Source organism: Flavobacterium kayseriense (assembly GCF_014305095.1).
GTDB classification, from domain to species: domain Bacteria; phylum Bacteroidota; class Bacteroidia; order Flavobacteriales; family Flavobacteriaceae; genus Flavobacterium; species Flavobacterium kayseriense.
Window position 1 is genome coordinate 57,672 of the sequence record NZ_JACRUI010000005.1, and the last position, 57,671, is coordinate 115,342.

Below are 57,671 nucleotides of genomic sequence, written 5' to 3' on the forward strand. Positions count from 1 at the left end.
AAAGAAGGATTTTTTGATGTGATTTGATCAATACTATTTTTCCATTCTGAAATGGTGGTGCGAGATGGCGGATTGGCAACATCGATCTTTGAAAGAAGCAATTCTTTCTGTGCTTGAGTTAACCATTCTTGATCATCTATAAAATTTTTAAGAGTAATAAACTCTAATGGAGTTAATAAGTCATCTGACCAAACGAGGTAGAAAAGTGGTATGAAAGCTTGTATTTGAGTAGTTGGCATACTAGAATTTATTTATAATGAAAAGGAAAGATACCAAAAGTACTTCCAAACTCTTGTTAAGGTTCTTATAATTTTAACGACCTCAATCATGAATTACCATTAGTATTCTATTTTGACAACTACTTAAAAAACCAAGTTAAAAAATTTATGATTGCCTTAGCGTTAATAGTACACCATTTCTATAGTATTTAAAATAAGAATGTAGTTAAGTAAAGCGTGTAATATAGCGTAGAGCTCAGTAAATGTAGATACAAAGGACAGAAATAACTTATTTAATACATTATAGCTTAACAGTTAGTTTATGCTTTACTACTTTTGTATTTACTTGTTCAAACATCAAGTTGTAGCTCAATGAAAAAAAACTCCAGAATAACATCAATACTAAAGGCTACTAGCCTTGACTTTTCGGTTACTGGTATAGCTTCTTTTAATCTTTCTTCACTAGATGTATCGCCCAATTTAGAACTAGCTGTACCGACTAATATACGATTAGGACATGTGGTTGAAAAAATTGTTGCGGAGTTAATTAGAAGTTCTAGTAATTACAATCTACTTTATGAAAATATTCAAATCATAGATGACAAAAAAACCATTGGAGAGATTGATTTTATCATCGAGGAACATATCAGCAAGCAAGTAATTCATTTAGAGTTAGCCTATAAATTTTATCTGTTTGACCCAACTATTTCAGTAAAACCAATAAATAACTGGATTGGTCCTAATAGAAATGACTCTTTAATAGAAAAGTTAGATAAGTTAAAGACAACGCAGCTTCCGCTCCTTTACCACGAGCGAACAAAATCTACTTTGAACAAGGTAGATATTGACAAAATATCCCAAGCACTTTGTTTGTTAGTATCTTTGTACGTCCCTTTTGAATACAATGAACAAATCAATACCGATTATCAAAAAGGAATAAAAGGCTACTACCTCAACTTAGAGAGATTCATTGCTAACCACCAAGCACACATCACCTATTATTTACCTGCTAAAAAGGAATGGGGAATAGAGCCAGCCGATAATGACACTTGGCATGAATTTGATAGTATTGAAAAAAATGTTTTGCAACACATGCAGGAAAAACAAGCACCATTGTGTTGGCAAAATAACAATGGTAGAACTTCACAATTTTTTATAGTGTGGTGGTAAAACTACTATCGACAATCATTTCCATTACTTCAGATAAAAAAGAGTATAGCAAGCTCAAGATCACTACTTTTACATAAAAATACTTTATATGAAAACCATTGTACTTCCAGACGAACTTCCAATCGAAAAACTGCAGTTTGTACAGGTGTATGATTATCACACGAAGCAAGAAATAACTAAGCAGCAAATCATTTTAAATCAAAATACTTTTAGTTTCCTTACCGAAGGAACCAAGGAGGTTTTCTTTGACAGCTCGGCACTATCTATTGACAATTCCTCTTTTTTATTGATGAAAGCTGGACATTGTTTAATGACTGAAAAACTCTCAGCTATTCATAATTATAGAAGTATTCTCCTGTTTTTTTCGAACGAAATAATATTGAAAATCATGAGAAAAGCATCTATGAAAATGATAAAAGCACAGGTAAGTCAATCCGTATATGCTTTTCAATACGATGCTTTTATTCAACGATTTGTTGCTAGTTTATTAGATATATCAAAATTATCTCAAAGTGCTCAAGCGAAATTGTTAGAAGTAAAGCTCGAAGAGATCCTTTTATATTTGACCGAAATGAATGGATTCGATTTCCTTAACTCTCTATTATCGAATGGAAACAATAATAAACAAAAACTAATTTATACCGTAGAGAGTAATGTGTTTAGTAAATTAACTATTCCAGAATTAGCCTTTTTATGTAATATGAGTATTTCGACTTTTAAAAGAGAATTTGAAAAATGCTACTCTGACTCTCCAATGAAATGGTTTCAAAACAAGCGTCTTGAGCATGCGCATTATCTAATTCATCAGGAACAAAAAAATGCTTCAGAAATTTATCTTGATATAGGATACGAAAACCTTTCGAGCTTTATCCAAGCATACAAAATCAAATACGGTATTACCCCGGGACAAGATAGCAAAAATTGAACTTATAGCGATAGTTTTTGAACAGCTTCAGCAGGTTTTAGAGTACAGACTAAAGTAATTTTGTTAAACAATTTAAAAACAACAAAATGAAAAAAGTAAACTTTATTACAGCAATTGTATTGTTATGTACTACTACAATATTCGCACAAAAAACATTCACTTTATCCAGCAAAAATCTGGGAGGTCAAGCTACTAAATTAGAGGAATTTAATGGTTTTGGTTGTTCTGGAGAAAATTCCTCACCTCAATTAAGCTGGTCAAATGCACCCGAAGGCACGAAGAGCTTCGCTATCACGATGTACGATCCAGATGCACCTACAGGAAGTGGTTTCTGGCACTGGGTTGTTTTTGATATTCCAGCAAATGTGAGCGAACTAGTAAAAAATGCTGGAAACGTCTCGCTAAACTTAGCGCCCAAAGGAGCTGTTCAAAGTATAACTGACTACGGAATAAAAGGTTTTGGAGGTCCTTGCCCGCCAGAAGGACATGGATATCACGAATATATTATTACTGTTTTTGCTTTAAAAACAGATAAATTGGGATTAAACGATAGCATCAATCCAGCGATTGTAGGTTTTAATTTGTGGAATCAAACTTTAGCTAAAGCGAGCATTGTAATGTATTACAAGAGATAAATAGAATATTGTTGTATCATAAAAAAGCGGATTGAAAAAGTATTTTCAATCCGCTTTTTTATGTATTGTCACAAACTAATTATTTGTAATTAATGTAGTCTGTGAAATTTTAGCTAAACTATTTTTAAAATTCTGTTTATTGGAATACCAACACCTTTTTTAAGCACAACACTTTCATCTGTCAATGCCCAAACTGTAGTTTCTACTACTTTATGAGATAGATCGTCTTCAAAAAATATTTTTATTTTAGAATGTTCTAAATTCCCAAGCGACAAGGCACGCTCTAGTTCATTTTCTCTTTGATTAATTGCAGCTTCATCTTCCAATACTTCATGATGTGGAAATCGTAAAGTTTCAATTGCTTCTTTTTCTATGGTTTCGAAATTTATAGTCATGGTACGTAAATTTAAATTAATGTTATAGTATTCTCACTAGGAATCTTGCGTTAATAAACCAAGCTAGTCTACCAAATATACATTGATTTATCAAAAAGTAGAATCCTTTTATTATTACTTTAACAGATGCCTACTATCATTAAGAATATAAGTTTTGAAACTATTTTTTGAAGAATCAAAAAAATAATGTGCTGGTTCTAAATTAAAAAAAGAGGCAAGCTATTTATCAACTATCTAAAGCAATGTTATTTAACCCATCTCAACTATAGAATATTTGTTGTACTTTGCATCGTTCAAATCTACAGCACATATTATTATTTTACTTTATGGATAGTAAGCAGCCCAAATTAACTCTTCAAAGTATTTCTAAGTTTAATAGGATTGATAACTTTAGTTTCAATTTGTTTACTTTACAGTTTGTACTTACAATGGTATTTCTTTTTGCTTTTAAAGTGAATTATGCTGCATTTGGAACAATACCAATTATTCTACTTTTTATTTACTTTTCATTTTCGAGGAGATTTCGCTTTCGACAAAAGTCAATTTTATCAATTGCAGCAATTACTATATATTACACTTTAACTTTTATACTGTACGGAAAATCATTTAATTTCATCTTAATTAATTACTTGACTCCAATTACCCTTCTCATAATGATGCGGTACAATAGATTAATACTATATTTCACTTTAATAATCTTTGCAACAGTGTCTTTGACCATTTATTTAGACTTTTTTGGCTTTGATTATGGTAATAGAAATAATTTTGAAAAAGATATTTACAATCCACTTTTCTATTTTGTCTTCTTGATGATCTCGGCTTATTTAATTATATTGTTAATGGCCAGAACAAAAGCTGCTACTGCAATTATCAAAGATCTTAAATTTAAAAATAGTGAACTAGAGAAGTCTAAAATAGCACTAAAGAAATTACAATTTAATAAGGAATCTTTCTTTGCGATCATGAGCCACGAAATCAGAACACCGCTCAACGCAATTAAAGGAATTAGTGATATATTGAAAAGTGATAAATTAAATGAGGAACACTATAAACTATTAGAATTAATGGATTACTCTTCTAACCATTTATTAGCCTTAGTGAATAACATACTTGATTTCACCAAATTAAACGATGGAGCATTTACGTTGCAACCATCAGAATTTAACTTAAATCAATCTATAGAATCTATTTTTAAAATGAATGAAACGAAAGCTAAAGACAAAGGATTAGATTTTGTTTTAGATATTGCAGACAACATACCAATCACTCTTTATGGCGATAAAAACCGAATAGATCAAATAATATTAAATCTACTAAATAACGCTCTTGAATACACCGACAGTGGATTTGTAAAATTATGCGTAAAAGGAGAATTTAGCACCGAGCCAAGTAAGGATTTTGTAGTACAGTTTACAGTTGCCGATAGCGGGAAGGGTATTGAAAAAGCGTTGCGTAAAAAACTGTTTGTAAAATACAGTACTTCTAGCGCAACAAAAAACAGCATGGGTCTTGGCTTGACTATTTCGAAAGGATTAATTGAATTAATGAACGGAACTATCAATTACAAATCTAAAGTCAATAAAGGGACTAATTTCACTGTTACCATCCCGTTGCCCCTACAGGAAGAAAATGTAAATAGTCAAGAAAACATTGAAATTACGACTAATTTAAGGAACTTAAAGATCTTGTTAGCCGACGATAACAAAATTAACTTACTAATTTTAGAAAAACAATTAATCAGAAGTTTAAATAATAGCAGTATAGCTATTGCATATAATGGACTAGAAGCAGTAAATCTTATTAAAGCAAACGATTACGATGTAGTCTTAATGGATATTGTAATGCCAGTTATGGATGGAATTTCGGCGTCACTTATAATTAGAAATCTAGAGGATGAACTAAAGCGAAATATTCCAATAATTGCTTTAACAGCAAACGTCGGGGAAAATGAATTTAGGAGATGTTTAGATGCTGGTATGAATAAAGTACTTACAAAGCCATTCGAAATAAACTCTTTAATTAAAGTGATTACAAAAGAAATAGAGGGATATAGGTTGAAAAACACTAAAAAAAAAGAATATACACTCTAATTAATTCCTTTTAAAACTGTAAAAACTTTGTGTGCTTACCTCAACTACATTACTCATAAACAATTTAGTACCTTATTCGCAATAAATAGTATTGTTCATTTTTTTACAATAAATGTTTTAGGCATAAAAAAACCAGCCATCACGACTGGTTTTTTTAAACAAATATACCTATTATAAGTTCGTAAATAGGCTAGAGTCAAACGTACTTTTAACCACTACATTCTTTGGTCCGACATTTTCGTTTGGTCTATCATAAGATAATAAAATATTACCTTGCTTTTGATAATTATTCCATGGTTTCAAAAACTTAGGCTCTGCATCATTAAAATTTTGATAGTACGCCCACTGTTGCACTAAATGATCTTCTTGACCTACATAAACCCAATATTTATTTTCTGGAGTAACACCAACTCCCTCGAAGGTAAGTTGTAAAACATCAGCAACTTTACCACTTGGTAGGGTATCTGTTTTAACATAAGAAAGCGTAACTCCTGGATCTTGCAATTTCCAAGGCATTACTAACCAATAAGCATCATTGATCCACCAATTTTTTCCCTTTTCTAATAAGGCGTTAGCTTTATTTTCATCCGTTACTAAAACGCCATTTTCGAACACCTTTCCTTTTAAAGTATTAATGTTCACAAGTATTACTTGATTAGCTGCTGGATTCTCCACTCTAACATCACCTGTCCATTTATCCCACGCAAGTTTTCTATTAACAAAGTCCCATTGTATGAAACGAGTTGCATTGTAGTTCTCTTGACCACCCATAGCTAACAATATGTCTTTAACAATTGCATTAGCCTTTTTATCTTGTGCTTGTATAGTACCTAATGATACAGTAAAAACTACTGTTGCCGCTGCAATAACTGCTTTGATTCTATTTTTCATGTTTTGATTTTTTACTATTTTTAAATAACAAAAATAAGCACTTTAAATCTATTTATGATTTTAAACTTCATTCTATCTCTCTATATATAAATTGCCTTAGACAATTACAAAACTAAATAAAGTAGCAACCTGTATTATAATTCATAATTTAGCATTATATAGTTGTCACTAAAAAACAAAAAAATGCAAACAATATTAGGCGCAAACGGAGTCATTGGTGAAGGATTAGCTCGAGAACTTAGAAAAAGCTACACGGACAAAATTAAACTAGTCGGCCGAAATCCTCAAAAAATTAACCCTGATGATCTACTTTTTAAAGCCGACCTACTTGATCCAATCCAAGTTAATCTAGCATTAAAAGACACATCGATTGCTTACTTAACGGTTGGTCTTGCTTACGACTCGACCGTATGGCTTCGTGATTGGGTTATAGTAATGAAAAATGTAGTAGCAGCTTGCAAAAACAACAATTGTAAACTTGTTTATTTTGATAATACGTATGCTTACCCACAAGATAAGAGTATCCAAACAGAGGAAACTTCTCTTTCGTCATCGGGTAGTAAAGGAACTGGAAAACGTCTAGCTGCTGAACTACTACTGAAAGCAATCGATAGCAAGGAAATTCAAGCTATAATTTGTCGAGCTCCTGAATTTTATGGTCCCAGCAAAACCAAAGGATTTACCAATGCGATGATTTTCGAAAATCTTAAAAATAGCAAAAAACCAAAGGTGTTCTTAAGAGATGATGTGTTACGCACCTTTATTTACACACCTGATGCTAGTAAAGCAATGGCTTTACTAGGGAACAGCCCAGATACTTATGGTCAAACATGGCATTTACCTTGTGATGACAATCGATTAACGTATAAGCAATTTATAAGCGAAATAGAAAATCAACTAAATAAGAAGGTAAACTACACTGTTTTATCTCGCATTGTGCTAAAACTAGCTTCTTATTTTGATAAAAATCTAAGAGAAACTCACGAACTACTCCCTCGATATGGAATCGATAATATATTTGATTCTACTAAATTTAAAAAAAGGTTTCCGGAATTTAAAACCACCACCTACGCAAATGGTATTCAAGCGATAATTAAAGATTTTAAAATTAAATAATAATTCTAAACGCAAGTAATTACTCAAGAGTAGCTTTCAGAAATCTCGATTTACTACAACCTAAACAATAGCCTTTCATGGATTAACTAAGTCTTCACTTTTAAAACTTTGTAAAATTCACTATTTTTGCACTCTAAATAATATGTCATGCCAAATAAGAAATATAAAATTGCCGTAATTCAGTTAAATCTGAATGATATTGCTGAAAATAACCTGAAAAAATGCCTTAAATGGGTTCGAGATGCTGCAAACCAAGGCGCTGAAGTAATCTCACTTCCGGAACTATACAGTAGTCATTATTTTTGTCAGAGCGAAGATGTTGATAATTTTGAATTAGCAGAGCCCTTATATAGCACTTCTTTTATTGCATTTAGTGCGCTTGCAAAAGAATTAGGTGTGGTGATAATCGTACCATTTTTCGAAAAAAGAATGGCTGGAATTTACCATAACAGTGCATACATTATCGATACGGATGGTTCTGAAGCTGGTCTATACCGAAAAATGCACATTCCAGACGATCCTTACTTTTATGAAAAATTCTATTTTACTCCTGGAGATTTAGGTTTTAAAACTATTCCTACTCAAAAAGGAAAAGTGGGTACGTTGATTTGTTGGGACCAGTGGTATCCTGAAGCGGCTCGATTAACAGCCCTCAAAGGAGCCGAAGTTTTATTTTACCCAACGGCTATTGGCTGGCATCCAGGAGAGAAAGAACAATATGGTGCAAATCAATATGGTGCTTGGATGAATGTTATGAAAGGACACGCCGTAGCAAACGGGGTTTACGTCGCCGCTGCAAACCGTATAGGGTTAGAAAAATACTTACCAAACACTGACGGAATTGAATTTTGGGGAGCATCATTTATTGCAGGACCGCAAGGCGAAATTTTAGCACAAGCATCTCATGATAAAGAAGAGATATTAATTGCCGAGGTAGATCTTGACCTACAAGAGAATGTTCGTCAAAACTGGCCTTTCTTCAGAGACAGACGAATCGATGCCTTTGGAGACATTACTAAAAGAGCCATAGACTAAACAGTTAGTTTGTAAAATAAACAAGGGCCTAGAGTTAAAGTAACTCTAGGCCCTTATAATTTAGAGCTAGTATTTAGTTTAAATTTGGTTGGTAAATTTTTACCGTACCATCTCCCTCACTACTTACGACTAACAAGCTTCTCTTTGTTGGACTTTTTGATGCAGGAATAAATAACAAACCTTCAGGTGCATCTCCTGTTTTTAGCGTTTGTAAATAAATAGGTGAACTTGGATTAGTGACATCATAAATCATACAATTGTCTGTTCTTTCAAGTCCTACAAATAAGATGTTTTTATTCCCCATCTTTACTGTAATAACACTTTCTGGCTCCGCGCCCTTGTCATCACTTCGATTATCGTCATACGTGCCAAAAGCAAATGCCTTGCTATCTAAATCATTTTTGCTATCAAATACCATGCTTCCCGTGGTACCGTTCCAAATTGAAAAAGACCTTCCTCCAAAACTTACTAGTTCGTCAATATCACCGTCGCCATCTGTATCTCCCATTTTGTTCACGATATTGAGCCTACCCATTTTAGCATCTTTCTTAATAGTAACCGCATCAGGAAAACGAGTAGGATCTAACACCACAGAACTGCTTCCTATTCTACTAACATCAACATAATTATCATATTCTCGTGCGTCACCTTCATTTGCAGTAACAAAATAGGTAGTTCCGTTAACCTCAAAATTGCTAATAGCATCAGGCATGTACATCCCTTTAACATTCCATGGATTAAAAGCAATACTTCCATCTTTATCACTGATATCAATTCCATTTGCCACATTATTATAATCTTTCAGTCCAAGAGCAAAAACAGAGGTGATTTTTTTCGAAAGTAAATCTACCTTGGCGACACCATTATTTTCTTGCAGTGTAACCCAAGCCGTCTTGGAATCAGCAGAAATTGTTATATATTCAGGTTCAATATCCTTCGCAAAATCATTAGATGGACTTGATATTTTAAAGCCATTTGCTTTTAGCGCCGGTAATTGGTTACTAAACGAACTAAAATTTAAGGTGGTCACAGCATAATTATTAGTAACCTCTATGATAGAAATGCTCCCCTCAGGATCTACAGCATAATCACTGCTCGGCTCTCCCTCATTTGCAGTCATTATATACTTTCCGTCAGGTGAGAAAACCACCATATCCGGCAATGAGCCTACCGTAATCTCTTTAATTACGCGATAATCAGCAGTATCAAATACTACTACTTTTCCTAATGCTTGTTTATTAGGACTTGCCTCAAGAGCCACCGCTAGTTTACCGTTGTGAGTAGCAACACTATTAGAAGCCCCATTAAAACGTGTCAAATCTATTTGTCCAATGATTTTTGGATTTGTTGGGTCAGATAAATCTATTACATCGATTCTATTTGTACCACTATTATTCACTGTAAATAGTTTTTTAGATACTTCATCATAAGAACTAATTTCTGCTGCACCCGCTCCTCCAATAGTAATTGATGCTATTTCATTAAATGCCGCAGGGTTTTCATTTACTAAATCATCGATAGAATTAGTATTAGAATCGTTATTAGAGCAGCTTACTAGTAAACTACTTGCCATTAAAAATAGTAATGCGTAATTTTTCATCTTGTTTGTTTCTTTTTTTAGGTTTAGCCAAATGTAAAAGGATGCTGCAAAAGATAGATTAATAGAATATTACCGAATGTTTATTAAAAGGTAGCTTTCATAAAACTCCATTTTCAGATGGCACCAAACAGTGAATTGAAATTCATTTAATAATAAAGACAATTTATTTTACCTTTGTTCTTCATAAAAACAAATGCACTATGACTGAAAATAAAAGAAGGTTTCCTGCTGAATGGGAAAAGCAACAAGGTATTTTACTTTGCTTTCCGCATAATGGTAACGATTGGCCTGGAAAATATGAAGCCATTCAATGGGCTTTTGTTGAATTTATCAAAAAAGTAAGTCTGTATGAAACTGTTTTTTTAGTAGTTGCTGACCAGAAGTTGCAAGATAAAGTAAGTGATATGCTCGACAGAGCAAGAGTAGATCTATCCAAAGTTTCGTTTATTATTCAGAAAACAAATAGAAGCTGGATGCGAGACTCAGGGCCTATTGTAGTTTACAACGGAACCGAAAGAGAAGCATTAAATTTTAATTTTAATGGCTGGGCTAAATATAAAAACTATCAGTTAGACAAAAATGTACCAGCAAAAGTGGCAGCAACTTTAAGTATGCCATTGACTCAGGTTATGTACAAAGGCAAGCCTGTAATTGTTGAGGGTGGAGCTATCGATGTAAACGGAAGAGGAACATTATTAACCTCTGAAGAGTGTTTGATGCATCCTACTATTCAAGTACGAAATGAAGGTTTTACAAAAGAAGATTACGAGGCCGTTTTTAAAGAATACCTGGGAATCACCAATGTAATTTGGTTAGGAGACGGAATTGCTGGGGATGATACTCATGGTCATATCGATGACTTATGTCGTTTTATAAACGAAGACACGATCGTGACTATCGTTGAAACGAATCCAGAGGATGACAATTATATACCTTTACAAGATAACTTGAAACGTTTGCAAAAGGCTAAATTAGAAAACGGAAAATCACCGGTAATCGTTGCGCTACCTATGCCTAAACGATTAGATTTTGAAGATCTTCGTTTACCTGCTAGTTATGCTAACTTTTTAATTTTGAATAACTGTGTTTTGATGCCTACATTTAACGATCCTAATGATCGAGTAGCTTTAAATATTCTAGCGGCTTGTTTTCCGGATCGTGAAATTATAGGGATTAGTGCCATTGACCTTATTTGGGGCTTTGGTACCCTACATTGCTTAAGCCAGCAAATACCTGCTTAAAAAGCAGCAAATTAGTATAACAAAAAACACCAGCTATTGCTGGTGTTTTTTTATTGTTACAAATGAAGATATTATTTACTCCATTCAGAGATACTATCTTTATTCATTTTTACATAATCTTGGTTCCCTGCGACCTCTGAAGCTTTTAGAGAAAGTTTAGCGGTTTCAGTTGCTCCTTGTTTATCTCCTTGTTTTGCTTGAATCAATGATTTTAAACGTAGGTAGTAAAAAGGTTTATCAGCGCTTAATTCTAAAGCTTTATCGATATACGTTCTTGCTTTTGCAATATCCCCATTAGATTGTAAAAAATACTGAGCTGATCCAAAATAATCAGCTGCAGATGGACCTGCTAATACTTTCTCAATGCTAGCAATAGCTATTTTTTGTGTAGGAACTTCAAATTTTATTGCTGCATATGAGTTTTCCCAAGAGATCGCTAAATTTGCAGAGTTGTTCGTTAATGCACTAAAACCAATCGTAAAAGTGTCTACTGCTTTTTGCAATGCTTCTTCCTTAACGGTTGTTCTTAACGCTACGTTTGCTTCTTTAAACTCAGCTGGATTTCCCCAATTGTCGGTAGCCGTATAAAAGATCACTTCCCAGCTTTGAATACTTGGAATAGTGTACAGAGCATATTTTCCTTTTTTTAATGTTTTACCATCAATCATAACATCATCACTAAATGAAACTGTAGTGTTTTCATTAGCACCTGTTCTCCACAATTGACCAAAAGGAACTAAATTACCAAAAACAGCTCTTCCTTTAGCAGAAGGACGTGAGTAAACTACTTCTACATCTGTTAGACCCACCACTTGATTAATAACAGATTTTGGACTCGCTTGCGGAGTTTTTACTTGTGCTTCCAGTGTAAACTGCGTGATTATAATCACTAAAGCAAGGAGAATCTTTTTCATGTTTTATCTTTTTTGATTTTTATTTTTCCAAAATTACGAATTCAGAAACTCTAATTTGTTAATTATTACTTAATTTGGAACCTAATTCTTGTATTACCTTACAATTTAGCTCTTTAAAATGATTAACAATCACATCCGCTTCTGATAAATCTTGTGCCACAGAGTGCAAACTATTGTAACCAACACAAAAAATACCTGCCGCTTTTGCTGCCTTAATACCGTTTGTACTGTCTTCGATTACGATACAATTTTCTTTAGGTGCTATCGATAGACTAGCCGCATGCTCAAAAATCGCAGGATGTGGTTTAGACTTCGGAAAGTCTTCTCCACTTACTTTATGTGTAAAATAGAGGTCTAAGCTAAAACGATTAAAAACACGTGCAATAGTAACTTTAGAGGCAGATGAAGCTAATATTAATTGGACGCCATTACCATGTAAATCTACAATAAGGTCGCGAACACCTTCTAGTAACTCTAAATCTTTTTTCGTATCAAAAGCGTCGTTGAATATCGTACGCTTGCGCTGAATCATGTCTTCGACATCCTGCACTAACCCAAATGTTTCTTTTACTTTTTGAAACGTATTCCTAGTCGAAAATCCAGTAAATGAACTATACATCTCCTCGGTAACGTTTATATTTAGTTCTGCAAATTGCTTAAAATAGGCATAGCGGTGTACTGGCTCTGTATCTACTATAACACCATCCATATCAAAGATTACTGTTTCTATCATATTCTTGTAAATTTTAAAAGGTAATTGCTATTATCTACTTTACTTTGTTGTTTAGAATCAATTACTCTTTTTTTAATAAATAACGAATAACAGTCTCTGCAGCATACAAACCAAACAATCCTGGCATATAGCTGTTAGTTCCGTAAAACGACTTTTTAAAATTAGATCCGTCAGTCATTTTTAAACTGCTGTCATCTTGTATTTCAGAGGAGAAGACTACTTTTAGCTTATCTATTTTATGCTCTTTTAAGCGACGGCGAATGGTTTTTGCTAAAAAGCAATTCTCTGTATTATTAATGTCAGCTACCTTAACTTTCGATGCTTCCATTTTACCTCCTGCTCCCATACTTGAGATTATCTTCACCCTTTTACGTTTTGCCGCAATAATTAAGTTTAGCTTAGGTGTGATGCTATCAATACAATCTAATACATAATCATAATCAGCTGTTACTGTCGCAAGCGCACGCTCAGGTGATAAAAACTCTTGCAAACGCGTTAGTTTTAGTTCTGGATTAATATCCATCAAGCGATCACCAACAAGGGTTACTTTAGGCTGGCCTACTGTAGAATGTAAAGCTGGTAATTGTCTATTTATGTTAGTAATGTCAATGACATCACCATCTACAATAGTCATTGTCCCCACTCCTGCTCTTGCCAAAAATTCGGCAGCAAAAGATCCTACTCCACCAAGACCTACTACTAACACATTTGCTTTTTGCAATTTATCTAAACCCTCTTTCTTAAATAATAGTTCAGCTCTCTCTGTCCACTCTGCCATTTTTATTGTTTCTTGTTTAGGAATTAAAACCTGTTGCTGTAATTCCGAATAATTATTGTTTTTATTTGTTTTTGAAAACAGAATTGAAATTGGTTGAGACCATCTCTTGTAATTCTGTTACTGTACTCTTTTTATATTTTGCTGCTAATGCATAAACTTCTTGAATAGTTTGATCAGTTGTATCTGTTTCTAAAAAAAATCGGTCATTTGGCACAGCAGTAAAAACCGACTCTAATTCGGGATTTTTTATTAAATATTTTCCAAATGAAAGGTAAAATCCATTGTCAAGAAGCTGCTTTGCTAATTGTATATTTTTAGAAAACCCATGAATAATTAAAGGAACCGTGATATTCAATTTGTTTTTAATCTCAATTAGTTCTTGAAATGCTGCTACACAGTGAATAATAACTGGCTTATCGTATTTTTGCGCTAAAACTAATTGCCTCTCAAAAACAGATTGTTGCAAGTCCAAAGCAATGTCGATTCGCTTATCTAGTCCGCATTCACCAATAGCAAGACATCCTTCACCTAAGATTTTTTGATTCAGTACTTCAAAATCACTCTCTAACCGCCTAGGTTCAATATACCAAGGATGAATACCTATAGAATAGATTGTAACGGCTTCGTCAAACTCCCACGGATATTGATTGACCAACTCTACAACCGATTCATCATTGGTAAACTGATGTGTATGTAAATTAAAATACTCCATTATTAATGAAACGTTTTGACACCTGCATTGATCGCAACATCTAAATCATTTTCTAAAGGCACTAAAGGACAAGAATACTTATAGTTGTATGCACAATACGGATTGTAAGCCATGTTAAAATCGATAACAATCGTATTCCCATTTGGTATTTTCAAATCGACATATCTTCCTCCAATATAACTTTCTTTTCCAGACGTTAAATCAGAGAAAGGTAAAAAAAGATGGTCTTTAAAACCTGGTTTTTTAGATAATTCTATGTCACGGTACACATTTAGCTTAAGCAATTTTCCTTCTAATGTAAAAGTTAATTCACCATACTTTATATAAACAGGAGTTCTTGATGTCGAAGTTTTCATCTTGAACGGTTTTTCTTTTTTCGTTCGTACAAACTGAGCAATAACAAAGGCCCTTTCGTTGATAGGAAAAAAATCTAAACTTTGAAACTTTGAGAGATCTTCAGCCATTAACGGACTTTCCTTTGGGTTAGCATATTCCTCATTGATTTTTTTTTGGAATTCTTGTACTGCTGCAAGGTCAAATTTGTCTTGAGCAAAACTTATGGTAAAAACACAGATGAGGAGTATTGAAAGTATATTTTTCATGATATTGATTTTAGCAAAAATAGTTTAAAAGTAACCAAGACACAAAGTAACGAAGACACAAAGTTTTTTACCTTTGTAACTTATTAGAAATTACCCCATGCTTAAAAATGCTTTTCGACAATACATAGATAATTTTAGAGGTTTTTCGCGAGAAATCTGGATACTAGCAATTATCACTTTTATCAATCGTGCCGGAACGATGGTATTGCCTTTTTTATCCAAGTACTTAAAAGAAGATCTTCAATTTACCTACGGAGAAGTAGGCTGGATTATGGTAGCTTTTGGGTTTGGATCGATGCTTGGCTCTTGGCTAGGAGGAAAATTATCTGATAAAATTGGTTTTTACAAAATCATGGTTTTTAGTTTGTTTACAAGTGGAGTTTTCTTTTTTGCATTGCAGTACATCACATCCTTTTGGGGATTGTGCCTTGGGATGTTTAGTATTATGACACTAGCTGATATGTTTAGGCCAGCCATGTTTGTATCACTTGCTACCTACGCCAAACCCGAAAACAGAACTAGAGCATTAACTCTAGTACGACTAGCGGTTAATCTAGGATTTGCGGCAGGACCTGCATTGGGTGGCTTAATAATCATGGGAATGGGATACAAAGGTTTATTTTGGGTCGATGGCTCGTCCTGTATTATTGCTATTGTAGTTTTTGCCTTATTAGTAAAAGAGAAAAAGAGGCTAATTGATACGGATATCAATGCGCCTATTGTGATTGTTAGCTCTGTTTTTAAAGACAAAATTTTCTGGATTTTCCTGTTTGTGAGTTTTGTCACGGCCATGATTTTCTTTCAGTTGTTTACTACACTGCCTTTGTATCATAGCGAGCAATTTGGTCTGACTGAGTTTCAAACTGGATTATTAATGACCTTAAACGGGCTTTTAATTTTTGCTCTTGAAATGCCTTTCGTAGGTTACTTTGAACGTAAAAAAGTACAGAAATTAAAAATCATACTTTGGGGAGTACTACTAATGTCCTTTAGTTTTTACCTACTGCTCATTAATACTTGGGCTGGAATACTAGTCATTAGCATGATCTTTATATCGATTGGTGAAATATTTGCTTTTCCCTTTTCGAATACTTTTGCCTTAAGCAGAGCTCCAAAGGGTCATGAAGGTCGCTATATGGCGTTGTACACGATGAGTTTTAGTTTAGCGCATATTATTAGCTCTAAATCGGGACTAGAAATAATAGCACGATCAGGCTATCAAATGAATTGGTTTGTAATGGGTAGTTTTGGTATCGCTGCGGCAGCATGCTGTATTTGGATTCAGAAATTAGTTAAGGAAGAACAGCATTTAGTTTAAGCGACAGTATTTTTTTTGCAGTAAAAGCCTTTGTTTATGTGATAAGCAAAGGCTTTTTTGTATCTAAATCAGGTTATAAACTTAAAAAATAGTTAAATAACTATAAATATAGTTTGTAAACTACAAATATAGTTGTAAGTTTGAAATGCGTTAAGGATAGCAGGCGGCATCCTCGAAGTAAAACGGAGAGATATAGCCGAATAGCCTGACCCGCTCCCGATAGCTATCGGGAATAAAGCGGGTAACGCCACAATAAAATTTTGAATTTAATATAGCTTATTAAAATTATGGAAACACTTTACATCTACTTTTTTAAATCTTCTGGATTGATAGTAATGTTTTATATAGCTTATTATTTTCTTTTGAGAAAGGAAACCTTTTTTTTAAGTAATCGCTGGTATTTAATACTAGGTATGTTGACCGCTGCAGTCTTACCTTTATTTTTTTATACTAAGGTCACTTTCGTTGATGCAAACCCAGTTGATTTTAATTGGTCTCAAATACCCATTAATAAACCAATTGAAAAAAAGACATTTGAAATCAATTGGAATTTGATTTTCGTCAGTTGCTATGGTCTCGGTGTATTCTTATTTACATCTAAATTCCTATTTGATTTTTACTTTCTTCACAAAACTTTAAAGAACAAAATAGCTAAGCGTCGCGCTAATTTTAAATTTATCGATACTAATGAAAATATTGCTCCTTTTTCATTTTTTAATACTATTGTTTACAATTCATCCTTGTATAGTCCAATCGAATTAGAAAATATTTTAGAACATGAAAAAGTGCACAGCGAGCAACATCATACCGCCGACGTTTTATTTTCAAGATTATTCTGTATACTTTTTTGGTTTAATCCAATTGTATGGCTTTACAAAAAAGCGATGGTTCAGAATCTTGAGTTCATTGCCGATAAGGAAGCATTAAAGAAAATAGCAGACAAAAAAACCTATCAGCTAACCCTATTAAAGATTACTACCCAAGAAAATTGTGTGGCTATCACTAATCATTTTTATCAATCATTAATCAAAAAAAGAATCATCATGTTAAACAAAAATCAATCAAAAAAAATCAATTCCTGGAAATATGCTTTAGTGCTCCCGGCCTTAGTTGCATTCGTGCTTTTATTTCAAGTAAAAGTAGTTGCACAGGAGAAAGAAAGTGATTTCAAAATTAGTAATGTGCCTATAACAGTGTCGCTGCATGTTACGTCTAAATCGACCCAACAAGATCTGGAAGCTGAAAAAGAATTCTTTAAAACGACTTATGGAATAGATGTGACATTTACAGAACTCAAAGTTGATGGAAACAATGAAATTACGGCTATTTTAGTTCGTATGGAAGACAAAACTGGAGTAAAAAAAACATATCAAGTCAATGAAGACAAACCTATAAAACCTTTTGATATTTTTGCAAAAGAGGACAAATCAAATCAAATCAGTTTTGGTTTTAGTGCCTCAAGTAAGGAGAACCTTCATTTAAAAAATCATATGGATTTTGTGAATAAGCAACAGAATAATTCAGATAAAAACGACGATGAGCCAAAAGTAGAAATGATTTCTTCATCGTCACCTTATCCATCTTGGAGTATCACAAGTGCAACTAAAAATGGAAAAGAATACCTTATTGTAATTGATGGCCAAAAACAAAATAAGAACGACCTAATTAAAGTTGATATGGATGCAGAAATTGCTTCATCGATTACTTTGCCAGCTACTTTAGCAGAAAAAAAATATGGCGTAGAGGGAGTAAATGGAGCATTTGAAATAACAACTAAAAAAGGTAGCTCTAAATCTAGTAAGGACTTGGGGGATCCAAAACCTATTAACAAAGGTTGGGAAGTAAAAATAGGCGTTTCTGAAGTAAGCTATAATACAATTAAAAATTTCAGTGATAAAAAAGAAGATAAAGAGTCGGAAATAAAATATAGAATAGCTAGCAGAGAAGACAACTTAGAGAATGTTAAAATCAATAAAGATGTTGACTACAAAAAAGCAGTAATTATTATAAATGGAAAAGTAAGTAGTGTAGAAATTTTGAATCAACTAAAGCCAGATCAAATTGAAAACATAAGCATTGAAAAGATAGACAGTGTTGGTGATAAAAGTAAACAATTGGCCATACAAAAATTTGGTGAGCAAGCTGTCAATGGAATTATCTACATTGAAACTAAAGAATTTGTAAAAAAATAAAAAGATGCAAAAATTAACAAACAAAGAAGAGGAAATCATGCAGATATTATGGAAGCTTAAAAAAGCTTTTGTAAAAGAAGTAATGGCTGAAATCACCGAAGATCAACCACACTACAACACCTTGTCGACTATTGTACGTAATCTGGAAGAAAAGGGTTATGTGGCGCATAATGCTTATGGAAATACGCATCAGTATTACCCTATTGTTCCTATTGAAGAGTATAGAAAACGTTTTATGAGTACAGCAATTGATACGTATTTTAACAGCTCGTACAAAAATATGGTATCGTTTTTTGCAAAAGAAGAAAAAATATCGGCTGCTGAGTTAAGGGAAATTTTAGCCATGATAGAGAACCAAGAGTCGGCCAAATAATTTTGTACATTTAAAGTCAATACCAAAACAACCTTATATGGAACCAATTGCAATCTATTTACTTAAATCTTGCTGCTTGCTGCTCTTGTTTTTTATTGCGTACCACTGTTTACTGCGTAAAGAAACATTTTTTACGGCCAATAGGTGGTTCCTTTTAGCTGGTTTGGTAACAGCAGTAGTATTGCCTTTAGTTGTTTTTACTCAAATAGTTTGGGTCGATCCTAATCCTGTTGCTTACGATTGGTCGTCATTCCCCAAACGATCTCTTGTTGACGAGGATCATACTGCAAGATACATATACATCGCTTTAGCACTAGCTTATAGTTTAGGAGCTTTGGGTTTACTGACTAAGTTTGGTGTGGATTTTTATAGTCTTCGCAAAATAGTTAAAGGTCAAAATGTTATAAATCAAGATGATTTCAAGTTTATAGATAGCCCTGAAAATCGTGCTCCCTTTTCCTTTTTCAAAACTATTGTCTACAATTCAAATTTGTACACTGCTATCGAACTTCGAAATATTATCGAGCACGAAAAAGTACATAGTGAACAATACCATTCTGCCGATGTTTTAATTGGTAGACTATTTTGCATTCTGTTTTGGTTCAACCCAATTGTTTGGATGTATAAAAAAGCAATGATTCAGAATCTTGAATTTATTGCCGATAGCGAAGCTTTAAAAAAAATATCAGATAAGAAAGCCTATCAAATTACCCTTTTAAAAATAACAACTCAGGAGCATTGTGTTGCTCTTACGAATCCCTTTTATCAATCATTAATCAAAAAACGAATCGTTATGTTAAACAAAAATCAATCCCACCAAAAAAATGCATGGAAGTATACAGCTATTTTACCGGCACTTGTAGGTTTTACACTTTTCTACCAAGTGGAGGTAGTTGCACAAGTAAAAGCCCCGAAAGAAAGTACTTCAGCTGTAACTTACAAATTGTCGACTACATCGGCAATAACAAAGCAAGACAGCATTAAAAAGACAAAAAAAATCGAATTTGAAAGAGAAAAAAGTAAAAATATTGACCCCGATACTGATATATACATCGACGGAAAAAAAGTAACAAAAAAAGAGTTAGATAGTACTGATCCTAATACAATCGAATCGATGAATGTTACAAAAGGTGAAAAAACGTCAACAATTCAAATTACAACACAGAAACAGCAATCGAATTCAATAAGCATTTTTGAAAACAATCAAGGCGCAGACAAATTAGATTTAGAAAAAACAGACCCTACTAATCTTACAGGTAAAAAGGGTCCAAAAGGGACTTACACCGTAAAAAAAGTGTATACCACAACAGATAAAAATGCAGCACCTCAAAATGCCGAGTATTATGTTAATGGAAAAAAAGTTAGTGCGCTAGAAGCCGAAGCTTTGAGTCCAAATGATATAACCTCTGTAGATGTGAAAAAAAATGGTATTGGCATGACCAATTCTATAAACATTATTACAAAAAGCTACGTGGACAACCGAGTAAGTGTGCCGGAACCACCTACGCCTCCTACACCACCAACTTTTAATTTCAAAACTCCAAAGGCGCCTAATTTCCCTAAAGCTCCAACCGCTCCAAAAGGCTCGCCGGATACAGGCGATAAAAAAGCATGGGCCAATTTTGAAAAAAAAATGGAAGAGTTCGAGAAGAAAATGAAATTATTAGAACCAGAAATCGCCGAATTTGATAAAAAAATGGAGGAGTTTGACAGACAAATGGAACCTTTTAATGCTAAGATGAAAATTTTTGAAAAGCAAATGGAGGTGTATGAAAAACAAATGCAAGCCTATCAGGCTAAGCTAAAAGCTAGCAAGTAGCAAATCAAAAAAGTCGCTCTAACATTAGAGCGGCTTTTTTTATACCTTTACCAAAAAAAACATGTTTAAAATTTTAGCATACCTCAACCGATTACTATTACCTAGTTTTGCCAAACAAGGTTTAGATTTAAGCAAAGCCAAGAAGTGGCAAATGGCTATTATTGGTTACCGTTACTACGTTACCACCAGAGCTGTCAACTAATACTTGATAGCCGAAAAAATTGGGTATTCCTTTATTTTTTCTCTTCCATTTAAAAAGGTTAACTCCATCAAAAAATTTAGTTGCACGATTTCACCGCCCAAACGTTCTACTAGTTCGCAAACAGCTTTGGCTGTACCTCCCGTGGCTAGAACATCATCGTGTATGAGGATTCTGTCTCCTTTTTGAATGGCGTCGACATGAATTTCTAAGGTATCTGACCCATATTCTAAATCATAGCTGGCCGAAATAGTTTCATAAGGTAACTTATTAGGTTTTCTAACAGGAATAAACCCTGCATTCAATTCTTGCGCTAGCAACATTCCGAAAAGGAAACCGCGACTCTCTACCCCTATTACTTTGTCTATTTGCTTTCCTTCAAGTCCATTTACTAAAATTTTCACGCATTCTTTCGTTGCATTTGCATCATTTAGCAAGGGAGTGATGTCTTTAAATAAAATTCCTTCTTTTGGAAAACCTTGAATATCACGTATATAATTTTCTAATGTCATTTTTTTTAAATTTTATCGAATAATATGCTTGCAATTTACACATTTATACCTATATTTGCACCCGCAATCAGGTTATTATTACCATTTGCAAATGGCCTTGTGGCGCAACTGAATAGCGCACTTGATTACGGCTCAAGAGGTTACTGGTTTGAATCCAGTCAAGGTCACTAGTTAAATCCTTAAACATACTGTTAATCAGTAGTTTAAGGATTTTTTATTTAGTAATTTGTACGATTTTTGTATTGTTGAGGTTTATAAGTGCTTTTCTGTTGGTTTTATTTAATAAAAAAGGTTTTATTTTAGCTTCACATTTTACACTTCTTACACTACTAAACTTGAATTAACGTGGTTAATCAAAAGTCTATTCTAATCTACTTTAGAATACTACTATAATATATTTTAGTATGTACCCATTAATAAACTTTCAAGAGTTCCCAGCGGGAAACTATCTGCAATTTGAATTTTAGTATTTAATCTTTTGAAACGTTTTGTTTCTTTTCCTTTATAGTGAGTTTTGAAATACTTTTTAAATCGTTCTTGATAAACCTCATCTGAAAGTTGGCTAGCTTCAAGAATTTTAAACAAATCTCTATTCTTTTTACTTTCTATTTGTTTTAAGTACATCAAACCGTTAAAAGCTTCTCTGTGGTAAAAATAGCCACTATGTAAATATAACTTTCGACAATGCTTTTTAGTCAAGGGACAAACAAAATAAAAAACCTCTCCTTTGCCTAAGTTCGATGGTTTACTAATAATTTTTACTTTGTATTTGGTAGGTTCACCATTACATTTATAATCGAGTGTAGCATACATTTCAAAACTATTATTAGTTACTGAAATACTAATACTTGAAAATTTCTCACCGTACCTACTCCAAGTTATTGCACCAGATTTTGTACCTAAAAAATTTAAGTAGTTCCATTCTTTTAATTTTGTGATCGATATTGTTAAACAGTCCTCAACTGTTGTTGGATAATTTGCGTAACGTCCCATAATGAATAACCTAAATTATTAAAGAATACTAAATAATAAAGATAGCACTTTAAATCAAAAAAATAAGGCGAACCATTACGGAACGCCTTTATTATATTTACTTATAGCTCTTTAATTGACATACCATAGGCGTCTACATTACAATACCACGCTATAATTACTAAGTCACTTTTCCACATCATAGATACTTCGCTTTTCTTACCTTGTATTGCTAGATCCATTAATTCAAAATCTGCAAGAGAGTTAGTTAGTGAAGATAGTATTGTTTCGTCTTTAAAAGGCTCATCATATTTTAAAGAATAAAAATCTAAAGCTTTTTTCAGCTCTCGATGTACTTTTGCGAAAGTTACTGCACTTGGCTCAAAAAACAATATATCTGTTTTAACTCCCGCAATAAACCACGTGCCTGCTAATTTTTCTTTACCAAGATTATCTCCTGAATGATAGGTAGTCGATTGTGCAAATAGGCTATTCATTAAAAATAATGCGAATACTGTAATAAGTGTTTTCATAACTTCTTTAAGATTTTAGTCTAAAAAGTCAAATTTAAATAATAAAAAAATATTAGCCTTACGGTTTCCCGTAAAAAATTACCCTAGTACACATTCAAATAATAATCTGCTAAATCTAAACCGTTTTCAAAATCTGTTTGCTCTAATAAGTCACTAACTGAAATTTTAAATCCTACTGCATTCAATTCAATTGATTTATTTAACCAATTGTTATACTCTCCCTTATCAGGAAATGAAACGATATTTCTTTTTTTAATTGGCTTTAGCATCTCAAATTTAAAGTTTCCTTTGCTCCCTGTTGCAAGCCAAATATAGTGAGGTAACAAAATACTCATTACGATGGCTGTTTTTTCACTTTCTACTATTGCAATCGTTTTTTTATAGTCATCATTGATTCGATGTAAGCCAAAAAAACATTGATTTAAACTAAAATCAGGCTCGTTTACCGCTTTATGTAGCCAATTAATGTGATTGTAAGGCTCTTTTACTCTTTTGCCTGTAAACCTATCGTATTGCATTATTTTTCCAGCGTGAATTTTTTCTTTGTCATCAATTTGCCAAAAAACAGTTGAGTAAAACCAACAAATATTTGTACCTGTAATAAAATAATTTTGAGTTGCTTTGAAAACCTCATCTTCTGAAAATCTCGTCTTTAAATATTCAGACAAATGATCTGTTTGTTTATCATTATACATTTTATCCAATAATTCCAAAGAATGTAAACTTGACTTTATTTGTTGAGGTTTAACCGCTCCTTTTAACTCATTTACTAAGTTTGAAATATTTGAATAGAAGTATTTAAACTCATTTGATAGATAAGGAATGATACTGTTTTTTAAAAACCATTCCGAAATATAACAATCACTTTTTGTTTGCTCCAATATTTGTGATTTTGGAACAATAGTAATAATTCCAAACTCATCTGTTAAGCTACTAGCCTTGTCTGAAATAGACTTTATAGACAATGTTTTTATTAAATAGCCTTTTTTGCCCTTTGACGGTGCTTTGTGATAACTACAATTTTGTTCCCTGTCACATCTTCCAAACTCATCATTTAAGTAACTACTTGTTTCATTATCCACATACTTAACAAATGTTTTCTTGTCACAATTAGGACAAAGAAACTTCTTAGTTCCTTTGTCCAATGTATATTTAAAAGCTTCCATTATAAAACAGTACTTGTAGTGATTAAATAAGCTACATTACCCACATTTAAACGCTTTACAAATATTTTATGATGTCCTAGTCGTTTGATGAAATTTGACTTTCCTACGGGTTTATATCCGTCCTCAATACAAAAGTTTTTATACTGTGGGTACAAATCAGAAATTAAAATATAATCGTCTGTTGCCTTAATAAATCCGTTCTCACTTATAAATAATTGTACGCTATCACTTTGCCTTTCATAGTCGCTTCGAGCGTTGTCAATAGCTTCACATTTACTGAAATTTTTCTGCTCGAGTACTCTGTCTAAACCTTTCAAAATCCAATTAAAAACCCCTGATAATTCGTGATCTATTATTTTAATAGGTAGTTGTTTATCTTGCCTTTCTTCATTAATAGTGACATCAAAATTAATAATCATAAACCGTCTAAAATAAGCGTTCGTATGCTCTACGTCCTTTGGTAGTTCGTTACAATTGAAAATTAATTTTGCATACTCATTCAAAACAAAAGGCTCTCCATAGGGCAAACGTGCTTCAATTGGTTCTCCTGATGCCATTTGTTTGAAAATATCTGTTTCTAATTTGCCATTTATCTCACTTGCATAGTTTACAAGCTTATTACCTATTTTAGCACGAAAATAGCCGTTATCATTCGTTAGACTTTGTAATGAATAGTTACTAATGTTTTCAGTACCTAAAAGGGCGTTTAATATCTCAAAAAATACACTTTTACCATTTGCACCACTACCAAAAAGAATAAGCATCTTTTCAAGTTTTAAAACGCTTGGTTTTATAAATATGTAACCGCAATACTCAGCAAATACTTTTTGTTTGTCTTTATCAGGTAAAACCTCATCTAAATACTTTTGAAATAATGATGCAGTCTCTTCAGGTTCATACTCAAAAGGTAATTGGTGCGTTATAAAATCATTCCTATCAAAATTGCGTAATCGTCTATTTGTGGCGGTTATCTCGTAAGTACCATTTAAGCAATTTATTAAAACACAATCCTTCTTAGGTTTGGGCGTTGGCAAATAAGCATCTGACATAAACTGTTTGAAAAGATCTTCTTTGAACGTGTGAATTTTACCTTTGAATTTCTCAACTCCCATTTGTAAAGCTACATTTCCTAAAAAAAACTGAAAACGTTCTTTGTCTATTTCAGTCCAATAGCAACCATTAAATAAGTAAATGAAGTTATTTTTTTTACACAAACCCCATTTGTTTACTTCAGCAATTTTTAAAAGTTGCTCAATACAAATAATTAAATAATGGTTCTTAGTCAATTTACATTTGCTTAGCTCTTTGCTTGTATCTTGCCATTCTTTAAAAGCTCGTTTGTACTCTACACTTTCTTTATCAGTGTAAATTGGCTCAATTTTAGTTTCAATATTACCAAATATCTCAATTTTCAATTGAGTATATTTCTTTTGAAGTTCTTCACTCTCAGGAAAAGCCAAAACCATAAAATTAATTTTCCCTATACTTTTGATCAGTTCGGTTAAAATGTCATCTGTTGTTTTAATAATAGGCTCAATACTATTTTCCAGCTTTACAATTTCGTTTGCAATTAGCTCTTTTACATTGTCTTTGTCCATAGCCTAAAATAAATTTGATTGGTTTGATTTAGGTAATAAAAAAGCATCATTCCAATTATTTGGATTTGTTGACAAGAACTGTACGTTTCTTGAATTGGTTACGGGGCAATTACCAAAACCAACTACCTTTAAAAGCTTCTTTTTTTCAAAATAGGCTTTACATTCGCAAAGGTATTTTTGAGGTATTGAAGTCTGCTTTGTAACGTCTGCACAAGTGGTTACATTATTGAAGAGGTAGGTATAAAAGCGGTTTCTATATTCATCTCTAAATACATTTTTTAAATAAGGTAATCCAAAACTATTACACACTTTAATTTGTTCAAGTGGCTCAATGTATTTAGATTGACTTACATACTTTTTTAATTGACTTAGTTTTTCGCTATATTTGCCTTGTCCGTTTCCGTTCGGGTCTAGGCTATTTGTATTTATACTCATAGCCTATTTTTTTAAAGCAATTAACGATTGCATTATTTCACTTCTTTTGTAGTAGCATTTATTGGCAAATTTATAGACTGTTATACGTCCTTTGTTTTGCCAATGCCATAAAGTTGATGCGTTAATTTGTAGTAGTTCCAAAAGTTGCTCCCTGTTTAATAGGTCTTCATTTTCAGATTGAGTAATTAACTGTTTTTTAAAGTCTTCTAATTCTTTTTTGAAGACTGTAGTTATAAGTTCCGTTAACTTTTCGGGACTTACATTTTCTAATAAAATTGAATTTGTCATTTTTGCAATGTTTTTTAAATTAATAACATTGCAAATATTGGTTTGAGGTTGTACCGCAATAGACTACGGTATGTACCTTTTTGGGTATGGCTCGTACCTTAACTTTTATACAACTCTTTTGCTCTCGAATACGCTTTTACCCTTTCACTACTTCTACTGTGATTTGATGTTTTCTGCACTATTAAACCATCATAAGTTAGAGTAATCCATTCTAAAAAAGTAGTTTGATTAACCGTCTTATGAATTAAGCCCTCTTTTTTCATTTCTTCAAACATAAATTTAACATCCGTTCTACTACTTTCATTAATATCAAATTCTACAAACATCGATTCCCAAACTGCAAAAGCATTATCCTTAAAAATATGATTGTGTACATCTTCTTTTTTAACCGCAATAGACAAACTGTTTTCATTTTGCTGAGGTTGTCTATTCATAATACACAAATCCTGTATATCCTTACATTTATAAAAAAGCTGATTAGTATTTAAGCTAAAAATGTTTTTCGATTTTTGGCTTCTATTCTTAAAACCACTTTCAGTTAAGTGACTAATTTCATTATCGTGATAGTGATAATATTCTAATGCACCTCTTGCACTTCCTGAGTTAGTTCCACCTCTTGAATTTTGATATTCATATTGATGAATAATTAATGGATTTGGTAATGAACTATATTTTTGGTCTAAAATTTTTAATTCGTTTGTTAACTCTACAAATTTATCAGCTTCGCTTTTTGCAAAATCATTAAGCGTATTATTTATGAAATACTGTTTTAACTTTTGAATATCAAATAAATTTTCATCTGAACAAATTAAAAAATGTACTCTTTGATTTAGCATTATAGCTAAGGATATTCTTCCATAAAAGTAATCTAATTGTAAATTTAGCTTTAGCAAAATATTTATTTCCTCTTTTGGTGAGTTATTTTGTCGATCTAATTGATTCAAAAGACTTAATTCTTCGAGGTTTATTGAGTCTGTAAAAGATTTCTTTAAATCTTCAAAAAGTATTTTCAAAGGGCTTTTATAAACGTCAATAGTTAAAATATGATTTAAGTTATAAGTAAAATTATTAAGTAAGTCCAAACAATATTCTTTAAAGTTATTGCCTTTTTTATATTCGTTTTTTCGTACTGTGCTTTTAATAAAATCATTGTAAAATTTAATTACTTCCAGATTTTTTAAAACCTGCTCTTCTTGTAAATGAAAGGCAATGTTTGAATTGATTTCAGCATCACTAGTACTAATACTTAAGACTTTATAAAGTTTAATCAAACTAGTACCTAAGTCACATAAATCCTTATTGTATTCTCGTAATTTGTCAATTGTATCAATATCAAAATATTTATAAGAATTAATACTTTTATTTATGTCATTTAACCACTCATTAAAAAAATCGCCTAAATACCAATTATTAAGACTTTGATCTACCTTTCGCTTATTAGAAACCTCATCAAAACTAATTTGATTATAAGACTTTGAGTAACTATTTATTTCAGTCTGTTGTTTAGGTTGTTCAGTAGTCAATACCTTGTTTTTAATAAAATCGATATAAGCTTCACAAATTTGAATATCCTTTTCTTTATTATTTAATCTCCAATGCCCTACTTTTTCAATTAAGGCTTTATTATTTTTAATTACAATTTCACTTCTCGAAATTTCAAGTAGAATAAACTGATTAAATTGATGTTCTTTGTTATAAATACCCCCTAAAAGCTTTTGCTGATTTTGTAAAAATTTAGCAAGTGCCAAATCAAAATATTCAGAAATCAAATCAGGACATTTTAAAGGAAAAATTAATTCTCCATTTTGTAAATAAGTTTTTCTATAAAAATCAATTTCAGTATAAAACTTATTTTCAGGTTTAGAAACAAAAATCTTTCCTTTAGTACCTTGCAAAGTGTAAGTAGTAGCAGTGTTATAAAGTTGATTTACCTCTATTTCGTCATAACCTGCATTTTGTAAATTTTCTTTTGTAAGCTCTAAAATCATTCTTATAGTGTAAAAGGTGTAAAGTATGCACCTAAAATAAAACATTTATTTTTACAAATTAAAAATAGTTAGCTATTTCTATTGCTAAATCTTTATTGCTTTTACCCAAATAATTTAAAAACATTGCTTCGGTGCTATGTCCTGTTACATTCATTAAATAAGTAGTAGGTATCGTACCGTAAAAATTAGTAGCAAAAGAACGTCTTCCAATATGTGAGGTTATTAATTCCCATTTAGGAAACATTCCTGATTCTTTACGATATTGTTTTACATCGTCTTTTTTACTTTTCTTTTCTTCTACATCTTTATTCAAATCATTCAACTTACTACCTTTGATTTTTTGGTCAATTTCAGCTATTCGACAAACTTGTTTAATGAATAAATTATATTTAGGGTCTGAAATTACCTTTGGAAAATTACCGTTTCTTTTATCGAGTATTTCAATAACTTTTGGATGAAGTGCAACGGTCATAATTTTATCAGTCTTCACTTGTGTAAATTCGATATATGGTTTTAAAACTCCTTGTTTGTTTTTTTCATAACGTATCATTTCTTTTTTGAAACGCATAAAATCAGAAATTCTTTGTCCCGTATAACACGAAATAATTAACCAGTCTTTTGCATTATCATAGTTATCATTTAAACGCCTTTTGTCAATTTCTTCTATCTTTTGAAGTTCATCAAAGGTTAAATATATTTTTTCAGTTTTATAATTTGGCGTTTTAATAGTATCTAATTGATGGCTTGTGGTAATGCCATTATGTTTGGCGTGATTACAAACCGTTTTTAAAGTTCGTAAATCCTTTGAAATTGTATTTGGTGCGTAATTGTGCTTTAAACAGTATTTTTCAAAATCTAGTTTAAATTTTTCGTTTACATCAATTATTTGAATAACTGTTTTTTTATCCGATTCATAACGCTCCAATAAGTGCTTTGATACATTGTACTTTTTTAAAGTTCCTACTGTAATTTCATTCTTTTTGCACTCAATAAAATAATCAAAGTATTTTAATAGTCCTTTTGGTAGTGGCTCTTCCTCTTGTGGTGGATTATAGTAATGATCAATTTGAGTTTGTAACCATTCCTTTGAGATAGTATCAGGATTTACAGAGTTGAACGCATTTAAAACGTGATTCTCAATTTTATTAAGTTCTGCATCAACTTCGTTTTGTTTTGCTTTAAGATCTTGAATTTTATTAGATTCAATAACATCACTAGTCTTTTTAAATTTCCTTTGTTTATGCTCTTTGCTCCAATAGTCTTTTGTAGTTTGAAACTTTGTATTTGCTCCAAAAACAAAATTATAACCATTGAAACTGTAAAGCAATCGTAATTGCAAATTCGCTTTGTCTTTTGTCGAACGGTATAAAAAATTAACTGTTGCCATCGTATTGCTGTTTTTAAACAATACAAAAATAATAAATTTGTACGATAGTCGTACGATTAAATACAATTAGTTGCATTTTAAAACAATCAATTAAATAAAACTACATTTTTAAAAAACTCTGTAAGTATTGTATTTATTGATATATTTACAATAATTAGAATGTAAATGATTTTAAGTGATTGCAATGATTGTAGTTCAGTCAAGGTCACTAGAAACTCCAAATGAAAATTTGGAGTTTTTTTATGCTTTAAAACTAAGTTAGTAATTTTCAGAACAAAAAGGACACGAAAACCATTTTGATCATCAATTAAGATATAAAGTTGCGTTCTATTCATGTATTATTACTTCTACCATCATTACTAGTAAAAGCATTAAAAAAATCTTTCTTACTAGAATAATGAAATTCACAAAATATCAAAAAAACACAGTAAGTCTAAAATGTAATTCATTGATCTAGATTGAATCTATAAAAAAACCCCGTTTAACGATGTCAAACGGGGCTGTAAAAAATAAAAAAATATTATTTTTTTGATTCTTCGATAGAAACTTTTCTAAACTCTTTTAAAAGTTTCTCTATTTCTAAAGTTGATTTACGAGCTCTTGCACCTGCAGCTTTAATTCCTTTCTCCGTAAGAGATTCAGATTCAACTTTAAACGTCTCGATCTCAGCATTGATTTTTACTAATAAATCTTTCATAGTATCCTGTATTAAATTAGATCGCAAAAATATAAGTTTGAATGATACTACAAGTACGTTTTGTGTTAAATTTATTATCTTTTTTTGTCAATAACTTTCATGAGAAAATAAAAAAAGGCCGAAAATAAATTTCGACCTTTACATCCTACTTTTACAAGTACTTTTACCTCCAACCTCCGCCAAGGTTTCTGTACACGGTAACCATAGCATTAAGTTGGTCTCTCTTCGTATCAATTAATTCTAATTTGGTCTCCAAAGCATCTCTTTGAGTCATTAAAACTTCGAAATAATCTACACGAGCCGATTTAAACAAATCGTTTGAAACAGCAATTGATTTATCTAAAGCAGCTACCTGTTTTGCCTTTAGCGTATAACTTTTTTCCAAATTATCTACTCTAGACAATTGATTTGATACTTCTAAAAATGCCACTAAAATTACTCGTTGATAATTGTACAAGGCTTGAATTTGTCTCGCATTAGCACTGCTAAATTCTGCTTTGATCGCATTTCTATTAATCAACGGAGCTGCGAGGTCTCCCGCTAATGAATACAATAATGAAGCTGGAGACTTAAATAAATACGATGCTTTGAATGCGTTGTATCCAACACCTGCTGAAATTCCCAAAGAAGGAAAAAATTCAGCTCGAGCTACTTTTACATCCAATTTAGCCGCAGCCAATTCTAGCTCAGCTTGTTTGATATCTGGACGATTAATCAATAACTGTGATGGAATTCCTGATGCAACAACTTGCGGAACAATAGATAAAACAGATCCTTTATCTCGACTAATTTCTTGAGGAAAGCGACCTAGGAGGAAATTAATTTTATTTTCAGTCTCCTTGATGTTTTGATTGATATCAAACTCTAAGCTTTGAGATTTTAATACTTCTGCCTCAAACTTTTGTACCGCTAACTCTGTCCCTCTTGCTGCTTCTTTTTGTAATTTTACAATTTTTAAGGCACTTTTTTGAAGAGCAATATTTTGCTTTATTATCAAAAGCTGATTATCTAATGCTTGCAGTTCATAATACGAATTAGCTACTTCGGCTACCAAATTAGTTTGAACAAAATTTTTCCCCTCTACAGTCGCTAAATATCTTGACACAGCAGCTTTTTTAGCGGTGTGTAATTTATTCCAGATATCTACTTCCCAGCTCGCATAGGCTCCAACTGTAAAATCAGTTAGAGGATCTGGAAACTCTTTCCCAGGAGTAATCTCAGTAGTTGCATCTCCTGCTCCTTGACTTGTATATCGTCCTACTTTTTCTACTCCAGTTCCGGCTCTTAAACCTACAGTTGGTAAAAGAGCTGCTTTTTTCATTCTCGTTTCATTTTTTGCAATTTCAATTTCTTGCAATGTAATGAGCAACTCTTGATTGTTTTGCAAAGCAGTCTCAATTAATGTCTGCAGTTCTTTGTCTCTAAAGAAACTTCTCCACTGCACATTAGCCGTATTCACTGTATCTGTAGTAGTACCAAAAGCGTCTGGAACTACTGTAGAAGACGTAATCTCTACAATTGAAGGCGCTTTACAACCTACTACCACGATACCGATAACTACTACAATACTTTTTTTATTTGTGAACTTCATTGTTATCAATTTCTTCTGTTAATGGATTTTCTTCTTCGTGTTTAACCAACTTATATTTCTCTGCTATTCGACCAAAAATGTAGTAGAGTCCAGGAATAATAAAGACACCACATAAGGTTCCTATTAGCATTCCTCCTGCTGCGGCTGTACCAATGGTTCTGTTACCAATTTTACCTGGTCCCGAGGCAAAAACCAACGGAATCAAACCTGCAATAAAAGCAAACGATGTCATCAAAATAGGACGGAAACGAGCTTTAGCACCTTCCATAGCTGCCTCCGATACACTTTTGCCTGCTGCATGACGTTGTATGGCATATTCCACAATTAATACTGCATTTTTACCTAATAAACCAATAAGCATAACCATCGCCACTTGTGCATAGATGTTGTTCTCTAAACCTGCTATTTTTAGCAAAATAAAAGCTCCAAAAATTCCTGCGGGTAAGGATAGGATAACAGCTAAAGGCAAAATAAAACTTTCATACTGAGCCGCTAGAACCAAGTAAACAAAGCCTAAACAAATTAAGAACACCCAAATCGCTTGATTTCCTTGTGCCACCTCATCTGCAGATATACCCGCCCAATCGATATCATAACCACGTGGTAATTTGGCTGCAGCCACTTCTTGAACAACTTTAATAGCCGTACCACTACTATATCCTACAGCTGCCGCACCACTAATCTCTGTCGATGTGTACATATTGTGTCGCGTAATCTCTGATAAACCGTATACCTTTTCTAACTTCATAAAAGCAGAAAAAGGTACCATCTCATCACGATTATTTTTAACATACAGCTTTAAAATATCTTCTGGTAATGCGCGATATTCTGGCGCAGCTTGTACAATTACTTTATAATTGATACCGTACTTGATAAAACTTATTTCGTAGTTACTTCCCACCAAAGTTGATAAGGTATTCATGGCGTTTTCGATAGAAATACCTTTTTGCTGTGCTAAATCATTGTCGACTTTCATCATGAATTGCGGAAAACTCGCACTATAAAAACTGAACACATTCGATAGTTCTTTGCGTTTATTCAATTCCTTTACAAAGTCGTTATTGATTTGTTCCATCTTTTTGTAATCTCCCGAACCTGTTTTGTCTAATAAACGTAGCTCAAAACCTCCTGCAGCTCCATATCCTGGTACGGCTGGTGGCTGAAAAAACTCAATATTTGCACCTGGAATATCTTTTGACTTCTCCTCTAATTCGGTCATGATCTCTTGAACAGAATGCTTTCTATCATCCCAGTCTTTTAAGTTAATCAAGCAAGTTCCTGCATTTGAACCAGTACCTTCGGTCAAAATCTCATATCCTGCAAGCGATGAAACTGATTTTACGCCTTCGACTCCTTCAGCTATTTTTTGTAATTTTTCAGAGATATTATTCGTTCGCTCTAGTGATGATCCTGGAGGAGTTTGAATAATTGCATAAAACATACCTTGGTCTTCATTAGGTATAAATCCAGAAGGTACCGTGCTGCTTGTAATCCAAATTCCAGCACAAAAAGCTATCAGAATTACGAAAGTTACTGACCTTAAGCTGATAATTTTACCTAATAAATTTTGGTACTTGTCTGTAGCAATATTAAAATTATTATTAAAACCATCTAACAATCTATTAATAGGTGTTCTCTTTTTAGGAGCACCATGATTGTTTTTTAACATCATCGCGCAAAGAGCTGGCGTTAATGTCAAGGCTACAATTCCGGACAGAATAATTGCTGTCGCCATCGTGATCGAAAACTGACGATAAAATACACCCACCGGTCCCGACATGAAAGCTACAGGAATAAAAACCGCTGCCATCAAAAAAGTAATCGCTATAATAGCACCTGCAATTTCGTGCATTGCTTTTTTAGTCGCTTTCAAAGGACTCAGGTGTTCCTCCTCCATCTTGGCATGTACGGCTTCGATAACAACAATTGCATCATCGACTACTACTCCAATTGCTAGAACTAAAGCGAACAGTGTAATTAAATTTAACGATATGTCAAAAAGTTGCATGAACATGAACGTTCCAACTAATGACACAGGAACCGCAATTGCCGGTATCACAGTTGATCTCCAGTCTCCAAGGAAAAGAAAAACAACTAAGCCTACTAAAATAAATGCTTCAACTAGCGTATGAATTACTTTCTCAATCGAAGCATCTAAAAATTTAGATACATCATAGGATATCTCATAATCCATTCCTTTCGGGAACTTTTTCTTGATCACCTCTAGTTTTGTTTTTAAATCTGAAATCACTTGGTTAGCATTACTACCAAAAGATTGTTTTAGAACAATGGCTGCCGATGGTCTACCATTTAAATTAGAATAAATATCATACATCGAACTTCCAAACTCTACATTGGCAACATCCTTTAAGCGAAGTATTTCGCCATCAGCACTAGAACGTAATATAATGTTTCCATACTGCTCCTTAGTAGTGAAACGACCTGAATATTTTAATACGTACTCAAAAGCTTGAGATCGCTTTCCTGATGCTTCTCCTGTTTTCCCCGGTGACGCTTCAAGACTTTGACTAGATAAAGCCTCCATTACTTCATCAGATGAAATTTTATAGGCCAACATACGATCTGGTTTTAACCAAATACGCATAGCATACTCTCTTGTTCCTAAGATATCCCCTGATCCTACGCCATTTACCCTTTTTAATTCGGATAAGACATTAATATCGGCATAGTTATATAAAAACTTCTGGTCTGTATCCTTATCTGTACTAAAAAGGTTAACGTACATCAACATACTCGGAACCTCACGCGTGATTTTCACACCTTCACGTATTACCAAAGGCGGTAGCTTATTGGTAACTGAGGCAACACGGTTTTGCACATTAATAGCCGCTTGGTTAGGATCAGTTCCTAGATTAAACACCAATTGTATACTCGCTTCTCCATCGTTACCTGCATCTGAAGTCATGTACTTCATACCTGGAACACCATTTAAAGCTCTTTCTAGCGGAATAATAACCGACTTGATCATTAATTCGCCATTAGATCCAGGATAATCTACGGTAACGTTTACCATTGGAGGCGAGATCGAAGGAAATTGGGTAATTGGCAAGTTTAGCACTGACAATACCCCTAAGAAAACTATTATGAGCGATATAACAATCGACAAAACAGGTCTTTGAATAAATTTATTAAACATTTTATCTATTTTTTACGATTAATTTATTCTGCTTTTAGTCTTAGATTTGAAATCACCTTCCCAGCATCGATAGCTTTAAATTTAATTTTGTCATTCTCCTTTACTTTTTGGATACCCTCAAGCAAAATTTGATCGCCAGATTTCAATCCGCTTTCAAGAACATATAAATCAGGAATTTCTCCTTTAATTTTTATTTCTTGCGAATGTATTATGCTCTTGTTGTCAATTACAAATACAAATTTTTTGTCCTGAATTTCATAAGTAGCTTTTTGCGGAATTACTAAGGCATTTTTTAAAGGAACAGTCATTAAAACTTTTCCTGTTTCTCCATTTTTCAATAGTTTATCAGGGTTGGGAAAACGAGATCTAAATGCAATATTTCCTGTCTCACTGTCAAATTCACTTTCAATTACCTCTACGTTTCCTTTGTATTTTAATTGAGCTCCATTAGCCAATAGTAAACCAACTTTAGAATCTGCACGATTTTTAATATTAGTCTGATAATTAAGATACTCTGGCTCTGATACATTAAAATAAGCAAACATTTGACTGTTATCTGATAAGCTGGTTAAAAGCTCACCCTCGTCAATTAGACTTCCTAGTTTTTTAGGTATTCTGTCAATAGTTCCTGAAAATGGTGCTTTGATATCAGTAGCTGATAAATGAAATTTAGCCATCGCTAGTTCGGCTTTGGCTTGATCTAATCTTGCTTTGGCTACAGCCAATTCATTTTTTGAAACAACATTTTTATCCGAAAGTACTTTTGTATTTAGCATTTCAATTTCAGCTGCCTTTACCTCTGCAATAGCTTTTTGATATTCGGCTTCGTACATTGTCGGTAATATCTTGAACAATAGTTGTCCTTCTTTTACGTATTGACCTTCATCTACATATATCTTTTGCAAAAACCCTTTTTCGAGCGCTCTAATCTCGATGTTTTTGACAGATCTAATTTGTGAGACATATTCTTTAGTGAAGGAAGTATCAATGGTTATTGGATTTGTAGCTGTATATGTTTCTGCTACTTCTTTTTCTTCTATTTTTGAGTTACAACTCACTGCGCTAATTAGGACTACTAGCCCAAGTATACTAACAATTCTCTTCATGATTATTATGAATTGAGGATATGACTTCTTTGATTAAAATTTTCTTTTGGATAAAATTAGGATGCAGCAATTGGTACGATACAATAATCGCACACCTGTTAATCTATTTCAGAAAGGTCAAAAAAAGATACAAAAAAGGTTTTACTGCTTGCAAGAAATCAAATTCGCAGTACCTTCTGGGAAATGTAAATAGGTTGTGAGTAACCATAATAGGACTGAAAATTGTTAAATCCCTTAGAATTGTCTTTAACAATAATAGTCTCTACAAGTATAGTATAAGTGTTTTTTAGAACATCACTCTTTGCAGGAAAAAATGTTTGAGGTGCCTCATCAGTGTTGCAACTCTCCTCAACTAAAAATAATTCTGCCTGCGCAGCAATCATAGTGTGCAAATTTGTGTTGCTTAATACATTATTTTGCTTTTGATACAATCCTTGACTTTGCGTAAAAAGAGAAGAAGAACATTCGACTCTTTTATGCAACGCATTTGCACTCCCAAAGCAGAAGAATGAAGCGAAGAATAATATTAAAAGGGAAGTTCTCATTTAGACCTCAAAAGTAGTTAAACTTTAAAAACCAAATCAAATTTTATGATTTTGTTAAGTAAAATTCAACGAAATCGTTTGATTGCTGAATTATATGCAGTAACAAAATAACACAAACCATTGTTAAACAACTATTTACAATTTAACAATACTAATCAGTTTCTTATTTAAAAGTAAAAAATAAAGCGCTACAGCACTTATTAGCATAAATTATTATGGATTTTGAGAAATATTTGCCAATTCAACTTCAAAAACACAATTATCAGTACGACTTCTTTAAATATTACTAAAACAAGTAAATAGAATTAATTAGTCTTATGATAGGATTAATAGTAAATTTGCAACAGCATTAAATCAAAGCTGACACTACCCCAATTATATTACATTCATGGTTGCATACAATCTAGACAAGCAATACAACGACCAAACCTATAGTGAGGAAGCGATTAATTATAAAGAATTTGAATCTTGTACTTTTACAAATTGTGATTTTTCAGCTTGTAATTTTATGGCTGTCATCTTTATCGACTGTCATTTTAATCGCTGTAACTTTAACAGCACAAAAATTAACCATGTAGCATTTCGAACGGCCTATTTTAATTCCTGCCAAATAAAGGACGTTAATTTTGCCATGTGCGACAAGTTTATCTTCGAAGTCCATTTTAAAAACTCGAAACTGGATTTTTCAAAATTTTATGCACTTAAAATGAAAGGAACAACATTTTCGAGCACTAGCCTCATAGCTGTCGACTTTATGGCTACTGATATAACGAATGTTCTTTTTGACAATTGTGATTTGTATCGCGCTGAATTTGATAGAGCAATCGCAAATAAAGCTGATTTTAGAACGAGCCACAACTATAGTATCGATCCCAGCAGGACTAAAATCAAAAAAGCGCAGTTTTCACTAGAAGGCATCAAAGACCTACTTACGAAACACGATATAATCGTGATTTAGATCTTTAGTTCTTGGGAGCAGCTGTACAGTACTACTAGAGACACTTACTCCTGCTCTTCACTATATCTTTGCCTTTCTCTCAAAAAATAGAGTAAGGCAAAGGATGCCGTTGCGATCAGGGCTATATATCACAAAATAAACTAGATCACTATTTTCTTAAAATACTATATGAAAAGAATAGTATATTTGGTTACATATCGTATTTCCACGCAGGGAAAAATCATTTAACAATAATGCTAAATCAAATCGTCTTGTTTTGGTCCCGATCTAACCTGTAGATTTGATCTGTTATAAACTATCAATCATTGCCGAATTACAGTCTTTAGTAAAAATATGCTATTATCTCAAATTAAATATAACAATTGCAGCTGCTTAGTGGTCTCAAAAAAATAATATAAAATGATAAAAATGAAATATGTTAAACTATTTTTTTTCTCTTTACTACTTACACTTAATGCTCAAGCACAGCAACAAAATGACTTGATCATTAAAAACATCAACGTAATTGCGATGACAAATAGTGAAGTACTTAAAAATACAAGTGTATTATTTAGTAATGGTAAAATAAAAGCTATTGCAGATTTTAAAGAACTTCCTAAAAACAAAAAAACAATAATACTAAATGGAAAAGGGAAGTTTTTGATGCCGGGCTTAGCCGAAATGCATAGTCATTTACCTATTTCATCCAAAGTTGATACACTACTTATGGAGAATGTTGCAGCTGGTATAACTCGCTTACGCATCATGAATACAAATACGCCGCTAGTAGCTTTAAAGAACAGATTAGAAAGTAACTCATCGACAATATCTCCTAAGTTATATTACAGCCATAGTATTACTCGAGACATTGACTACAATGCTGCCCAATTTGATAGCTTAATGATTACAATAAAAAAAAACAATTTTGATTTTATAAAAGTATTAAGTGTAGCTAATGAGGTAGTGTTTGACAATTTAATGCAAGCTGCGAATAAGCACCAAGTGATCGTATGTGGTCATTTTCCAGTGGGAGTACACATAGAAAAAGTACTTACATCAGGTTACAAAAGCATTGAACATCTGGCAGGTTATGATAAAATCACAAATACTAGCGAATTAGGAAAAATCATAGAACTGACCAAAGAAAAAGAGGTTTACAACTGTCCTACATTAGATTGGGATCTCATGTCTAAAAATTTGCAATATCCCAATGAATATAAAAATAGACTTGTCTATAACAATGCACCAAAACAATATGTAAACCAATGGGAAACGAAATACAAAGCAGATCTACTTAAACAAGGTATTGCTACTGTACTATTAAACCAGCAAAAAAATCAACCTATTTTTGAGTATAAGCAAAAAATACTAAAACAACTAAGTGACAACAATTGTTTATTACTAATGGGAAGTGATCCTAGTACTTTTTTCCAAATGAATGGTTTTAACCTACATCAAGAAATGTACAATTGGTCGCAAGCAGGAATAGATAACTTTAGCATATTAAAGGCAGCAACAATAACTCCTGCTCGATTTTTTAATGAGGAACAACTCTGGGGAACAATTGAGGTTGGAAAAACAGCTGATGCTATTATGTTAGAAAAAAATCCGCTGGACGATATTAGAAATATCACGACTGTCGAAATGACAATCATAAATGGTAAAACCTATCTGAAGAAAAATTTAGTTAAAAAATGAAAGTAATATATCTAGTATACACTCTAGAACAACTATACTAATTTTTTTTCTAAAACGTAATCCTCCATTAAATAGCCGTGATCAAGCGCTATATCTTCCTCTCTCACGATTACAAACCCTAATTTCTGATAGAATTGTAAGGCTGTATTAAAACGATTAACATTTAGCGATAGGGCACCCATTTTATTGTTAATGGCTATAGTACCAATTCGATCAAAAACAAGTTTACCATACCCTTTCCCCTGGGTCTCAGGTAACATATAAACTTTATGTACTCGTGTCACCAACTGATTGAGATAGTTATGCTCATAGGCTGCAAATCCTATAGATTTTTCGTCCTTTTTGACTAATAAAAAGCGATGTCCTTTATCTATAACATTTTCCTTTAAACACTCCTCCGAATAAAAAGAAGCAAGCATATAAACTATTTGCTTTTCTGAAAGAATTGATCCATAGGTCGATGGCCAAATTTTATAAGCTAGATCTTTAATAATAGGTAGATCAGTTAACGCAGCCTCAATGATGATTATCATCAAATTAGATTTAAATTTTAAGTAATAAACTTTCTTATTAAAAGGTAAAAAATTCGAGATTATGGCATGTAGATTGTTAATCAATCAGGTGAATAGTAAAAAAACTATGAGAAAAACCGTGAACTAGCTTTTAGGCATAAAAATTGAAAAAGTAGTGCCTACATTTGGCTCTGATTCGGCTTTTATAAAACCATTGTGGTTGTCTATAATTCTTTTGCAAATAGCCAATCCTAAACCTGTTCCTGTATATTTAGGATCCGTTTCTAGACGCTGAAATAAAATGAAGATTTTATCTGCATATTCCTGCTTGAATCCTATACCATTGTCTTTAATTACTATTTTATGGTAGTCTTCGTCAAGAATCAACTTATCTCCAAAATAAACATTTTCAAAAATGTCCTCGGTAAAGATATTAATTTGAGGAACAACATCATCTTTACTATATTTTAATGCATTTGATATAAGGTTAATGAAAAGTTGGTCTAATTGAAAAGAAATAGCCTTCATTCGTGGCATTGTCCCTAACTTGATGGTTGCATTTCTATCTTCAATATCAGAAGATAACTCATCAATGGCACGATGAACCGTATCTCTCAAATCAACATCTACATAAACTTTATCTCCCTTTATTGTTCTTGAATAATTAACCAAATCAATGAGTAATGTTTGCATCTTACTTGCAGACAATTTTATTTTTGAGAAATAAGTTTTGTTTTTGTCTGAAACAGCATCAAACTCGCTACCCTCTATTCTAGAAATAAACATTTGGATTTTATGCAACGGTTCCTGCAAATCATGACTTACAATGTTATTAAAAGACTCTAGCTCAGCGTTTATACTTTTAAGCTCAATATTACTTTCTTCAAGCTCAAGTGTTCTTTCGTATTGGTCTGTCATATCATACACAACACCCGTTTTAATAATATCTCCACTGCTGTTTTTAGCAAAAGTCCCAATGGACTTGATATATTTTATTTTTCCATCTGCCAAGACATAGCGGAACATGATATTTGTCGACTCCATTTTTTCAAACCAGCTATTATGTGCTTCTACAACATAATCAACATCATCTGGATGTATGTATTTTAATAAACTGCTAAGCTTGGGCTCAAAAGCATGTGGTTCTTCTCCTAAAAGTCGGTAAAAGTTATCTGAAAAAGAATAGACACCAGTTTTACCGTTTATTTTCCAATGTCCAAATCCAGCAATCTTTTCAGCATTATTAAAGGATAGATTTAACAACCTAAACTCATCGTTTGACTTTTTAAGCTCAACAATATCTACATTCATCTTATTAAAAGACAAAAGTAGAATTAACAAAGAGAGAATAACTAATAAAAAAGCACTCACTATGGAATCCTCAAGTTCAAATTGATGGTTTACATTATGAAACTTTATTTTATCTCCTTCCGCATTTATCGTCTTATAGATAAATGTCTTCATGGATTGCGTAAAATTATTGCTCTCTTTTAATTTAGCGTGGAACCTTTCACGTTCAAAAACTTCACTTTTAGACAACAGTAAGGTCTCATGATACAATTCAAAACGGCGATCAACCATCTTGTTTAATCTATCTAGGTCAGCTACCCTAGCTGGGTTATCAGAAACTAGTAACTTAATTTTTGAAATATTGCGTTGCAGTTCCCCTTTTTCTAAAAACCTTTTAGAGAGATAGGATTCATCTTTAGTAATGATGTATCCTCTCAAATTATTTTCGTACATACTCAACACAGAGAGTACTTTTTCAAGCTCCAGTTGCGTCTCGGTCGATGTTGCTATAAGACCTACCGATGCATCAAGAGCTTTCATTTGATTATAAAAAACAGAAGCAATATACCCTACTACTAAAATTGCAATAACTAAAGCAATCTTAAATATTTGAGTATTTTTATATAATTTAAGTAATTTCATTTACAGTTTTTTAAATACTAAAGAAAAAAGTTTCTTTATTTAAACCTGAGGAGTGAAATTGCCAATTAATATTTAAAACTTCTTTAATCACCTTTTTAAGCTTAGTAAAATCATTAGGTTTTTTGATGTAAATATTAGCACCTTCTATAAAGGTTTCCTCGATATCCTTCTCTGATGACGAAGTTGAATATATTGCAATAGAAACATCTCTAAATCTATCGTTAGCTCTAATCATTTTTAAACATTCAAAGCCAGACATATATGGCATGTTTAAATCCAAAAACAAAATATGAGGTAGCGTAATTTCTGGATCGTTTAAATAATCCATCAAATCTTTACCATCGTTAAATAAGGTTAACTTATTATTCATTTTTAGTTCCGTCATAGCTTCACTAAAAAAAGTGCGGTCATCTTCATCATCATCCGCTATCAATATGTGCATCAAGTCCTTATTTGAAATCATATAAAGTATATTATTATTTTAAACTTCTTTTTCTTATGTTATTCTAGATAAACTATTTAGCTAGATATACTTCTTCTTTTATCAACAATCCTTTTAAAAGCAGAGGGTGTTAAACCGGTCACTTTTTTAAACTGACTTGATAAATAGGCAACGCTACTATAATTTAATTTATAAGAAACCTCCGTTAATGTTAACTGTTCCTCAATAATCAATTTTTTAGCTCTTTCTATTTTCTGAATAATGATAAAATTCTCAATCGATGAATACGTGTGCTCGGTAAATATATTGGTGATATAGCCGTAACTAAAATTCAATTTATCTGATAAATACTGAGATATGGTTACCGAAGGCAATTTCTCGTTTTCATAAATCATCTGAACAATCGTATCCTTAATTCTCTGTATTAATTGGCTCTTTTCATTGTCAACAATAAAAATAGAGTATCTATTTAAAGACTGCTGCAATTCTGCCATTACTTCTGGTGGTACTACTCCACTAATTTCTATTTCACCAAGATCTAATAATTGGTATTTAATATCCAATCTTTCTAATTGTTCCTGTAAAATCACCCTACAAGCAACAATCCCATCATATTTAATATAGAGTTTCATTCACAAAAATTTACAATTGTTTAATTTTTAACGGCATAAATATAATTTAATTTTCACAACTATTACAATAAATTCAAGTGCTAAGGGTAATATTCTATCATTGTCACTACTTAAACAGTACATAACGTTGATGTTAAACTATTAACAAAATTGATCACTATTTTTAAAATCTAACGCAGTTAGCCGTGAATTGTATCGCTTTTACCATAATTTTCAATTATTGATGCTTCAAATTCTATCCACTCTCTCCAGCGTTTTTCGACATCAATTCCTACCCCGTATTTTCTGGCATAAGTGATAAATGTGGTATAATGACCCGCTTCACTCTCCATCAATTCTCGGTAAAAAACAGATAATTCTTCGTCCTGAATGTTTTCAGACAATACCTTAAAACGCTCACAACTTCTAGCCTCAACCATAGCCGAGAACAATAATCGTTCCACAAGACTAGATACACGGCTTCCGTTCGAACTTTTCTTCATATATAAATACAATTCATTGACATAATGATCCTTACGTTCTCGACCTAATTTTAGCCCTCGCTTGATAATAATATTGTGTACTTGCTCAAAATGGTCAATTTCTTCTTTGGCTAAAGCCAATAAGTCTTTGACTAAATCTTGATGCTCCGAATTGTTAGTTATAATAGTAATGGCGTTGGTAGCGGCTTTTTGTTCGCACCACGCATGGTCAGTTAGGATCTCTTCAATGTTTTTCTCTACAATATTTACCCATCTAGGATCTGTAGGAAGTTGTAGTCTGAGTACGCCCATTTATTTAGTTCTTAAAGTTAAAAGTCAAAAGTTATAGCATTCAAAAAAACATAAAAAATCGAAGACCAAAATAAAAATAGAGATTTAAATCTCAATTTTACACTTTCGACCTTCGACCTTTAAACTTTATGACTACTTATTAGAAAACGAAAATTGCTCTTTCGCTCATCATATCATTCACTTCATTTGCTACTGCTTCGATAACTGCTTCGTCTGTATGACTAACTAATACTCTATCTATTAAAGCAACGATTGTTTCCATATCCTCTTCCACTAAACCACGAGTGGTTATAGCAGCTGTTCCTACACGAATACCTGAAGTTACAAATGGTGATTTATCATCAAATGGAACCATATTCTTATTAACGGTGATCTCTGCTTTTACCAGAGCGTTTTCAGCTTCTTTTCCGGAGATTCCTTTGTTTCTTAGATCAATTAACATCATGTGATTGTCTGTTCCTCCAGAAATAATATCATACCCTCTTTTTACAAATGCAGCAGCCATTGCAGTAGCATTTTTTTGTACTTGTAAAGCGTAGGTAAAAAACTCATCTTGCAATGCCTCACCAAAAGCAACAGCTTTAGCAGCAATAATATGCATCAAAGGTCCACCTTGATTTCCTGGAAATACAGCAAGATCAAGTAATGCAGACATCATTCTGATTTCTCCTTTTGGATTGGTTAATCCCATTGGATTTTCAAAATCTTTACCCATCATAATCAAACCTCCTCTAGGACCACGCAACGTTTTATGTGTTGTTGTCGTTACAATATGGCAATGTGGCAAAGGATCGTTTAATAAACCTTTAGCAATTAATCCTGAAGGGTGAGAAATATCAGCAAGTAATAAAGCACCTACACTATCAGCAATAACTCTAAAACGCTCAAAGTCCATATCACGAGAATAAGCAGATGCTCCAGCAATAATCATTTTTGGCTGCTCTTTAGTTGCGATTTCTTGAATTTTATCGTAATCCAATAGACCGGTTTCTCTCTCAACACCATAAAATACTGGATTGTAAATACGTCCCGAAAAATTTACTGGCGAACCATGAGTTAGGTGACCTCCATGAGATAAATCAAAACCTAAAATTTTATCACCTGGTTTCAAACAAGCGTGAAAAACAGAAGCATTTGCTTGTGAACCAGAGTGTGGCTGCACATTTGCATAAGCTGCGCCAAACAATTCCTTAGCTCTATCAATAGCAATTTGTTCTACTATATCAACAACTTCACAACCACCATAGTATCTTTTACCAGGATATCCCTCAGCATATTTATTTGTTAGCACTGAACCAGCTGCTTCTAAAACTTCATCACTTACAAAGTTCTCAGAGGCAATAAGTTCTAATCCGTGTATTTGTCTATCTTGTTCGTCTAGAATAAGGTCAAAAATTTGTTCGTCGCGTTGCATTTTCTTGATTTTAGTTAATTTGTAGCAAAAATACAAAAAAACGTTTGTGAAACTGTTAGATTATGATATATTTGACTTATAATTTTCAACAAAACAATTAACAATATATGCCAATATCAGCCAACGATACAAAACGAAAATCATGGTTAGAAGTCGCTCCGCAAAGTGATTTCCCCATTCAGAACATTCCCTTTGGTGTCTTCTTAACTAAGGAAAACGTAGTTACTGTAGGAACGAGAATCGGCGACTCAGCAATAGATTTGGGCGCATTACAGCAACTAAATTATTTTGAAGGTATCGAATTAACTGATGATATGTTCATGCAAGACACTTTGAATGATTTTATCTCTGACGGAAAGAAAACTTGGCGACTAGTTCGTAATCGTATCGCTGAGATCTTTGACGAAAACAACGCTAAACTTAGAGACAACGCTAAAGATAGAGATATTGTCATTTTTAAAATGGAAGAAGTAGAAATGCAATTACCTGTTTTAATAGGTGATTATACTGATTTCTATTCGAGCAAAGAACATGCAACTAATGTAGGTAAAATGTTTAGGGATCCTGAAAATGCCCTATTACCTAACTGGTTGCATATACCAGTAGGGTACCACGGTCGCAGCTCTACTATAGTACCATCTGGGATTCCAGTTCACCGTCCTATGGGACAAACCTTACCTAACGGCGAGACTAGTCCCGTTTTTGGCTCTTCTCGTTTAATTGATTTTGAACTTGAAACAGCATTCATTACTACCGACGCCAACATAATGGGCGAAACTATCCCTATCAATGAAGCCGAGGATTACATCTTTGGAATGGTTTTATTAAATGACTGGAGCGCACGCGATATTCAAAAATGGGAATATGTACCGTTAGGTCCATTCCTTGCTAAAAATTTCGCCTCTTCAATTTCTCCTTGGATTGTAACTATGGATGCACTAGAACCGTTTAGAGTTTCTAGTCCAAAACAAGACCCGAGTCCACTTCCTTATTTACAACAAAAAGGAAAACACTCTTTCGATATTCACCTTGAAGTTGCCATACAACCTGAAAACGCTACACCTACAGTAATAAGCAAATCAAATTTCAAACACATGTATTGGACCATGAGCCAACAGCTAACGCACCACACTTCAAACGGATGTCGCGTCAACTCAGGTGACATGATGGGGTCAGGAACTATTTCTGGACCTACGCCAGGTAGTTTTGGTTCTATGCTAGAATTAACTTGGGGTGGTAAAAATCCGATCCAATTGAATGACGGATCAGAACGTAAGTTTATCAACGATAACGATACCGTGATTATGAAAGGTTTTTGTGAAAACAGCCAAGTTCGTATTGGTTTTGGAGAAGTATCTAGTAAGCTACTCCCTCCTTTTGTTAGAAACAAAGTACATTAAAAATAAAAAAGGCCCATTTCAATCGAAATGGGCCTTTTGCTTATTATAAAAAATAATTACTTATTTCCTTTTTCAAAATCAGCTACAAACTGCGCTAAACCAATATCAGTTAACGGGTGTTTCAATAAACCATAAATGGCAGATAAAGGTCCTGTCATTACATCAGCTCCTATTTTTGCACAGTTTACAATATGCATAGTATGACGCACTGATGCTGCAAGAATTTGAGTTTCATAACCATAGTTATCATAGATTTCTCTAATCTCCTCGATCAAGGCTAAACCATCTGTAGAGATATCATCTAAACGACCAATAAATGGAGACACATAAGTAGCACCAGCCTTTGCAGCAAGTAATGCCTGTCCTGCAGAAAATACTAAAGTTACATTCGTCTTAATTCCTCTGTCTGAGAAATATTTAGCAGCCATCACGCCTTCTTTAGTCATTGGTAATTTTACAACAATTTGCTCATGCAAATCAGCCAATTCCTCACCTTCTTTGATCATACCATCATAATCAAGCGCATTTACTTCGGCACTTACATCTCCTTCAACTAGATTGCATATATCTACGTAATGCTTCAATATATTGTTTTTACCAGTGATTCCCTCTTTGGCCATTAATGACGGATTAGTAGTTACCCCGTCTAAAACTCCTAATGCTTGCGCTTCCTTAATCTGAGCTAAATTAGCTGTGTCAATAAAAAACTTCATAATACTATTTTTGTTTAATTGTGTGTTTGTCTTTGGGCGTGTCCTTTCAGGCCGGGCTTTTCGTTTCAATCTTTTATACGCCGCAGCGCATAAAAGGATTTCCACTGCAATCCCTCACGCAAAATCGCGGTAAAATTACAACTTATAATGCTTCATCAAGATTTTTTCATACACTTTATCTGGTAGAATCCTTTTTAAAACAATTGACAACTTTTGCATAAAAGCTCCAACTCTGTAGTGTATTTTTGGATCTTTAGTATTGATAATCTCGTAAACTGCCTCTGCCATATCATTAGGATTGCTTCCACTATCTACATGAGCATCCATTGTACGTAGCGATTCGCCATAGGTTTTCTCGTAAGGAGAATCTTTTATAACAGGTGCATGGTAACGACTAGAAGCAATATTAGTAGCAAAATCTCCAGGAGCAATATTAGTTATCTGAACACCAAAGGACTTTACCTCCATGCGCAAGGACTCAGTTATCAGTTCTAGCGCACCTTTTGAGGCTGAGTACAAAGAGCGATACGGCAGTCCCATGTAACCCGCAATTGAAGTGATATTTATAATTAAACCCTCCTGTTGCTGGCGCATTTGCGGGAGTACGGCTTTCATGACTCCAATAGGTCCAAAAAAATTAGTGTCAAAATGATTTTTCATTTCAATCGTGGGAATCTCTTCCAATGGCCCCGTTATTCCAACCCCTGCATTATTAACAACTACATCTAAGCGACCAGACAAAGCAATCACTTGTGCAATAGCATGTTCGATAGAAATAGTGTCCCTAACATCTAGAGCTACTAGAGGAAAAACCGAATTTAATATACGTTCCGGATTTCTACTCGTACCATATACGACAAATCCTTTATGATGTAGATATTCGCCAATTGATTTTCCGATACCCGAAGAACCACCAGTGATCAAAATTACTTTCTTATTAGAACTCATAATACTTATGGTATTTACCTATGCCCAAAAATAAAAAAATCCTCCCTAAGGAAGACTACTTTTACGTTTATTTTGTAAAATTTTAATTAAAATCAAAAAAAAATCTGAAACAAGTTCAGATTAAAAAAATGGCAAGCGACCTACATCGCACCGCTCAACCACGTACCCTTGCTATGTTCCCATCCTGGGGGAGTCTGCAGGAGCTGGTCGTGTAGGACTTGCCGGTGCAAATATACAATCTTTTTATATTTTTGCAAGCCCTTTGCGCTCTAAAAATAACATTGTATATTGGGGTATTCAAAATTAAAACGATGAAAAAATATAACTTACTATCTATCATTTTATTAGCACTAGTACTTACTAATTGTGGTGACACAAAAAAAGGTGAAAATTCTCTATTTACTTTCGATAACAAGATAGTAAAGCCCCAATATGAACCTCAAGATAACCTAGATTTAGTTATTACTAATGATAATGCCAAAGCAATTGATAGTATAATCTACTACGTAAACGATAAAAAAATAGGAAGTAGCAAAGGTTTAGAAAGATTAACGTACTCCCTAGAAAATCAAAAGTTAGGATATCAATTCCTAAAAGCGTTAGTTTATTACGACGGTACGAACTCTGAAGCTACCATGAGAGTTGAGCTTGTCTCTAACGTTGCTCCTAAGCTCTTAAAATATAAAATCATAAATACCCACCCTCATGATACGCAATCGTTCACAGAAGGTTTGGAGTTTTATAAAGACACCCTATATGAAAGTACAGGACAAAAAGGCACCTCTTATATTAGAAAATATGATTACAAAACTGGAAAAATATACAAACAAATTGATCTAGAAGACAAATATTTTGGAGAGGGAATCACCTTTTTAAATAACAAACTATATCAGTTAACTTGGCAGGAAAAAACAGGGTTTATCTATAATGCATCAACTCTAAAATTAGAAAAGAGTTTTGCTTACACCAAAGACATTGAAGGATGGGGAATGACAAATGATGGTAAAAACATTTATCAATCTGATGGAACAGAGAAAATTTGGAAAACTAATCCAGAAACTCAAGAAATGTTAGACTACATCAATGTCTACTCAGGAAAGACCAAAATAAAAGCCATAAATGAATTAGAATATATTAATGGTAAATTTTACGCTAATGTTTTTCAAAAAGATGCAATTGCTGTGGTTAACCCCGGTAGTGGTGCAGTCGAAGGTATATTAGATATGTCAGGCTTACGCAAATTAATCAACGTTACTCCAGACGATGTTTTAAACGGAATCGCCTACAACCCTAAGACTAAAACTATATTTGTTACCGGTAAAAACTGGGACAAAATGTTTGAAATCATAGTTGTAGAATAATTAAGAAGCATAAATGACCATACTACTTATAAACATAAAAGAATTGCTTCAAGTTCGCGACTCCTCTGTTAGCAAGGTTTGTGGTCGCGATATGGCAGTACTCCCTTCCATCAAGAATGCGTACTTAGTAATCAAAGATGATTTGATAGCTGATTACGGCGAGATGCATAACATTCCATCTCTATCCGTAGATTCAACCATAGACGTACAAGGAAAAATAGTTTTACCAACATGGTGTGATAGTCACACACATATAGTTTACGCAGGAGATCGATCACAAGAGTTTGTAGATCGTATTAATGGTTTAAGCTATGAGGAAATTGCTAGTCGTGGTGGCGGAATTTTAAACTCCGCTCAAAAACTCAATGAAACAACTGAGGATAAAATCTACGAGGAGTCTAAGCTGCGATTAGAAGAAATAATGCGCTTAGGTACTGGAGCCGTTGAGATTAAATCAGGATACGGTTTAACCGTTGAAGGAGAATTAAAAATGCTTCGAATCATTAAAAGGTTGTCCAAAAATTATCCTATTTCAATAAAAGCTACGTTTTTAGGCGCACATGCCTTTCCTTTAAAATACCAAAATGACCACCAAGGATACATAGACCTTTTAATTAAAGAGATACTACCTGAAATTCATAGAAATAAACTCGCTGATTATATCGACGTATTTTGCGAAACTGGTTACTTTAGTGTAGCCGAAACAGAACAAATTATCAAAGCAGGTGCACAATTTGGCTTGAAGGCAAAGATACACGTTAATCAATTTAACTCTATAGGCGGCGTTCAAGTTGGCGTATATAACCATGCTCTGTCTGTTGATCATCTTGAAATGATGCAAAAAGAAGACATAGAAATACTAAAAAACAGTATTACTATGCCCGTTGCTTTACCCTCCTGCTCTTATTTTTTAAGCATTCCTTATACACCAGCACGAGCAATGATAGATGCAGGTTTACCCTTGGCATTAGCGACAGATTTCAATCCGGGTTCAACTCCATCAGGAAACATGAATTTTGTTGTCGCAACAGCATGTATCAAAATGAAAATGACTCCTGAAGAAGCTATTAATGCAGCAACTATTAACGGTGCCTACGCCATGGGATTGTCAGCCTCACACGGAAGCATAACTATAGGCAAAAAAGCAAGTTTGATTATTACCAAGCCAATTACCTCTTTTTACCAATTACCCTATGCATTTGGGAGTAATTTGATAGAAACTGTACTAATAAATGGAAAAATAATATCATAAAAAAAAAGAGGAGTATTTAAATACTCCTCTTTTTTCATAATTTATAAATTCTATTTTATTTTAAAGTAAAACTAGTTTTTGAAACTAATTTATCTTTATCAAAGATATTTACAAAGTAAGTTCCTTTTTCAAAATCTTTACCTGGTAAGTTTTCTGCAACATTCACCGTTTTATTTTCATAAGACACATTAGAGATAAAACTATATGTTAACGTATTGTCACCAAAATTTTCAGTTTTCTTATTACCTAAAACATTATTTTTGCTATCAATCACTTGTACATAATATGTTTTAACACCTGATTGCGCCACTTGATTTTCAGCGATAGTATAACTAATTCTAAGCATATCTGCTCTGCTTGCTTTATCAGTAGAAATTTCTTTCCCAGAACTTCTTACTTTAAAAGCTGAACCTCTGGTGTTAACAACAGTTAATTTTGCAGCTTTTTCAACTACTTTAGATAACTCTTCATTTTGTCCAGCTAAAGTTTCATTATATTTCTTTGACTCTCCTAGAACTACAACCGTACTATCACGCTGCGTTTTTAAGGTTACATTCGCTTTTTTCAAACCTTCATTTTCTTGCATCAATACTTTCATATTATTTTGCAACATTGCGAACTGAGTTTTATACTTTGACAAAGAAGCAACATCTCCTTTTGATTTTTGCAAATCAGCCATTAACAAAACAACTTTATCTCTCTCCTTAATTAACTCATCAGACATCGAAGTGTTTTCAGAAATTGCAGCATCATAAGTAGCTTTTAACTGCTCTAAGTCTTTCATCACAGTTTCTTTCTCAGTTTCTGTAGTTTTAAGTTCCGTTTGTACTACGTCAGCATCAGAGGACATTTTAAAAATGTAAACTAAACTCCCTACTAATAAAACAGCCAAGACAGCAATTACCGCCTTTAAACTAGAACTACTTTTTTGATTTTCCATTTTTTAATATTTTTTTTCAAATTTAACAATATATATTTAAGTTATAACGATTGTTATTACAATTATATTATTTTTGGGAAAAAATATTTTTTTTATGGAAAAACTGCTGCCTTTTACAAAGTATGATCTCGCTAAGGTTACAAATCACAGAAGTGGTGAAATTAAATTTGGCGAAAAAATGCATACGGTGCCAAAAGACATTGATCCCATATCTTTTTTAAACTCCTGTGAAGCGCAATATGTATTACTTGGTATTCCTGAAGACATTGGCGTTAGAGCAAACTTTGGTAGACCAGGCGCAGCATCAGCTTGGAATGTGGCTATTCAAAGCATAGCTAATATCCAGCACAATCGATTTTGCAAAGGCAGTAATTTAATTGTGTTAGGACAAATCAATGTCGAAGATGAAATGAAGGAAGTAGAACATCTTGATTTTACTGATATTGACGACCGCTCTAAATTAAGTAAGTTAGTTGAAAAAATAGACAAAGATGTATCACACATCATTTGTAGTATCATACAATTAGGAAAAACACCTATCGTAATTGGCGGAGGCCATAATAATTCGTACGGAAACATAAAAGGTACCGCTCTTGCAAAAGGAAAACCTGTAAATGCCATTAATTTTGACGCACATTCTGATTTTCGTATTCTAGAGGGAAGACACAGTGGAAACGGATTTTCGTATGCTTACGAAGAGGGTTTCTTGAAAAAATATTTTGTCTTTGGTTTACACGAAAATTATACTTCCAAAAGTGTTTTAGATATAATCAAAAAAACTGATGATCGTGTGCGTTATATTACCTACGATAGTTTGAAAATAAGAAAGGAAAAAGACTTCAATTTAGAGATGTTTAATGCTTTAGAATTTATAAAATCCGATTATTTTGGTATAGAAATAGATTTGGACGCAATTCCGAATATTGCTAGTAGCGCTATGACAATAAGTGGCTTTTCAGTAGAAGAACTTAGACAGTTCATTTCCTTTTTTGGCAGACATAGGAACGCTACGTATTTACACATATGTGAAGGCGCGCCTGATTTAGGCGAGAAAAAGAACAATCATTTAATTGGTAAATTAATTGGATATTTAGTCACAGATTTTATAAAAGCAAGTACAGTAGAAATTTAGGGATTCCAACACCTAAAAGAAATACAGCGCTTAAAACCTATCATAAACAGCATCAAAATAATAATACTATCTTTGCACTACTATCTCTGTACTTAATACAAGATATTTAATTTCAAAAATATGTTATTCGAAGATTTATCACTTTCTAAAAGTATACAAAAAGCAGTTTACGAGCAAGGTTATATTAACCCCACACCAATACAAGAAAAATCAATTCCGTTAATTTTAGCAGGAAATGATTTAATAGGTTGCGCTCAAACAGGTACTGGAAAAACAGCAGCATTTGCAATCCCAATTATACATCAATTACACCGCATCGTAGGCTCATCAAAAAAAGCAAAAGTAATTCGTGCTTTAATAGTTACGCCTACTAGAGAATTAGCAGTTCAAATAGGACAAAGTTTTGATACTTATGCTAAATATACAAATTTAACTCAGCTGACAATTTTTGGGGGAGTATCTCAGAATCCTCAGGTCGATTCATTAAAAGCTGGAATTGATATTTTAATAGCTACGCCTGGACGACTATTAGATTTACACAAACAAGGTTTTATCGATCTTGATCACTTGCATTGCTTAGTACTAGATGAGGCAGACCAAATGCTAGATATGGGTTTTGTTAATGATGTTAAAAAAATTGTGAAGTTAACACCAAAAAATAGGCAAACTTTATTTTTCTCTGCAACTATGCCAATTGCAATTAGAGAATTAGCCGAAATGTTTTTGACAAATCCTGAAACAGTTACGGTTTCTCCGGTGTCATCTACAGCTGAAAACGTAGAGCAACGAGTATATTTTGTGGAAAAAACTGAAAAGAGAAATCTACTTTACAATTTAATCACAAATGAAAACTTATCAGATGTTCTCGTTTTTTCACGAACGAAACATGGTGCTGATAATGTCGTAAAAGCATTGAGAAAACGCAACATAGCCGCAGAAGCAATTCACGGAGATAAATCACAAAATGCAAGACAGCGTGTATTAGACTCTTTTAAAAACAAAGAAATTGGCGTGCTAGTTGCTACTGATATAGCAGCCAGAGGTATCGATATTGACCAACTACCGTTTGTCATAAATTTTGACCTGCCCAATATCCCAGAAACCTATGTACACCGAATTGGTAGAACAGGTCGTGCGGGAAATGGAGGTGTTGCAATATCTTTTTGTGGTAAAGATGAAATTGGTTATTGGAAAGACATTCAAAAGTTAATTAAGGTAGAAGTAAAAACCGTGACTGACCATCCGTATCAATGGCATTCTGGAAATCCAAATACAAGCGAAAACGGTAAGCCAAAAAATTCAAATAGAAGTGGTGGAGCACATAAATCCAGAAAATCGGATGCTTCAAAACAAAATAAAAAGCGCTGGTACTAAAACTATAATTTACAATCATAAAAAAAGCCTTTCGTAAAACGAAAGGCTTTTTGCTTTTAATAATTTTAAAAGAAAGTCTATCAATTAAACAGACAGACTTTGCTTTTGAATTTATTTTATTTTGCTATTTTAGCTTGTAGTGCTTTCTTTTCAGCAGACATCTCTAATGCACTGTAAACATTTAATAAAGTACTACTTACTGCTTCATTTTTTGGATCAACATCAAATGCTTTTTCCAAAGAAGGAATTACGCTTTTAAAAATAGCTAATCTTTCTTTCTTTAACACTTCATAACGCTTCATATCTTTATCAGAAGTACCCAACTTATTCATTTCATCAATAATTGGTTTTTCTCTTTCTAGTTTCAACGCTGCTAAATTGATATATGCATTGACATATTTAGGATCAATCTCTATCGCCTTTGCATAATATTTTTCAGCATTAGCAACATCTTTAGCGTTTCCACTAATAACTCCTAGATTAAATACTAAATCAGCATCGTTAGGATTTTTTTCTAATACCTGACTAATTAATTCTTTGTATCTATCAAAATCCTTCGTCTCTAAATACAAATTAGCTTCTGTAAGCAACAAAGAACTATCATCTGGATTAGCAACTCTAGCCTCAGCAATCGCTTTTTTAGCTTCTTCAGTTTTACCGTTTTGAACTAAAATTAAAGAAATATTCTTAAAAATCTCTCCTCTTTTTGATGGATTAACTTCCGTTGTTGGTTTCTCATGTGTCCCAAGTTTAACCATTCTATCTCTTTCTGCAGCTGTTTTAAAAGGATCTTCAGCTCCATTCGCCTTGTTTGTAGCCAAATAAACAGTAGATTGACCTGAAAAGTTCAAGTTTTTCAATTCATAATATGCTGACAAAGCTTTATCGTACTCTTTTGCATTTATATAGGTAGACGCAGCATAATAAAGGTTTAAAGTATCTTTTTTGTCTAACAAATAAGCATCGTACAATTTTTTTGCTCCTTCAGCATTTTTCTCTGCTTTAGAATCTGCAATAGCACTATTAATTAATAAATACTTAATTTCAGTAATTGAAGCTGCCGCTTGCGTAGAGTATTTAACTTTACCAGATGCTTTTTCAGCTGCTATCAAATCTTGATACGCTGCTGCTGCAACTCCTAAATTCGTATCTACCTCTACTTTTTTATTTGCTAAATCTAAATAAGTATTTCCTTTTACAAAGAAAAATTGCGCTTTATCTGCTTCATTAGCCGATGCAATTAAAGATTCTGCTCCTTTTAAAATTGTAGCAGCTTCTTTACTATCTCCTTTTTTTAACGCTTTTTCAGCAGCTTTTGTTTCATCTTTTTGAGCAAAAGTGGTTACTGATATCAATAATGCTGACGCAAGTATTACATATTTACTTTTCATATTATTCAATTTAATTTCTGTTATTTATTTTACCTATTTTAAAATTTAATTATTCGTCCTCTGCATCGTCGCCTTCGTCGACAACATCTTCTTCAACCTCATCAGTATCGTCTTCATCATCGTCCTCACCGCCTTCGTCTTCTAAAACTTCTAAAACAGGTTTAACCCTTTCGATAGCAACAACTTCAACTACATTTCCATCTTCATCTACCACAACTTCTTCAACATCATCTTTCATAACCTTAGTGACCGCTGCGATAGAATCCTTTCCTTTTAGATTGATCAATTTTACACCTTGAGTCGCACGACCCATTACACGTAAGTCTTCGATAGCCATTCTAATCGTTAAACCAGATTTATTGATAATCATTAAATCATCAGCATCAGTTACAGCGTTGATCGAAATTAACTGCCCTGTTTTTTCTGTAATATTTAAGGTTTTCACCCCTTTACCACCACGGTTTGTAATACGATAAACATCTTCTCCGTCTTCATCAACAAGTTTTGTACGTTTACCATAACCATTTGCAGTTACAACGAGTACTTGTGTATCGTTCACAGCATCTTTATCTACAGTAATCATACCAATAACTTCATCAGTATCGTCTTTTAAAGAGATTCCACGTACACCAGAAGCTGTTCTTCCCATTGGTCTCGTTTTAGTTTCTTCAAAACGAACTAATTTACCAGACTTCACAGCTAAGATAATTTGGCTTTCACCATTTGTTAATTTAGCTTCCAGTAATTCATCTCCATCCTTAATAGTAATTGCTGCAACACCGTTTATTCTTGGTTTAGAATATTTCTCTAAAGATGTTTTCTTAACCTGACCTTTTTTAGTTACCATTACTAAGTTATGGCTCTTAATGTAATCTTGATCTTTTAAGTCTTGGGTACAGATAAACGCTTTCACCTTATCATCACTTTCGATATTAATCAGATTTTGAATCGCTCTTCCTTTTGCGGTCTTACTTCCTTCTGGTATTTCATAAACACGCATCCAGAAACATTTCCCTTTCTGGGTAAAGAACATCATATATTGATGATTTGTAGCTACAAACATGTGTTCTAAGAAATCTTGATCTCTTGTTCCTGCACTTTTTTGACCTACTCCACCTCTATTTTGAGTCTTATATTCAGATAAGTTAGTACGTTTGATGTAACCTGCATGCGAAATAGTAATTACTACATTTTCATCGGCAATTAAATCTTCGATACTGACATCTCCTCCAGAGTATTCAATAAGTGAACGACGTTCATCTCCGTATTTCTCACGAATTTCAACTAATTCCTCTTTGATTAAGTTTGTTCTCAAGTCAACGTTTTCTAACAACGCTTTTAAGTGATCAATCAACTTCATCAACTCTTCATATTCCGCTCTTAACTTGTCTTGTTCCAGACCTGTTAATTGACGCAAACGCATCTCAACAATTGCTCTCGCTTGGATGTCTGATAATTGAAATCTTTCAATTAATTTCTCACGCGCTTCTTCTGTATTTTTAGAGCCACGAATCAAGGCAATCACTTCATCGATATTATCAGATGCAATAATTAATCCTTCTAAAATGTGCGCTCTTTCTTCTGCTTTACGTAATTCAAAACGTGTTCTTCTAATGACCACATCATGACGGTGCTCAACAAAATAATGAATCATATCTTTTAGATTCAACATTTGCGGACGTCCTTTCACTAGCGCAATATTGTTTACACTAAATGATGATTGTAATTGTGTGTATTTATATAAGGTATTCAACACTACATTAGGAGTAGCATCGCGTTTCAGAATATAAACGATTCGCATACCATTTCTATCCGATTCGTCACGAATATTTGCTATCCCTTCAATTTTTTTATCGTTTACAAGGTCAGCAGTACGTTTGATCATATCT

General features: G+C 33.0%; 53 protein-coding genes, 1 tRNA gene and 1 other RNA gene (2 of these 55 cut by a window edge). 20 read left to right on the forward strand and 35 right to left on the reverse strand.

Annotated features, from left to right (window positions below):
• On the reverse strand, positions 1 to 239 hold the start of the coding sequence (locus H8R22_RS13545; RefSeq protein ID WP_187010934.1) for an acyl-CoA dehydrogenase family protein. Its footprint begins 2,020 nt before the window's first position; the window shows 239 of its 2,259 coding nt (coding positions 1-239); it begins with the start codon at positions 237 to 239; the stop codon falls past the left edge of the window.
• A 351-nt stretch (positions 240 to 590) separates the two neighbouring features.
• Between H8R22_RS13545 and H8R22_RS13550 the strand changes: the two genes are divergently transcribed.
• From H8R22_RS13550 to H8R22_RS13560, 3 genes are all read left to right on the forward strand, one after another.
• Positions 591 to 1,388 carry a DUF1853 family protein gene (locus H8R22_RS13550; protein ID WP_187010935.1) on the forward strand — a complete coding sequence of 266 codons (798 nt, stop codon included), beginning with the start codon at positions 591 to 593 and terminating at the stop codon, positions 1,386 to 1,388.
• An 88-nt stretch (positions 1,389 to 1,476) separates the two neighbouring features.
• Positions 1,477 to 2,313, forward strand: a complete 837-nt coding sequence (locus H8R22_RS13555) for a helix-turn-helix domain-containing protein (protein ID WP_187010936.1) — start codon at positions 1,477 to 1,479, stop codon at positions 2,311 to 2,313.
• A gap of 86 nt (positions 2,314 to 2,399) precedes the next feature.
• Positions 2,400 to 2,948: a YbhB/YbcL family Raf kinase inhibitor-like protein gene (locus tag H8R22_RS13560; RefSeq protein WP_187010937.1), complete on the forward strand. Its 549-nt coding sequence runs from the start codon at positions 2,400 to 2,402 to the stop codon at positions 2,946 to 2,948.
• 113 nt (positions 2,949 to 3,061) lie between these two features.
• Here H8R22_RS13560 and H8R22_RS13565 read toward each other — a convergent pair whose 3' ends face one another.
• A complete protein-coding gene (locus tag H8R22_RS13565) occupies positions 3,062 to 3,343 on the reverse strand; it encodes a hypothetical protein (protein WP_187010938.1) in 282 nt (93 codons plus the stop codon).
• A gap of 653 nt (positions 3,344 to 3,996) precedes the next feature.
• On the opposite strand from H8R22_RS13565, the gene H8R22_RS13570 reads away from it, so the two are divergent.
• Complete coding sequence (locus H8R22_RS13570; protein WP_187010939.1) at positions 3,997 to 5,433, forward strand: hybrid sensor histidine kinase/response regulator; 1,437 nt, start codon at positions 3,997 to 3,999, stop codon at positions 5,431 to 5,433.
• 171 nt (positions 5,434 to 5,604) lie between these two features.
• Here H8R22_RS13570 and H8R22_RS13575 read toward each other — a convergent pair whose 3' ends face one another.
• The gene (locus H8R22_RS13575; protein WP_187010940.1) at positions 5,605 to 6,324 is read right to left on the reverse strand and encodes a hypothetical protein; all 720 of its coding nucleotides are present in this window, start codon (positions 6,322 to 6,324) and stop codon (positions 5,605 to 5,607) included.
• Positions 6,325 to 6,507: 183 nt separating this feature from the next.
• On the opposite strand from H8R22_RS13575, the gene H8R22_RS13580 reads away from it, so the two are divergent.
• Both H8R22_RS13580 and H8R22_RS13585 read left to right on the forward strand, forming a co-directional pair.
• On the forward strand, positions 6,508 to 7,440 hold the full coding sequence (locus H8R22_RS13580) for an NAD-dependent epimerase/dehydratase family protein (protein WP_187010941.1): 933 nt from the start codon (positions 6,508 to 6,510) through the stop codon (positions 7,438 to 7,440).
• A 147-nt stretch (positions 7,441 to 7,587) separates the two neighbouring features.
• Positions 7,588 to 8,475 (forward strand): carbon-nitrogen hydrolase, encoded by an 888-nt coding sequence (locus tag H8R22_RS13585; protein WP_187010942.1) that lies wholly within the window; start codon positions 7,588 to 7,590, stop codon positions 8,473 to 8,475.
• 73 nt (positions 8,476 to 8,548) lie between these two features.
• On the opposite strand, the gene H8R22_RS13590 is transcribed toward H8R22_RS13585, so the two are convergent.
• Entirely contained in the window at positions 8,549 to 10,075 is a 1,527-nt protein-coding gene (locus H8R22_RS13590; protein ID WP_187010943.1) for a choice-of-anchor I family protein, read from the reverse strand.
• A gap of 200 nt (positions 10,076 to 10,275) precedes the next feature.
• On the opposite strand from H8R22_RS13590, the gene H8R22_RS13595 reads away from it, so the two are divergent.
• Positions 10,276 to 11,316, forward strand: a complete 1,041-nt coding sequence (locus tag H8R22_RS13595; RefSeq protein WP_187010944.1) for an agmatine deiminase family protein — start codon at positions 10,276 to 10,278, stop codon at positions 11,314 to 11,316.
• Between the two features lie 71 nt (positions 11,317 to 11,387).
• Here H8R22_RS13595 and H8R22_RS13600 read toward each other — a convergent pair whose 3' ends face one another.
• The 5 genes from H8R22_RS13600 to H8R22_RS13620 form a co-directional block, all read right to left on the reverse strand.
• A complete protein-coding gene (locus H8R22_RS13600) occupies positions 11,388 to 12,230 on the reverse strand; it encodes a DUF2911 domain-containing protein (protein WP_187010945.1) in 843 nt (280 codons plus the stop codon).
• Positions 12,231 to 12,288: 58 nt separating this feature from the next.
• Positions 12,289 to 12,963 carry an HAD family hydrolase gene (locus H8R22_RS13605; RefSeq protein WP_187010946.1) on the reverse strand — a complete coding sequence of 225 codons (675 nt, stop codon included), beginning with the start codon at positions 12,961 to 12,963 and terminating at the stop codon, positions 12,289 to 12,291.
• A 61-nt stretch (positions 12,964 to 13,024) separates the two neighbouring features.
• Positions 13,025 to 13,741 (reverse strand): tRNA threonylcarbamoyladenosine dehydratase, encoded by a 717-nt coding sequence (locus tag H8R22_RS13610; protein ID WP_187010947.1) that lies wholly within the window; start codon positions 13,739 to 13,741, stop codon positions 13,025 to 13,027.
• 61 nt (positions 13,742 to 13,802) lie between these two features.
• The gene (locus tag H8R22_RS13615) at positions 13,803 to 14,453 is read right to left on the reverse strand and encodes a TatD family hydrolase (RefSeq protein WP_187010948.1); all 651 of its coding nucleotides are present in this window, start codon (positions 14,451 to 14,453) and stop codon (positions 13,803 to 13,805) included.
• A 2-nt stretch (positions 14,454 to 14,455) separates the two neighbouring features.
• Positions 14,456 to 15,055 (reverse strand): DUF1684 domain-containing protein, encoded by a 600-nt coding sequence (locus tag H8R22_RS13620; RefSeq protein ID WP_187010949.1) that lies wholly within the window; start codon positions 15,053 to 15,055, stop codon positions 14,456 to 14,458.
• Between the two features lie 97 nt (positions 15,056 to 15,152).
• On the opposite strand from H8R22_RS13620, the gene H8R22_RS13625 reads away from it, so the two are divergent.
• The 5 genes from H8R22_RS13625 (at position 15,153) to H8R22_RS15645 (ending at position 20,959) form a co-directional block, all read left to right on the forward strand.
• Positions 15,153 to 16,373 carry an MDR family MFS transporter gene (locus tag H8R22_RS13625; RefSeq protein ID WP_187010950.1) on the forward strand — a complete coding sequence of 407 codons (1,221 nt, stop codon included), beginning with the start codon at positions 15,153 to 15,155 and terminating at the stop codon, positions 16,371 to 16,373.
• A gap of 287 nt (positions 16,374 to 16,660) precedes the next feature.
• Positions 16,661 to 18,565 carry a M56 family metallopeptidase gene (locus H8R22_RS13630; RefSeq protein ID WP_187010951.1) on the forward strand — a complete coding sequence of 635 codons (1,905 nt, stop codon included), beginning with the start codon at positions 16,661 to 16,663 and terminating at the stop codon, positions 18,563 to 18,565.
• A gap of 4 nt (positions 18,566 to 18,569) precedes the next feature.
• On the forward strand, positions 18,570 to 18,938 hold the full coding sequence (locus tag H8R22_RS13635) for a BlaI/MecI/CopY family transcriptional regulator (RefSeq protein ID WP_187010952.1): 369 nt from the start codon (positions 18,570 to 18,572) through the stop codon (positions 18,936 to 18,938).
• Positions 18,939 to 18,975: 37 nt separating this feature from the next.
• Positions 18,976 to 20,757 carry a M56 family metallopeptidase gene (locus H8R22_RS13640; RefSeq protein ID WP_187010953.1) on the forward strand — a complete coding sequence of 594 codons (1,782 nt, stop codon included), beginning with the start codon at positions 18,976 to 18,978 and terminating at the stop codon, positions 20,755 to 20,757.
• A gap of 61 nt (positions 20,758 to 20,818) precedes the next feature.
• Positions 20,819 to 20,959: an SsrA-binding protein gene (locus H8R22_RS15645; protein ID WP_225876034.1), complete on the forward strand. Its 141-nt coding sequence runs from the start codon at positions 20,819 to 20,821 to the stop codon at positions 20,957 to 20,959.
• On the opposite strand, the gene H8R22_RS13645 is transcribed toward H8R22_RS15645, so the two are convergent.
• The gene (locus tag H8R22_RS13645; RefSeq protein ID WP_187010954.1) at positions 20,956 to 21,468 is read right to left on the reverse strand and encodes an adenine phosphoribosyltransferase; all 513 of its coding nucleotides are present in this window, start codon (positions 21,466 to 21,468) and stop codon (positions 20,956 to 20,958) included. The two genes, H8R22_RS15645 and H8R22_RS13645, sit on opposite strands and share 4 nt — an antisense overlap.
• A 93-nt stretch (positions 21,469 to 21,561) precedes the next feature.
• On the opposite strand from H8R22_RS13645, the gene H8R22_RS13650 reads away from it, so the two are divergent.
• Positions 21,562 to 21,635: transfer RNA gene (locus H8R22_RS13650), tRNA-Arg, on the forward strand.
• A 232-nt stretch (positions 21,636 to 21,867) separates the two neighbouring features.
• On the opposite strand, the gene H8R22_RS13655 is transcribed toward H8R22_RS13650, so the two are convergent.
• From H8R22_RS13655 to H8R22_RS13715, 13 genes are all read right to left on the reverse strand, one after another.
• Complete coding sequence (locus H8R22_RS13655) at positions 21,868 to 22,461, reverse strand: hypothetical protein (RefSeq protein WP_187010955.1); 594 nt, start codon at positions 22,459 to 22,461, stop codon at positions 21,868 to 21,870.
• Between the two features lie 101 nt (positions 22,462 to 22,562).
• On the reverse strand, positions 22,563 to 22,973 hold the full coding sequence (locus H8R22_RS13660) for a hypothetical protein (RefSeq protein WP_187010956.1): 411 nt from the start codon (positions 22,971 to 22,973) through the stop codon (positions 22,563 to 22,565).
• 83 nt (positions 22,974 to 23,056) lie between these two features.
• On the reverse strand, positions 23,057 to 24,139 hold the full coding sequence (locus H8R22_RS13665; RefSeq protein WP_187010957.1) for a DUF6371 domain-containing protein: 1,083 nt from the start codon (positions 24,137 to 24,139) through the stop codon (positions 23,057 to 23,059).
• The gene (locus H8R22_RS13670; protein WP_222616930.1) at positions 24,139 to 25,737 is read right to left on the reverse strand and encodes a DNA primase family protein; all 1,599 of its coding nucleotides are present in this window, start codon (positions 25,735 to 25,737) and stop codon (positions 24,139 to 24,141) included. The genes H8R22_RS13665 and H8R22_RS13670 overlap by 1 nt, the downstream gene beginning before the upstream one ends.
• A gap of 3 nt (positions 25,738 to 25,740) precedes the next feature.
• The gene (locus tag H8R22_RS13675) at positions 25,741 to 26,172 is read right to left on the reverse strand and encodes a hypothetical protein (RefSeq protein WP_187010958.1); all 432 of its coding nucleotides are present in this window, start codon (positions 26,170 to 26,172) and stop codon (positions 25,741 to 25,743) included.
• A 3-nt stretch (positions 26,173 to 26,175) separates the two neighbouring features.
• On the reverse strand, positions 26,176 to 26,460 hold the full coding sequence (locus H8R22_RS13680; protein ID WP_187010959.1) for a MerR family transcriptional regulator: 285 nt from the start codon (positions 26,458 to 26,460) through the stop codon (positions 26,176 to 26,178).
• Between the two features lie 98 nt (positions 26,461 to 26,558).
• Positions 26,559 to 28,448 (reverse strand): hypothetical protein, encoded by a 1,890-nt coding sequence (locus H8R22_RS13685; RefSeq protein WP_187010960.1) that lies wholly within the window; start codon positions 28,446 to 28,448, stop codon positions 26,559 to 26,561.
• A 58-nt stretch (positions 28,449 to 28,506) separates the two neighbouring features.
• Entirely contained in the window at positions 28,507 to 29,835 is a 1,329-nt protein-coding gene (locus tag H8R22_RS13690) for a site-specific integrase (RefSeq protein ID WP_187010961.1), read from the reverse strand.
• Positions 29,836 to 30,355: 520 nt separating this feature from the next.
• The gene (locus tag H8R22_RS13695) at positions 30,356 to 30,532 is read right to left on the reverse strand and encodes a histone H1 (RefSeq protein ID WP_187010962.1); all 177 of its coding nucleotides are present in this window, start codon (positions 30,530 to 30,532) and stop codon (positions 30,356 to 30,358) included.
• Positions 30,533 to 30,695: 163 nt separating this feature from the next.
• Positions 30,696 to 32,123: a TolC family protein gene (locus tag H8R22_RS13700; protein WP_187010963.1), complete on the reverse strand. Its 1,428-nt coding sequence runs from the start codon at positions 32,121 to 32,123 to the stop codon at positions 30,696 to 30,698.
• On the reverse strand, positions 32,107 to 35,280 hold the full coding sequence (locus H8R22_RS13705; protein ID WP_187010964.1) for an efflux RND transporter permease subunit: 3,174 nt from the start codon (positions 35,278 to 35,280) through the stop codon (positions 32,107 to 32,109). The genes H8R22_RS13700 and H8R22_RS13705 overlap by 17 nt, the downstream gene beginning before the upstream one ends.
• Before the next feature lie 23 nt (positions 35,281 to 35,303).
• Positions 35,304 to 36,386 (reverse strand): efflux RND transporter periplasmic adaptor subunit, encoded by a 1,083-nt coding sequence (locus H8R22_RS13710; protein WP_187010965.1) that lies wholly within the window; start codon positions 36,384 to 36,386, stop codon positions 35,304 to 35,306.
• A gap of 158 nt (positions 36,387 to 36,544) precedes the next feature.
• Complete coding sequence (locus H8R22_RS13715; RefSeq protein WP_187010966.1) at positions 36,545 to 36,931, reverse strand: hypothetical protein; 387 nt, start codon at positions 36,929 to 36,931, stop codon at positions 36,545 to 36,547.
• Between the two features lie 388 nt (positions 36,932 to 37,319).
• Here H8R22_RS13715 and H8R22_RS13720 point away from each other — a divergent pair, with 388 nt between their 5' ends.
• Together H8R22_RS13720 and H8R22_RS13725 are read left to right on the forward strand one after the other, a co-directional pair.
• Entirely contained in the window at positions 37,320 to 37,889 is a 570-nt protein-coding gene (locus H8R22_RS13720; RefSeq protein WP_187010967.1) for a pentapeptide repeat-containing protein, read from the forward strand.
• Between the two features lie 408 nt (positions 37,890 to 38,297).
• Positions 38,298 to 39,566, forward strand: coding sequence for an amidohydrolase family protein (locus tag H8R22_RS13725; RefSeq protein WP_187010968.1), 1,269 nt, complete (start codon positions 38,298 to 38,300; stop codon positions 39,564 to 39,566).
• 32 nt (positions 39,567 to 39,598) lie between these two features.
• Here H8R22_RS13725 and H8R22_RS13730 read toward each other — a convergent pair whose 3' ends face one another.
• From H8R22_RS13730 to glyA, 6 genes are all read right to left on the reverse strand, one after another.
• Positions 39,599 to 40,099 carry a GNAT family N-acetyltransferase gene (locus H8R22_RS13730; RefSeq protein WP_187010969.1) on the reverse strand — a complete coding sequence of 167 codons (501 nt, stop codon included), beginning with the start codon at positions 40,097 to 40,099 and terminating at the stop codon, positions 39,599 to 39,601.
• Positions 40,100 to 40,222: 123 nt separating this feature from the next.
• Entirely contained in the window at positions 40,223 to 42,010 is a 1,788-nt protein-coding gene (locus H8R22_RS13735; protein ID WP_187010970.1) for an ATP-binding protein, read from the reverse strand.
• 10 nt (positions 42,011 to 42,020) lie between these two features.
• A complete protein-coding gene (locus H8R22_RS13740; protein ID WP_225876035.1) occupies positions 42,021 to 42,473 on the reverse strand; it encodes a response regulator in 453 nt (150 codons plus the stop codon).
• Positions 42,474 to 42,529: 56 nt separating this feature from the next.
• A complete protein-coding gene (locus H8R22_RS13745; protein ID WP_187010971.1) occupies positions 42,530 to 43,084 on the reverse strand; it encodes a helix-turn-helix domain-containing protein in 555 nt (184 codons plus the stop codon).
• Between the two features lie 179 nt (positions 43,085 to 43,263).
• On the reverse strand, positions 43,264 to 43,857 hold the full coding sequence (miaE, locus tag H8R22_RS13750) for a tRNA-(ms[2]io[6]A)-hydroxylase (RefSeq protein WP_187010972.1): 594 nt from the start codon (positions 43,855 to 43,857) through the stop codon (positions 43,264 to 43,266).
• A 139-nt stretch (positions 43,858 to 43,996) separates the two neighbouring features.
• Complete coding sequence (glyA, locus tag H8R22_RS13755) at positions 43,997 to 45,271, reverse strand: serine hydroxymethyltransferase (protein ID WP_187010973.1); 1,275 nt, start codon at positions 45,269 to 45,271, stop codon at positions 43,997 to 43,999.
• 107 nt (positions 45,272 to 45,378) lie between these two features.
• Here glyA and fahA point away from each other — a divergent pair, with 107 nt between their 5' ends.
• Complete coding sequence (gene fahA / locus H8R22_RS13760; RefSeq protein ID WP_187010974.1) at positions 45,379 to 46,671, forward strand: fumarylacetoacetase; 1,293 nt, start codon at positions 45,379 to 45,381, stop codon at positions 46,669 to 46,671.
• 56 nt (positions 46,672 to 46,727) lie between these two features.
• Here fahA and fsa read toward each other — a convergent pair whose 3' ends face one another.
• From fsa to ffs, 3 genes are all read right to left on the reverse strand, one after another.
• The gene (gene fsa, locus H8R22_RS13765) at positions 46,728 to 47,384 is read right to left on the reverse strand and encodes a fructose-6-phosphate aldolase (RefSeq protein ID WP_187010975.1); all 657 of its coding nucleotides are present in this window, start codon (positions 47,382 to 47,384) and stop codon (positions 46,728 to 46,730) included.
• A 135-nt stretch (positions 47,385 to 47,519) separates the two neighbouring features.
• The gene (locus H8R22_RS13770) at positions 47,520 to 48,332 is read right to left on the reverse strand and encodes an SDR family oxidoreductase (protein WP_187010976.1); all 813 of its coding nucleotides are present in this window, start codon (positions 48,330 to 48,332) and stop codon (positions 47,520 to 47,522) included.
• Between the two features lie 126 nt (positions 48,333 to 48,458).
• Positions 48,459 to 48,556, reverse strand: an RNA gene (gene ffs / locus H8R22_RS13775) — signal recognition particle sRNA small type.
• Positions 48,557 to 48,643: 87 nt separating this feature from the next.
• On the opposite strand from ffs, the gene H8R22_RS13780 reads away from it, so the two are divergent.
• Positions 48,644 to 49,693 carry a glutaminyl-peptide cyclotransferase gene (locus H8R22_RS13780; protein ID WP_187010977.1) on the forward strand — a complete coding sequence of 350 codons (1,050 nt, stop codon included), beginning with the start codon at positions 48,644 to 48,646 and terminating at the stop codon, positions 49,691 to 49,693.
• A 13-nt stretch (positions 49,694 to 49,706) separates the two neighbouring features.
• On the forward strand, positions 49,707 to 50,945 hold the full coding sequence (hutI, locus tag H8R22_RS13785) for an imidazolonepropionase (protein ID WP_187010978.1): 1,239 nt from the start codon (positions 49,707 to 49,709) through the stop codon (positions 50,943 to 50,945).
• Positions 50,946 to 51,000: 55 nt separating this feature from the next.
• On the opposite strand, the gene H8R22_RS13790 is transcribed toward hutI, so the two are convergent.
• A complete protein-coding gene (locus tag H8R22_RS13790; RefSeq protein WP_187010979.1) occupies positions 51,001 to 51,885 on the reverse strand; it encodes a hypothetical protein in 885 nt (294 codons plus the stop codon).
• Positions 51,886 to 51,979: 94 nt separating this feature from the next.
• On the opposite strand from H8R22_RS13790, the gene H8R22_RS13795 reads away from it, so the two are divergent.
• Both H8R22_RS13795 and H8R22_RS13800 read left to right on the forward strand, forming a co-directional pair.
• Complete coding sequence (locus tag H8R22_RS13795) at positions 51,980 to 53,017, forward strand: formimidoylglutamase (RefSeq protein WP_187010980.1); 1,038 nt, start codon at positions 51,980 to 51,982, stop codon at positions 53,015 to 53,017.
• Between the two features lie 120 nt (positions 53,018 to 53,137).
• Entirely contained in the window at positions 53,138 to 54,391 is a 1,254-nt protein-coding gene (locus H8R22_RS13800) for a DEAD/DEAH box helicase (protein ID WP_187010981.1), read from the forward strand.
• 116 nt (positions 54,392 to 54,507) lie between these two features.
• On the opposite strand, the gene H8R22_RS13805 is transcribed toward H8R22_RS13800, so the two are convergent.
• Together H8R22_RS13805 and gyrA are read right to left on the reverse strand one after the other, a co-directional pair.
• Entirely contained in the window at positions 54,508 to 55,782 is a 1,275-nt protein-coding gene (locus H8R22_RS13805) for a tetratricopeptide repeat protein (RefSeq protein WP_187010982.1), read from the reverse strand.
• Between the two features lie 49 nt (positions 55,783 to 55,831).
• Positions 55,832 to 57,671 carry the 3' portion of a DNA gyrase subunit A gene (gyrA, locus tag H8R22_RS13810; protein WP_187010983.1) on the reverse strand. The gene runs 803 nt beyond the window's last position, so the window shows 1,840 of its 2,643 coding nt (coding positions 804-2,643); the start codon falls outside the window, past its right edge; the stop codon is at positions 55,832 to 55,834.

Coding starts and splice junctions, on each gene's coding strand:
- H8R22_RS13550 (WP_187010935.1), top strand. CDS start 591: ATGAAAAAAAACTCCAGAATAACATCAATACTAAAGGCTACTAGCCTT.
- H8R22_RS13555 (WP_187010936.1), top strand. CDS start 1,477: ATGAAAACCATTGTACTTCCAGACGAACTTCCAATCGAAAAACTGCAG.
- H8R22_RS13560 (WP_187010937.1), top strand. CDS start 2,400: ATGAAAAAAGTAAACTTTATTACAGCAATTGTATTGTTATGTACTACT.
- H8R22_RS13565 (WP_187010938.1), bottom strand. CDS start 3,343: ATGACTATAAATTTCGAAACCATAGAAAAAGAAGCAATTGAAACTTTA.
- H8R22_RS13570 (WP_187010939.1), top strand. CDS start 3,997: ATGATGCGGTACAATAGATTAATACTATATTTCACTTTAATAATCTTT.
- H8R22_RS13575 (WP_187010940.1), bottom strand. CDS start 6,324: ATGAAAAATAGAATCAAAGCAGTTATTGCAGCGGCAACAGTAGTTTTT.
- H8R22_RS13580 (WP_187010941.1), top strand. CDS start 6,508: ATGCAAACAATATTAGGCGCAAACGGAGTCATTGGTGAAGGATTAGCT.
- H8R22_RS13585 (WP_187010942.1), top strand. CDS start 7,588: ATGCCAAATAAGAAATATAAAATTGCCGTAATTCAGTTAAATCTGAAT.
- H8R22_RS13590 (WP_187010943.1), bottom strand. CDS start 10,075: ATGAAAAATTACGCATTACTATTTTTAATGGCAAGTAGTTTACTAGTA.
- H8R22_RS13595 (WP_187010944.1), top strand. CDS start 10,276: ATGACTGAAAATAAAAGAAGGTTTCCTGCTGAATGGGAAAAGCAACAA.
- H8R22_RS13600 (WP_187010945.1), bottom strand. CDS start 12,230: ATGAAAAAGATTCTCCTTGCTTTAGTGATTATAATCACGCAGTTTACA.
- H8R22_RS13605 (WP_187010946.1), bottom strand. CDS start 12,963: ATGATAGAAACAGTAATCTTTGATATGGATGGTGTTATAGTAGATACA.
- H8R22_RS13610 (WP_187010947.1), bottom strand. CDS start 13,741: ATGGCAGAGTGGACAGAGAGAGCTGAACTATTATTTAAGAAAGAGGGT.
- H8R22_RS13615 (WP_187010948.1), bottom strand. CDS start 14,453: ATGGAGTATTTTAATTTACATACACATCAGTTTACCAATGATGAATCG.
- H8R22_RS13620 (WP_187010949.1), bottom strand. CDS start 15,055: ATGAAAAATATACTTTCAATACTCCTCATCTGTGTTTTTACCATAAGT.
- H8R22_RS13625 (WP_187010950.1), top strand. CDS start 15,153: ATGCTTAAAAATGCTTTTCGACAATACATAGATAATTTTAGAGGTTTT.
- H8R22_RS13630 (WP_187010951.1), top strand. CDS start 16,661: ATGGAAACACTTTACATCTACTTTTTTAAATCTTCTGGATTGATAGTA.
- H8R22_RS13635 (WP_187010952.1), top strand. CDS start 18,570: ATGCAAAAATTAACAAACAAAGAAGAGGAAATCATGCAGATATTATGG.
- H8R22_RS13640 (WP_187010953.1), top strand. CDS start 18,976: ATGGAACCAATTGCAATCTATTTACTTAAATCTTGCTGCTTGCTGCTC.
- H8R22_RS15645 (WP_225876034.1), top strand. CDS start 20,819: ATGTTTAAAATTTTAGCATACCTCAACCGATTACTATTACCTAGTTTT.
- H8R22_RS13645 (WP_187010954.1), bottom strand. CDS start 21,468: ATGACATTAGAAAATTATATACGTGATATTCAAGGTTTTCCAAAAGAA.
- H8R22_RS13655 (WP_187010955.1), bottom strand. CDS start 22,461: ATGGGACGTTACGCAAATTATCCAACAACAGTTGAGGACTGTTTAACA.
- H8R22_RS13660 (WP_187010956.1), bottom strand. CDS start 22,973: ATGAAAACACTTATTACAGTATTCGCATTATTTTTAATGAATAGCCTA.
- H8R22_RS13665 (WP_187010957.1), bottom strand. CDS start 24,139: ATGGAAGCTTTTAAATATACATTGGACAAAGGAACTAAGAAGTTTCTT.
- H8R22_RS13670 (WP_222616930.1), bottom strand. CDS start 25,737: ATGGACAAAGACAATGTAAAAGAGCTAATTGCAAACGAAATTGTAAAG.
- H8R22_RS13675 (WP_187010958.1), bottom strand. CDS start 26,172: ATGAGTATAAATACAAATAGCCTAGACCCGAACGGAAACGGACAAGGC.
- H8R22_RS13680 (WP_187010959.1), bottom strand. CDS start 26,460: ATGACAAATTCAATTTTATTAGAAAATGTAAGTCCCGAAAAGTTAACG.
- H8R22_RS13685 (WP_187010960.1), bottom strand. CDS start 28,448: ATGATTTTAGAGCTTACAAAAGAAAATTTACAAAATGCAGGTTATGAC.
- H8R22_RS13690 (WP_187010961.1), bottom strand. CDS start 29,835: ATGGCAACAGTTAATTTTTTATACCGTTCGACAAAAGACAAAGCGAAT.
- H8R22_RS13695 (WP_187010962.1), bottom strand. CDS start 30,532: ATGAAAGATTTATTAGTAAAAATCAATGCTGAGATCGAGACGTTTAAA.
- H8R22_RS13700 (WP_187010963.1), bottom strand. CDS start 32,123: ATGAAGTTCACAAATAAAAAAAGTATTGTAGTAGTTATCGGTATCGTG.
- H8R22_RS13705 (WP_187010964.1), bottom strand. CDS start 35,280: ATGTTTAATAAATTTATTCAAAGACCTGTTTTGTCGATTGTTATATCG.
- H8R22_RS13710 (WP_187010965.1), bottom strand. CDS start 36,386: ATGAAGAGAATTGTTAGTATACTTGGGCTAGTAGTCCTAATTAGCGCA.
- H8R22_RS13715 (WP_187010966.1), bottom strand. CDS start 36,931: ATGAGAACTTCCCTTTTAATATTATTCTTCGCTTCATTCTTCTGCTTT.
- H8R22_RS13720 (WP_187010967.1), top strand. CDS start 37,320: ATGGTTGCATACAATCTAGACAAGCAATACAACGACCAAACCTATAGT.
- H8R22_RS13725 (WP_187010968.1), top strand. CDS start 38,298: ATGAAATATGTTAAACTATTTTTTTTCTCTTTACTACTTACACTTAAT.
- H8R22_RS13730 (WP_187010969.1), bottom strand. CDS start 40,099: ATGATAATCATCATTGAGGCTGCGTTAACTGATCTACCTATTATTAAA.
- H8R22_RS13735 (WP_187010970.1), bottom strand. CDS start 42,010: ATGAAATTACTTAAATTATATAAAAATACTCAAATATTTAAGATTGCT.
- H8R22_RS13740 (WP_225876035.1), bottom strand. CDS start 42,473: ATGATTTCAAATAAGGACTTGATGCACATATTGATAGCGGATGATGAT.
- H8R22_RS13745 (WP_187010971.1), bottom strand. CDS start 43,084: ATGAAACTCTATATTAAATATGATGGGATTGTTGCTTGTAGGGTGATT.
- miaE (WP_187010972.1), bottom strand. CDS start 43,857: ATGGGCGTACTCAGACTACAACTTCCTACAGATCCTAGATGGGTAAAT.
- glyA (WP_187010973.1), bottom strand. CDS start 45,271: ATGCAACGCGACGAACAAATTTTTGACCTTATTCTAGACGAACAAGAT.
- fahA (WP_187010974.1), top strand. CDS start 45,379: ATGCCAATATCAGCCAACGATACAAAACGAAAATCATGGTTAGAAGTC.
- fsa (WP_187010975.1), bottom strand. CDS start 47,384: ATGAAGTTTTTTATTGACACAGCTAATTTAGCTCAGATTAAGGAAGCG.
- H8R22_RS13770 (WP_187010976.1), bottom strand. CDS start 48,332: ATGAGTTCTAATAAGAAAGTAATTTTGATCACTGGTGGTTCTTCGGGT.
- H8R22_RS13780 (WP_187010977.1), top strand. CDS start 48,644: ATGAAAAAATATAACTTACTATCTATCATTTTATTAGCACTAGTACTT.
- hutI (WP_187010978.1), top strand. CDS start 49,707: ATGACCATACTACTTATAAACATAAAAGAATTGCTTCAAGTTCGCGAC.
- H8R22_RS13790 (WP_187010979.1), bottom strand. CDS start 51,885: ATGGAAAATCAAAAAAGTAGTTCTAGTTTAAAGGCGGTAATTGCTGTC.
- H8R22_RS13795 (WP_187010980.1), top strand. CDS start 51,980: ATGGAAAAACTGCTGCCTTTTACAAAGTATGATCTCGCTAAGGTTACA.
- H8R22_RS13800 (WP_187010981.1), top strand. CDS start 53,138: ATGTTATTCGAAGATTTATCACTTTCTAAAAGTATACAAAAAGCAGTT.
- H8R22_RS13805 (WP_187010982.1), bottom strand. CDS start 55,782: ATGAAAAGTAAATATGTAATACTTGCGTCAGCATTATTGATATCAGTA.